This is a genomic window from Microvirga vignae (assembly GCF_001017175.1).
In the GTDB taxonomy this organism is placed as follows: Bacteria; Pseudomonadota; Alphaproteobacteria; order Rhizobiales; family Beijerinckiaceae; genus Microvirga; species Microvirga vignae.
The window spans coordinates 57,672-114,023 of the sequence record NZ_LCYG01000015.1 but is presented as its reverse complement, the minus strand read 5'-3'; the positions used below and the strand labels follow the sequence as shown (position 1 = coordinate 114,023).

The following is a 56,352-nucleotide window of genomic DNA, read 5'->3' as shown; positions in this document are numbered from 1 at the left end:
CTTGCCGACATTCTCCGCATTCTTCATCACGTGCTCACGCAGGGCGCGAAGGGCGGCGCGAAGTTCTCTCTCCTGGTCGGAGAGGACCGCAACGGGCTGCGCCTCCGGTTGTGCGGCGGGCGCCTTGTCCGTGCGCGCAACGGAGGGCGCCATGATCTGCTTGTCCACTCTTGACGAGTTGCAGAATGGGCAGGTGACGAGCCCGCGCTGGCGCTGCGTTTCGAACGCCTCACTCGAAGGAAACCAGCTCTCGAATTCGTGGGCCTGCTCGCAGGCCAGGGCGTATTTGATCATGTCCTTGTTAGGGTTTCACAAACGCAACAAAGCCGGTCAGGCAGTAGCCGCCCGACCGAGGGTTTCAGAAGCTGGCGCGACCTCCACCTGGAAGGGGCGCGCATTCTTGAGCGTCGGAATGCGCCCGCGCACTTCTGTCACGAGGGCAGGATCGATCTCGGCCAGGATCACGCCGGGCGCCGTGCCGCCTTCCGCCAGGACGCGGCCCCAGGGATCGACGATGATCGAATGGCCGAAGGTCTCGCGGCCGTCCTCATGCAGCCCGCCCTGCGCGGCGGAGATCATGAAGGAGCCGGTCTCGATAGCGCGGGCGCGATGCAGGATGTTCCAATGAGCCTCGCCCGTCTGCCTGGTGAAGGCGGCGGGAGCCGAGAGGTACGACGCGCCGTTTTCGGCCAGCGCCTTGTAGAGCGCGGCAAAGCGCACGTCGTAGCAGATGGTCATGCCGAGATAACCCCAAGGCGTCTCGGCCAGAACCGCCTTGCTGCCGCCGGTATAGGTCGCCGATTCACGCCAGCTCTCGCCGTTGGGCAGATCCACGTCGTAGAGGTGGATCTTGTCGTAAGCAGCGACGATCTCGCCGTCCGTATCGATGAGGAAGGCGCGGTTGGCGACCTTGTCGCCTTCCTTCACGGCAATGGAGCCGATCTGGACCATGATGCCCTTTTCCCGCGCCACCTCGCGCAAGGCGGCGAGAACCGGATCCTGCGCCTGCGGCCCGACCTTCTCGAACATTTCCGCCCGCTCGCGGCAGACAAGGGAGGTCATCTCCGGCGTCTGGGCGAAATGCGCGCCCTTCTCGGCAGCCTCGCGCACGAGGGCGACGGCGGCATCGCGGTTTTTCAGAACGTCGCGGCCAGAGCGCATCTGGATGCAGGCGGCGGTAAAGCGGGTCGGGTTCATGAAAGGTTGTCTCCGTCAGGCCTGCAGAAGGGGCTCAAGCTGGCCCCGGTCGTCAAGAGCATAGAGGTCGTCGCAGCCGCCCACATGCTTTTCGTTGATGAAGATCTGCGGCACGGTGGTGCGCCCGCCGGCCTTCTGGATCATCTCCGCCCGCGCTTCGGGCTTCTTCTCGATGTCGATCTCCGTAAAGGCGGCCCCCTTCTCGTCGAGAAGGTTTTTCGCAGCCGTGCAATAAGGGCACCAGCTCTTGGTGTAGATCGTGATGGACGGCATGAATGTCTCCGTGACTCGGGCCTAGATATAGGAACAATCGGGTCCGGATCACAACTCCTGCACAACTCTCGCGAAGGCCAGAATATCCACCGAGGCCGCGCCACCTCTCAAAAGGGCCCGCGAGGCGGCATTGGCCGTGGCACCGGTGGTCAGCACGTCGTCGATGAGGAGCACCCTTCTGCCCGTCAGCCGGGCCTTGGCCTCCGGCGGCACGCGGAAGGCGCCCTGCAGGTTTTCCTGCCGCTGCGCCTTGGTGAGCCCCACCTGACGGCGGGTGCGCTTGATGCGGGAGAGAACCGAGGGATCGCAGGGCACACCGCTTTCCCGAGACACGACCTTCGCCAAAGCCATGGCCTGGTTGAAGCGCCGCCGCCACAGACGCCAGCGGTGAAGCGGGACGGGCACGATCACATCCGCCTCGCCTAACAGCTCCGCGCCTGCCCGGGTCATCATGATCCCTAAGGCGCGGGCCAGCTCCAGGCGGTCGTTGTATTTGAGACGGTGCACGAGCAGGCTCGCCGTCCCGTCATACTCGGCGACCGCCCGGGCGCGCCCGAAAACCGGCGGATCGGCGATGGCGGCAGGCGAGAGGAGGGGCTGGCCGAGATCGACCTGGAAGGGCATCCCGAGGCGTTCGCAGAACGGGCGCTCGATGAAGCGGATGCCGGACCAGCAGGCGGCGCACAAACCGTGCGCCTCGCCGGTGGCAGCCTGGCAGGCGATGCAGGTGGGCGGATAGAGGAGGCTCAAGGTCGAGCGGCAGGCTTCCCGTGCCGCGTGACGCAGACGGGATGTGAACCGGCGTGGCTGTATCTCGATCAGATCACTCATCGGTCAAGCTTAGCGGATATGGGCAACGAGAGCGAGACAATGTTTCCCCTCCGCCTTGCAGGGGAGGGTGGGGGCGGGGTGGTCCGACTGGGTGAGAGGTGAAACCAGACCGCTCTCCATCATCCCCGGACTTAGTCCGGGGATCCATGTCTTGCGCGGTTTAAGACATGGATGGCCGCAACAAGTGCGGCCATGACGCTGGAGGGCTCTTGCTATCTCCGGATGCGGCGCAGCGCCCTGGCTTTATGACCCCTACCCTCAATCCCTCCCCGCAACGGGAGAGGGAAGAAAGACGTTGCTCCTTTGAAAATCGCTTGTGAAAATCGCTTGGCTCTCGCGCTGCGACACGCCATATCGAGCGCCTTATGAGCACACCTGAAGTCTTCGACCGTTCCCTCGCCCGCCAGCGCCTGTCGCGTGCGCTGAAGGCCGGCTATGCCGATTTCCTCCTGGTTCGGATCGTGGAGGATCTGCAGGAACGGCTCTCGACGGTGCTGCGGTCCTTCGCAGTCGCCCTCGATGTGGGAACGCCGACGCCGCTTGCGGCCAAGGCTCTGTCGCAGAGCGGTCTTGCGGAGAAGGTCGTGCGTCTCTCGCCGACGCCTGAGCCGGGGAGCGTGTGGGGCGATGAGGAGCGGTTGCCTTTTTCCGGCGAGCAGTTCGATCTCGCGGTGTCGCTCCTGGCGCTCCAGGGCGTCAACGACCTGCCGGGCGCGCTCATCCAGATCCGCCGGGCTCTGAAGGCCGACGGCCTTTTCATCGGGGCGCTGCTCGGCGGCTCCACCCTCACCGAACTGCGCCAGGCCCTGACCCAGGCCGAGGCCGAGATGGAAGGCGGGGTCAGTCCGCGCGTGGCGCCCTTCGCCGACCTGCGCGATATCGGCGGCCTGCTCCAGCGGGCGGGCTTTGCTCTCCCGGTCACGGATTCGGACATCATCCGTGTGCGCTATGCCAATGCCTTCGCGCTCATGCGCGACCTGCGCGCGATGGGTCTGACCAATGCGCTCAACGACCGCCGCCGGACGCCGCTCAAGCGCGGCACGCTGATGCGGGCGGCGGAAATTTATGCAGAGCGCTTCGCCGACCCGGATGGGCGCGTTCCCGCGACTTTCGAGATCGTCTGGCTTTCCGGCTGGACGCCGCATGAGAGCCAGCAGAAACCGCTGCGGCCAGGCTCCGCCAAGATGCGACTGGCCGATGCCTTAGGCGTGAAGGAAGGGAAGCCCGGGCCTCAGCCGAAAAAGGAATGATCTTTCGTATCGAGCCCTTCAGCTGCAACCGGGCTGCGCTATCTCAGTTGTCGAGACAGCCCCCTGGAGAGCCCTGCGCCATGAAAGAGCCCGGCCCGGATCATCCGATCACCATCACGCAAAACCCGCACCGCATCCGGGTCATGCTTGGCGGCTTCATCGTCGCCGAGACGACGCAGGCGCTCACCCTCCAGGAAGCCTCGCTTCCGCCGGTGCAGTACATCCCCCGCCAGGATGTCCGCATGGACCTGCTCGATGCCACCGATCACCAGACCCATTGCCCCTACAAGGGCGATGCCTCGTACTTCACCGTCTCGGGCGGCGGGCTCGTGCGCGAGAACGCCGCCTGGAGCTACGAGGAGCCGGCGCCTTCCGTCGCCGCCATCAGGGAACACATCGCCTTCTATCCGGAGAAGGTCGACGACATCGAGGAGTTCCGCGACTGAGAAGCCCTACGCCTGCCTCGGCTCATCGCCTGTGAGGCGGGCGAGGTCGCGCCGCTGGCGAATGGCCTTTTAGTGGGGCTTGCTGACCCCGCGCCTCCGGGCCACTCTGCGAAAAAACCGAGTGACCTCATGACGCCATTCACGTTCAACACCGCCCCCTCTTTCGTCTTCGGCTCCGGCAGCATCGCCCGCATCGGCGAGATTGCGGCGCAGCATCTCGGACCCCGCATCGCGCTCGTCACCGATGCCGGGCTGGTGAAGGCGGGCCTCCTCGGAAAGGCCCTGCACGCGCTGGAGGAAGCAGGCATTGCGGTCGATGTGTTCGACGGCGTTGTGGCCGACCCGCCCGAGGCGGTTGTGCTGGCGGCGGTCGAGAAGGCCTGTGCCTTCGATGCGCGGGCCGTGATCGGTTTCGGCGGCGGCTCGTCCATCGATGTGGCGAAGCTCGTCGCGCTGCTCGCTCGCAGCGGAGAGACCCTTGCTGAAATCTACGGTATCGGCGTCGCGAAGGGGCCGAGGCTTCCGCTTCTCGCGGTTCCGACGACAGCGGGGACCGGATCGGAGGTGACGCCGATCTCGATCGTCACCACTGGCGCGCACGAGAAGAAGGGCGTGGTCTCGCCCCTCATCATTCCCGATATCGCGCTGCTCGATCCCGACCTCACCTTGAACCTTCCGCCGCATGTGACGGCGGCGACCGGCATCGACGCGATGGTTCACGCCATCGAGGCCTATACCTCGACGAGCGCGAACAACAATCCGGTCTCAAAGGCGCTCGCGAAAGAAGCGCTCCATCTGCTCGGGCGCAATATCGAGCGCGCCGTGCATCACGGCCAGGATGGAGAGGCGCGGGCTGCGATGTTGCTCGGCTCGATGTTGGCGGGACAGGCTTTCGCCAATTCGCCCGTCGCCGCCGTGCATGCGTTGGCTTACCCCATCGGCGGTCACTTCGGCGTGCCGCATGGCCTGTCCAACGCGCTCGTTCTGCCGCATGTGCTGCGCTTCAATGCGAGCGCCTGCGAGGTCGCTTATGCGGAGCTTGCGCCGCATGCTTTCCCGGAACTCGAAGGTCGCGCGAGCGCCGACGCTTTCGTCGAGGCGCTTGCAACGCTCTGCACGCAGGTCGGCCTTCAGCCGCGCCTGCGCGATGTCGGCATTCCGCAGGATGCACTCCCGTTGCTGGCGGAGGATGCGATGAAGCAGACCCGTCTTCTTGTGAACAATCCGCGTCCGCTGTCTTTGAATGACGTGCGCGCGATCTACGAAGCGGCCTGGTGAGAAGCCTCATGTCCGAACGTTCCGCGCGGCTTTCCCGCTCCGCCTTCAAGCTCTTTCGTCCCGTTGCCACGCGCTGGATGGACAATGACGTTTATGGGCACGTGAACAACGTGCATTACTATTCCTACTTCGATACCGCGGTGAACGGCTGGCTTGTCGACGAGGGATTGCTCGACATCGCCCATAGTCCCGTGATCGGACTCGTGGTGGAAACCGGCTGCATCTATTTCGAGAGCGTAGCCTTCCCTGAAAAACTCCAGGCCGGCATCAGCGTGGCGCACCTCGGCCGCTCATCGGTGCGCTATGTGATCGGCATCTTCAAGGAAGGCGCGGAGCTTGCGGCAGCCCAGGGGCACTTCGTTCATGTGCATGTGGACCGGGCCACGCAACGCCCCGTCGACATTCCGGCCAGAACACGCGAGGCGCTCAACGCGCTCGTCGGAGCCTTCCCGTAAAGGAAACGAGCGCGACGCCCGAGAGCACCACCGCACCGCCGAGCAGTTCGCGCAAGCCTACGCTCTCGTTCAGAAACAGAACCGCCAGGAGAATGGTCCAGACCGGCGCGAGATAGCCGACCATCGAAGCGCGCGTCGGGCCCGTGCGGCGGATCATGTGCATGAAGAACAGGATCGGCAATGCCGTCGACATCGCGCCAAGAGCGAGCAGCGGTGCCACGTGTACCGGCACAGGCGCGAAGGCTGACGGTCCTGCGACCAGAAGCGCCAGCACAGTGGCAGCAGAACCGGAGCCGATCTGCTGGCCCAGCGCCATGCGTCCAGGGTCCATGGTCTTGACGGTGCGCACATACACATTCGCCGCCGCGTAGCTGCAGGCCACCAGCACCATGGCGATCATGCCGAGGGGGTTGATGCCGCTATCGGGCAGGGCAGCCGGGCCGATGAGAATGCCCATGCCGATGAAGCCGACGAGAACGCCGAACAGCCGCTGAAGGCTCAGACGCTCGTCCGCAAACATCAGATGTGACATCACCGCGACGACGAGCGGGGAGGAGGCCTGGATCATCGCGGCCGGCGCAGTCGCGATCTGCGTGAGCGCATAAGCCACGAGCACGTTCGGCAGCCAGCCGTTGAAGGTGCCGAGAAAGGCCCAGACCTTCACCTCATGGGGCTGCGGCAGGATGCTCTTGCCCTGGAGCATGAACCACATCGCCAAAGTCGTGCCCCCGATCACGCCGCGCATGGCAGCCAGGACGAAGGGATTGAGATCTCCGCTCAGCTTCACGAACAGGAACGCGCTGCCCCACAGAAAGGAGCAGATGAGGAGATTGAACAGGATGAAGGCCGGAGTCGGGGCGGGAGTCGACGGGGCGGCCCCGGCATTCTGCGAGGACATGGACGAGCCTTACGATCCGAGAAGGTCGAGCAGGAAGGGAATCAGCGGCTCGTCGGCCGGCGGCATGGGATAGCTGCGCAGCTCCTGCGGCTTCACCCACTTCAAAGCCTGCCCTTCCATGGATTGCACGAAGCCTTCCCAGCGGCGGCAGATGTAGAGCGGCATGAGGAGGTGGAAGCTCTCATAGGCATGGCTCGCGAAGGTGAGCGGCGCGAGGCAGGGCTCCTTGACCGTAATGCCAAGCTCCTCCCGCAGTTCGCGGATCAGCGTCTCTTCCGGCCGCTCGCCGGGCTCCACCTTGCCGCCGGGAAACTCCCACAACCCCGCCAGCTGCTTTCCTTCCGGGCGCTGCGCCAGAAGAATCCGGTTGTCCGCGTCGACGAGAGCGACGGCGACGACGAGGGTGAGCTTGAGAGGGGGAGCGTTCGTGGTCATGACAGGCTCTCCCTCAGCAGATTCGGCAGCAAAAAACAATTCCGGCCCATTGAAGATCGGGCCAATGGAAGAATTGTTCTTAACAATATTAAGAACAGATCCCTAAAGAGGAGATCCGCATGAAGCTGACACGCAACAGGTCAGGATCACCCAAGCTCCCAAGAGCGGCTGGCCTGGCGTGGCGAACCTGCGCCCCATCTACGTCGCGAAGCCTGATTATTAGGACCCGATGAGTTTACCTGTACCTGCACGGACCAGTTGGCGGACCAATGCGTGTATCCATCAAGCGGAAAGTGACCGTCACTCCTTGATCGGGCTCGCGGAGGTCAACGTACGGTGACCGAACCACCCGTGCCTGTCCCGCCCGTTGCGGAACCGCCTGTCGCCTGCGACGTGCCTTGGACCGTCACCTTCGACTTTACGCCATGAAGCCCGATGCCGGTCGCGATTCCTGCGCCAGCTCCTTCAAGAAATGCGGTAACCGGAGCCTGCGCAAAGCCCGCTGCGACTGGTACATAACGGCCTGGACGCTCCTCAAAGAGCACCAGATTTGTCGGCGGCGTCACACCGTCGCCGGGCGCGGAGACCATGGCAACGCGCTGGTTGGTCGACAAGACACTTTCGCGCACGGTCATCGAATTGCAGCCGGTTGCAAGGAAGCACAGGGCGCACGCAGCTGCAATCCGCGGTTTCAGTTTTGCTTTGTCCCGCACCGATATGCTCCTGTGCCAACTAAAGAGACAGGATAGCTGAGCGGTAAAAGAACAACCAACGACTACGCCTGGGTAGCGAATAGCCCTTTTTGATTACTACCCCCAGAGTATTAAGTTGCGCAAATATTGTAATCGAGATTACAAAACAATCTTGGCAGAAGATAATGTTCAATAATTAATCTCCTTTCTGTTGCGAACAAAGAAGACCGCGGATAGTTTTCGGTTCGTCGAGTCGATATTAACTTGACCGATACCACCAGCAAACGTGGGCTAATCTTCCAAGGACGGGGGCGATATTCGCATCCAGATGCTATAGGCGGTGGGAATTCCTATTGCCTGAGCTATCAGGGAGAGAAGTTATGACTTTGTCCAAGATCGCACGTTACAGTTTAGTGGCCGCTTTTCTGGCCGGTGGTTCGACAATTGTGCTGGCTCAAGCAACCAGCGGCAGTTCCGCTCGCGGTGGAGACGCGACAAGCGGCAACGCTACGGGCGGCAACGCTTCCGTGGGCGGCGGCACGACAAGTGGCGGCACCACGAGTGGCGGTTCGGCGGTTGGTGGTAGCGCAAGGAGCGGTAATGCCACCGGCGGCAATGCATCCGTGAGCGGGAGCGGCACGGCTACCGGCGGTGCCGCCGTGAGTGGGAGCGCCCGTGGTGGCGATGCTACAGTGACGAGTGGCGGCACGACGAGTGGCGGGACCACGAGTGGCGGCACGACGAGTGGCGGCACGACGAGTGGCGGCACGAGCGGCGGGACCACGAGCGGTGGCGCCACTCTCCTTGTTGACCCTTCTAACAGCCGCAATTGATCTCTAAACAGAAGAAAGCATTCGCGGAGCCCAGAGTAATTCGGCGGCTATACAGGTCGCGCGACCGATAGCATAAGCCGGAGTTTACGAACGGCTCCGCGAATGTTTGGCATTCGACCAGTGTCCAAATGACAATGGTGCCGTGCTCGATCAGGATTGCCGTACCGGGTTGAGCCAATATTGAGGCAACACCCGACACAGATCGCTTGGTGGCTAACCTGATCCGCTTCGCCGCAACATGCTCTGATCGAACACTAGGTCGCACATCACGATCAGGCGTCAGATCCTTCTCGTTCCGATCCGATGGCTTCCCTTCCACAGTCTGAGCCGCAGGGCTAACAAGAATGTCGCGCTCAGACCTTGTCCTGGAAGCTCTTTCAGAAGCTCTTTCACTTGGCACGTGGTGTTGAAAAGTGGTCCCGGCTTCCTGCGCCCAAAATCGCGCTAGATGGGAAGATTACGGCCCTGCATGACTTTGTAGCTTCGGATGAACAGCGCCTTCAGCATTGCCAGCAATCCGTAGGTAGCTATCCACTGTGTGTAACGCTGATAAACCGGGTCCGCCGAGAGGTGACGTTCTTCTGTTTTAGCGCGCCAGTAGTAGATCGCATTGACGCCAAGCAGCAGGAGACTGAACCGAACAGCATCGGCAGGGCCGCCCGCCGACAGGAAAGGCATCGAGATCAGCCACCAGCTCAAATTCTTAGCAATATAGGCAGGGTGCTTCGACCATCGGTAGGGACCGTTCGTCAGAATGCCCCGGTGGGTAAGATTGGAGAACCGTGCTCCGAACGAGATTGTGGCCCAGCAATAGATGACGGTGAGAGCCAGGATTGCAGCTCCCCAAAGAGCCCGTAGGACAGGCTGATCCGACAGCCAGTAAGCCCAGTAGAAACCATCCTCGTAGTTGAGATAGTTTCCATAGATCAAAGCCCAGAATGGGGCATAGCAGATCAAGCAGATCAGCCATCCGTCCAAGGTGTTTTCTGTCGAGCGGACGTGTGTTTGGAAAAGCCGCAGAGTCATGAGATAGCCGGTACTGCCCCAGATCACATCGACGCCGTAGAGCGTGCGGAACGTAAGCTCGTACCAACCATATTGGCTTTCCAGGAGTTGGCTTTTCAGATCAGTCGCGAGGAACCACTGAACATCGTGAAATGCTGCCTCCAGCATGAACGGAAGGAAAAATCCCTTGACGAGCCATCCCGCAGCGTAGTTCCGAACGAGCTTCCAGCTGACGTCGCCCCACCGGCCTATCAATGCGAGCCCTGTCATGAAACAACCATCGACAGGCTCCTTCATGGAGCGATCCGTCAACCAGACATAGACCGGAGCCGTGAGAAGAATGATTGGGATAGCGGGCGTGATAAAGATAAAGAAGTGCCGGAAATCCCGTTGATAAATCGGCAGTACCCAATAAGCGAGCCCGAGAAGTGCATAGATGCCCGCCAAGCCGATGAGTTTTATAGCGACGCGATTTCTCCGATGCTGGTCCGGTATGGCGCCATGCAGCGGCCATACGGGCATCTTGGCGACCTCGAAGCTCAAACATGGAATTGCGACTGCAGCGATGAGCACCCAAAGTGCAAAGACTGTCCGTTCGGAAGGCAGTTCAACCAGCTTCAGACTGGCTGCCGCCGAGATGAGAGACACAAGGGCAACTAATCCAGTGGATTGCTCCACAGCCGAGGGCGGCGGGGCCGACGTGACAGGCTGTAAAGTAGGTGCAATAGGTTCCGGCTTACCAAGCATGGCGCACTAACACCTGACATTCGCAATGGAATATACCAAGCTATACGCGCTTGTTACTTAAAGCTGATCCGGCGCAGTGCTGCTGCAATATGCCTGCCCGGAAACAGGGAACTCTTCTCCCAAAGCAGCAGAACATGCTGCAAACCAATCACTTGCTCCAAGCTAATTCCTCACAGGATGGGTGCCATCAAGCAGCGAGGAGATTCATGGAGCCGAATGTTCCTAAGCTTACACTAAGCCGTTCTCAGATCGCACCGCAAGCAAGGGGCGGGACCGAGGCTGGAACTTGCACCTGCACCAGCCTGCGGCCAATGATCTCATCCAAGTGGACCAGAGGGATCGACGGCTATTTACATCGGTATCCACTCTGAAGATCGCTAAGACATGTAGATCTTACGAAGTAGTCCTGAGTCTGGGCTAATATTCGCTCTAACGGAGATTCATCCTCGCTGTTGATGTTGTCCTCGGCTGACCGGGAAAACTGTCTCAGATGGCCAATACCATGCAGAGCTCCTCCTCCTTCATCGTGCAATCCGCATAAGAAATTTGCCGAGAGATCCTCCATCGGGAGACCCTCCATGAAGAGATCCGCCATAATCAAGTATTCCTCGATCGTTTTGACGTTGGTAATTGCATGCTCCTCAACCTTCAGCATTGGAGCGCTTGCCCAGGCCCAGTCGGATGCGGGAATGCCAACAGGCGGCTCGTCTCGGGGCGGCAACGCCCGTGGTGGCAACGCCACGGGTGGAGATGCGGTCGGTGGAAATGCGGTCGGTGGAAATGCCATGGCCGGGCGCAGCGAAGGCAGCCAATCAAACTGCGACTCGACACGCATCAGAGGTGTTGAAGCCAAAGGCCAGAATGCGGTGGGTGCTAATGCTCGGGGCGGCGACGCCAAGGGAGGAGATGCCACAGGGTGCAACGCCAGGGGCGGGGACGCGGTCGGCGGAAGCGCCACAGGCACTCCGCACTAGGTCCAGCTCTGGATCGCATCGGAGCCGTCGCCCACCAACAATCAGCCCATCAGGAAAACACTGGCATTGCGCCCTGATCAGGAGCTGATCAGCTCCGATAGTCCCCATTGATCTCGACATAGGCCTTGGTGAGGTCACAGGTCCAAACCGTGGCCTCGCCGCGTCCCAGGCCCAGATCGACGCGGATCGTGATCTCGTCGCCTTTCATGTAGGCGGAGGTTTTCGCCTCGCTGTATTCCGGGTCGCGCGCGCCCTTCACCGCCACGCGGATATTGCCGAACCAGATGGCGAGCTTGTCGCGCTCGGCAGGCTCGCCCGCTTTGCCGACGGCCATCACCACGCGGCCCCAGTTCGCATCCTCGCCTGCGACCGCCGTCTTGACGAGGGGCGAGTTGGCGATCGCCATGGCGATGCGCTTGGCCGACGTCGCACCCGTCGCGCCCGTCACCTTCACGGTCAGGAACTTGCGTGCGCCCTCACCGTCGCGGGCCACCTGCTGCGCGAGATCGCAGAGCAGGCCCTCGAGGGCCGCGCGGAATTCCTTGAGGCGTCGGTCGCTCGGCAGGGAGATGGCCGGAGCGCCGCGGTTGGCGGCTGCACCCGTCGCGAAGAAGAGCAGGGTGTCGGAGGTGGAGGTGTCGCTGTCCACCGTCACGCAGTTGAAGCTCTTGTCGGCGCTCTTCTTGAGCAGGGCCTGCAGCACGGGGGCTGCGATCGGCGCATCGGTGAAGATGAAGGAGAGCATGGTCGCCATGTCGGGCGCGATCATGCCCGCGCCCTTCGCGATGCCGTTGATCGTCACCTCGACGCCGCCGATGGTCGCCGTGCGGGTCGCCACCTTCGGGAAGGTGTCGGTGGTCATGATGGCTTTTGCGGCATCGAGCCACGCGCTGGGCTTCGCCTTCTTCTCGCACGCTTCCAGCACGCCCTGGAACTTGGTGGCGTCGAGCGGCTCGCCGATCACGCCGGTGGAGGCGATGAAGACCTGAGAAGCGCGGCAGCCTGCGGCTTCCGCAGCGATCTCGGCGGTGAGCTTCACCGCTTCCGCGCCCTTCTTGCCGGTAAAGGCGTTGGCGTTGCCGGAATTGACCACCAATGCGCGCGCCGTGCCCTTGGCAAGGCTCTTGCGGCACCAATCGACCGGAGCCGAGGGGCATTTGGAGCGTGTGAACACACCCGCCACCGTGGTCTCCTTGGGGAGCGTCACATAGAGCACGTCCGTTCGGTTCTTGTACCGAATGCCGGCCTCCGCGGTCGCGAGCTTCACGCCTTCAATGGGAGGAAGGGCCGGGACTGTCTTGGGCGCGAGCGGAGACACGGTTTTGGACATGTTAGGGGTCTCGGAGGTGAGCGGATGGAATACCGTTTAGGAAAGGCGACCTGTGGTTTTTTAAGGCTTTTTGTCAAGTCAAAGCTGCAGCAAACGGAGCCGCGCAGACCAAGGAACGTGCATGCTGTGTCTTCGTTGACCCGGTCTGAACCATGGAGGCCTCGCATGACAGGCAAGCACCCCAAGACGAAACCTCAGGAACGGCCGCGCAGCGATCTCGAGGTCGATCCGGGGATCGGACGGTCCAAAGGCTCGTATATGACCGGCGAGGATCCGCGCGATCTCGACGGCGGCTCGACCTTTCAGGGCGACGTGGAGAACCAGACGAACCGCGAAGGCGGTGTCGATCCGAACCGCGTAGGCCGGACGAACAAGTAGTCGGCAGCGACAATCGCAAAAAAGGGCGGCCCTGAAGGCCGCCCTTTAGCATTGCGAAACGCGCTTATTGCTGCTTCTGCTCGACGAGGTTGCCCTTGTCGTCCAGCTTCTCGATCTTGGCATCCTTGCGCAGGCTCATGATGAGATCCTGCTGCGCCTTGCGGCCGAGATAGGCTTCCACCTGATCCTTGGTCTCCTCGTAGGATGGCGCGGGCTTCGTGCGCTTTTCCTCGACCTTGATCACGTGCCAGCCGAACTGGCTCTTCACCGGATCGGAGATCTGGCCGGGCTCGAGCTTGAATGCGGCTTCGGCGAAGGGCTCGACCATGCGGTCCTTGGTGAAGAAGCCGAGATCGCCACCGTCCGTCTTGGAGCCGGGATCCTTGGACACCTCGCCCGCGACCTTCGCGAAGTCCTCGCCGCCCTTCACACGGCCAGCGACCTTCTTGGCCTCGTCCTCGTTCTCCACGAGGATATGGCGGGCGCGAACTTCCTGCTCGGACGGGATGCTCTTGACGGTCTCGTCATAAAGCTTGCGGGCGGCTTCCGGGGTCACGGCCTTCTTGGCGGTCTGGTCGAGATATTCGTCCAGCAGGGTCTTGTCCCGGTTATAGGCGAGCTTGCGGGCGAAATCCGCGCTGCTGCCGATCTTCGCGGTCTCGGCGGCCTTGGAGCCGAGCTTCAGGTCGATCAGGTAGCCGGTCAGCATCTCGCGCTTCTGCTCGTCGGGCACGTTCGGCATCTGGAGGGCCGGGTCCTCGGCGGCGATGGAGAGATCCCCTTCCGTAATTTCGACGCCGTTCACCCGGGCAACCACCTTGGCGGGGTCGACGGCAGGGACCGTGGCCGGCGAAGTGGCCGGGGCCGAGGCAGGAGGCGTCTGGGCAAGGGCGGCTCCGGCCATCAGGGGCAGGGCGACGCCAAGGGCGAGAAGGCTTTTACGAACCGTAAGGTGAGACATGGACGTTCCTCTGGTGGGCACTGAACGGCCCACGGACTGCAACGATGAGATGGCCTAACCTGTTTACGTTTGCAAGCGATGGCATATTTATGCGACAGCATCCCCACAGCTTGGCCTTATCCTCAGGGCCTGCCTGTGGAAGCCAAGGCTGCGCCATTCAGGCACAGCCTTTAAGATGCGCTTCCGCATAATTAGGTCTATAAGGCGGCCCAAACGCCCCTTATCTCCTGAATTCTGGAATTTTCGAAGGCTCTCGATGTTCGGTTCTCTCGCGAAGAAAATCTTTGGCTCGGTCAACGATCGCCGGCTGAAGTCCTACCGGCCCAAGGTTGCGGCCATCAACGCGTTGGAGGCCGAGCTGGAGGCCCTGTCCGACGAGCAGCTGCGGGCCCGTACGGAAGAGTTCAGGGCCCAGCTCGCCGCCGGCAAGACCCTGGACGACATCCTGGTCCCCGCCTTCGCCACGGTCCGCGAGGCCGCCAAGCGCACCCTCGGCCAGCGCCACTTCGACGTGCAGCTCATCGGTGGCATGGTGCTCCACGAGGGCTCGATCGCCGAGATGCGCACCGGTGAAGGCAAGACCCTGGTCGCAACCCTGCCCGTCTACCTGAATGCGCTCGCCGGCAAGGGCGTCCACGTGGTGACGGTGAACGACTACCTCGCCAAGCGCGACGCCGAGTGGATGGGCCAGATCTATCGCTTCCTCGGACTCTCGGTCGGCGTGATCGTCCACGGCCTCGACGACGAGGAGCGGGCCCAGGCCTATGCCGCCGACATCACTTACGGCACCAACAACGAGTACGGCTTCGACTACTTACGCGACAACATGAAGTATGAGATGGCGCAGATGGTCCAGCGCGGGCACAACTTCGCCATCGTCGACGAGGTGGACTCGATCCTCATCGACGAGGCCCGCACGCCGCTCATCATCTCCGGTCCGCTCGACGATCGCTCCGATCTCTACAACGCCATCGACAAGGTCATCCCGCGTCTCAACAAGAGCGATTACGAGCTCGACGAGAAGCAGCGCTCCGTGGCGCTCACCGAAGAGGGCACCGAGAAGATCGAGGAGCTGCTGCGCGCAGAGGGCCTTCTGACGGAAGGCGACCTTTACGATGCGCAGAACGCCACCCTCGTTCACCACATGAACCAGGCGCTTCGCGCCCACACCCTGTTCCAGCGCGACAAGGACTACATCGTTCGCAACGGCGAAGTGGTCATCATCGACGAATTCACCGGCCGCATGATGCCGGGCCGCCGTTATTCGGAAGGCCTGCACCAGGCACTCGAAGCGAAGGAGCACGTGCAGGTTCAGCCCGAAAACCAGACGCTCGCCTCCATCACTTTCCAGAACTACTTCCGCCTCTACGACAAGCTCGGCGGCATGACCGGTACGGCAGCCACCGAAGCCGACGAGTTCCTCGAAATCTACAACCTCGAAGTGGTCGAGATCCCGACCAACCGTCCCGTCGCCCGTGTCGACGATGACGACGAGGTCTATCGCACGGCTGAAGAGCGCTACAGGGCGGTGATCCGCGACATCGAGGCGTCTTCGGCCAAGGGGCAGCCGATCCTGGTGGGCACCACCTCCATCGAGAAGTCGGAATATCTCGCGGAGCTCCTGATCAAGGAAGGCTACAAGCTCATCGACTTCGAGAACCCGCAGGCGCTCGAACCTCTCTACAAGGATGCGCGTGCCGGTCGCGGCACGAAGCACTTCGCGGTGCTCAACGCCCGCTTCCACGAGCAGGAGGCCTTCATCGTGGCGCAGGCCGGTGTGCCGGGCGCAATCACGATCGCCACCAACATGGCAGGTCGCGGCACCGACATTCAGCTCGGCGGTAACGCCAAGATGCGCATCGAGCGCGAGCTCGCTGGCGTGGAAGGCGAGGAGCGTGCACGCCGCGAGAAGGACATCCTCGACGAGGTCTCGGCGTTCAAGGAGCGCGCGCTCGCAGCCGGCGGTCTCTACGTGCTCGGCACCGAGCGTCACGAGTCCCGCCGCATCGACAACCAGTTGCGCGGCCGCTCGGGCCGTCAGGGCGATCCGGGCCGTTCCAAGTTCTATCTGTCGCTTCAGGACGACCTGATGCGCATCTTCGGCTCCGACCGCATGGACGGCATGCTGCAGAAGCTGGGTCTGAAGGAAGGCGAGGCCATCATCCATCCGTGGATCAACAAGGCCATCGAGCGCGCGCAGGCGAAGGTCGAGGCGCGCAACTTCGACATCCGCAAGAACATCCTGAAGTACGACAACGTTATGAACGACCAGCGCAAGGTCGTGTTCGAACAGCGCAAGGAGTTCATGGCGGAAGAGAGCGTGCGCGACACCATCGACGACATGCGTCACGGCGTGATCGAGGACATCGTCGCCCGCGCCATCCCCGAGAACGCCTATGCGGAACAGTGGGACATTCAGGGCCTTAAAGCAAACGTCGCCAACTTCCTCAACCTCGATCTGCCGGTCGAGGAATGGGCGAAGGAAGAAGGCATCGCCGATGACGAGATCCGCGAGCGCATCACCAAGGCCGCGGACGAGGCTTATGCGCAACGCGTGGAGGCGAATTCCTCAGAGGTGATGAACTACGTCGAGAAGCAGGTTCTGCTGCAGAGCCTCGACCATCTCTGGCGCGAGCACCTCGTGACCCTCGACCATCTGCGTCAGGTCATCGGCTGGCGCGGTCTCGCCCAGCGCGATCCGCTCAACGAGTACAAGTCCGAAGCCTTCGAGCTCTTCAACACGCTTGTGGGCCATCTGCGCGAGCAGGTGACGGGTCAGCTCATGCGCATTCAGGTGGTGTTCCAGCAGCCCGAGGCCCAGACGCTGCCGCCCATGTTCCCGCAGCATCTCGACCCCGCCACGGGCGAGAACGAGTTCGACATGCCGCAGGGCGCTGCCTTCGGTGAGGGCGGGCCTCAAGGCTTCGCCGCGACAGCCATCAACCCGTCCACGGGCACTCAGCGCGATCCGAACAACCCCTCCACCTGGGGCCGGGTCAGCCGCAACGAACCCTGCCCCTGCGGCTCCGGCAAGAAGTTCAAGCACTGCCACGGCCAGTTCGTGGCTTAAAGCGCAAAACTCAGACGAAACGAGAAAGCCCGGCCATAGCGCCGGGCTTTTGCTTTGGGCGGATAACCGCTTCTCAGCCTTGATAGAGAAAGGTGTCGGAAAGTCCGAGGCGGCGGCATGATTGAACGGCAGGCAATGACGGGAGAACGAGCCGTTCGCCCGCCTTGGCGATGCCAAGCACGAGAATCCGCTCGACCGGATCGAGAGACCATGCCGCCTCAAGCCCAAGCCGCTCGCGCATCCAAGGCGGCAGGATCTCAACTGCTGCTTTGAGCAGGATCCGCTGCAAGGGGCGCGCTGGACCCGGCAGGATCGGAGCCTGCGCCATGATGTCCAGAAACTCGAAGACGATAGGCGAGGGGACGAGCCTCGGCTGCATGCTCTCAAACAAGGCGTCGAGTTCCTGCTGCGATTCAGGGGCCCCGACAGCCCCGTAAAGCCGCGCAATCGGTGAGGCCTCCGTGAACAATGAGCCGCGCTCCCCTGCGGTCAGCTCCCTCACATATGCGTGGTAGGCCTCCGTAAAGCCGAAGCCTGCCGTTGCCTGAACCCAGTCGAGGAGCACCGGATCATTCGCATGGTATGGCTCGCCCTCGCTGGTTTGCCCGGCAACGCGTTCATGTCTTCTGACGACGCCGGCAATCATGGCTTTCGCCTTGCTGCGCGGGCCGTAGATGGTGACCATCGCGGCAAGCCCGGTTCGCTGCAACCGGGTCAGCGGATCCGACCGGAAGGTGCTGTGCTGCCAGACGCCGTCGCGGACGCGAGGTTCGGCGAATTCGAGCAGGACCGCCGTCACTCCGCCAATGAAGACTGAGACGGGGTTCTTGAAAAGGCGCCAGGAGACGGAGTCGGCTGAGACCAGCGCAGGCTCCAGCGCCGGAACAGAAAAATCAAATGTCTGAACAGGCTGAAGAAGCGAAAGAGCCAGGCTGTCGATCTGACGGTAAAGGGGTCCGGGCAGGGTGATGATGTCGGGAGCGAAGAGCACGGCACAACCTCCGACGTTTAACCTGATCGAAGATCGAAAGGTTGCCTTTCTGTCTCGGCACATCCGCCGCCGCGATAAAAAGCCCGCCGAGGTGCGGGCTTTTATCTCGATTGATGGCTGTGTTGCTCAGTTCCTGATCTGGGCCACCTTCACGCCCGTGGTCGCCTCGGCGCGCTTTTGCGGCTTCGCCTGGGCCTTGGTGGTCGGGGCGGCTGCGGGAGCCATCGCCGGAGCGGCCTGGGCCGTCTCGGCTGCGGGCTGCGGAGACGAGGTGCTGAAGAGGTCGGCGACGCCGCCGAACATCTTCTTGTAGAAGGGCGTCTCTTCCGAGGTGGTGGCCGGGGCCGCGGCGGGAGCGGCGGCTACCGGCTGGGCCGCTGCAACGGCCTTCGGCTGCGGAGCCTCGACAGGCACTTCCTTCATGGAAGCGAAGGCGAGCGCCGTCGGCGGGGTCTCGATCTTCTCGCGGCCGCTGTCGTCGAGCGCGATCTGCTGCGGGCCGGAAGAGATGCCTTCGATGCGGCTCACGTAGCCGAGCTTGCTGTCGGACACGCCGGAGGCATTGGCGAGCGCCGTGCGGAAGGATTCGTGGGTGTCGCCGTCATGGTAGACGAGCTTGATCGGCTTCGTGCCCTTGGCGATGAGCTCGGCCACGTCCTGCTCGTCCGCGCGCTGCTTCTGCATCACAGCCTCAGCCACGGAGGCGTCCCTGCCGAATTGGTAGCGGTGGTTGGCGACTGCCACCTGCACCTCTTCCTTCGTCACCTCGAAGGTGTCGGCACCTTCCTTCAGGTTCTTCCAGAAGGCGATGTTCGGATCCAGGCGGTGCTTGGCCAAGTTCTCGGCCGTCATCCTGAACGGATAGGCCTGGAACTGGAAGCCGCGCTGGCCGCTGGCGAAAGCCTCGCGGGCGATGGCATAGATCTCGGCGATGTTCTGGTCCGTCATGGCGAAGCAGCCGCGCGAGGAGCACGAGCCGTGGACCATGATGTCGCCGCCGTTACGGCCCAGCGAGCGGTCGTAGGCGTTCGGATAGCCGGTATCGAACGACAGGTAATAGGCGGAGTTCGGGTTCATCTGCGCCGGGGTGACCGTGTAGAAGCCCTCCGGCACCTGACGGTCGCCTTCACGGGTCTTCGGCCCGAGCTGGCCTGACCAGCGGCAGACGGGATAGGTCTTGAGCAGGGCGTACTTGCCATTGGAGCCGCGCTTCCAGACCTCCAGCTCCGATTCCTTCTTGTAGGCCCGGATCAGGATGGGATCGTCCTTGGACATGCCCTTGGCGGACATGAGCGCCATGGCGGCCGGCGGAATCGGTGCAAGGTGGCGCGTGGAGCCTCGGGCGAGATTCTCGTCCTGGCAGGCGGCAAGCGCGAGCGCCAGGCTCGCAGCCAGTGCGAAACGCTTCAACATGGGGGACCCCGCAATCTTCTGATCTGCCGGCGTTATGCCTGACAGTTCCCCTTAACCCTTAAATCGTTAGCCTTAACTGCCCCTTACTGCAAGCGCGGCCGTGATGGAGTCATTGTTAATGAGAGGTAAATTCGCCTCTTCGGAGGGAATGTATTGCTGGGTTTTGGTCCCGACGAGACACCACGCCGGAGGTATTCAGGTGCCCGAGAAGCAACGGACCGCTTGTTGTCCCCTCTTCCTCGCCGGGAGGGGTGGGGTGGTGCGACCGGGTGCGAGAGTTGAGCATGATAGCTTCCCGTCATGGCCGGACCAAGTCCGGCCATGACGCTGCATTACCTTTGCATCTTCCGAATGAGGCCCGGCGCTCTGACGTTCCGCCACCACTCAATCCCTCCCTGCAAGGGGAAGGGGTGCGGAGGGGGTCATCGGCTGCTCTTAGAGCTTGCGGCCGATATTGAGGAACTTCTCGGCCCGGTGATCCCGAATTTCCGCGGGGCCCATATTGCCGAGATCGTGGAGGGCTTCCTCGATGGCATTGCCGGCGGCATTGATGGCCGCCTCCGGATCCCGGTGGGCGCCGCCCACGGGCTCGGTCACGATGCTGTCGATGATGCCGAGCCGCAGGAGGTCCTGGGCGGTGATCTTCATGTTGGTGGCGGCGTCCTGGGCGCGCGCCGCGTCGCGCCAGAGGATCGAGGCCGCGCCTTCCGGCGAGATCACGCTGTAGATGGCATGCTCCATCATCAGCACCTTGTTGGCGGTGGCGATCGCGATCGCGCCGCCCGAGCCGCCCTCGCCGATGATGATGGAGACGTTCGGCACACCGAGCGCGAGCTGCATCTCGGTCGAGCGCGCGATGGCCTCGGCCTGGCCGCGCTCCTCCGCCTCGATGCCCGGATAGGCGCCGGCAGTGTCCACGAAGGAGATCACCGGCAGGCTGAACCGGTCCGCCATCTCCATCAGGCGCACGGCCTTGCGGTAGCCTTCGGGACGGGCCATGCCGAAATTGTGCCGGATGCGGGTTTCCGTGTTGTGGCCCTTCTCCTGGCCCAGCACGCAGACGGGCTGCCCCCGGAAGCGGCCGAAGCCGGCGAGAATAGCCTCGTCCTCGGCGAACTTGCGGTCGCCGGAGAGCGGCGTGAACTCGGTGATCAGGCCCGCGCAGTAATCCACGAAATGCGGCCGCTGCGGATGGCGCGCGACCAGGGTCTTCTGCCAGGGGGTGAGCTTGGAATAGAGATCCTTCAGGGCCTCGGCCGCCTTGGCCTCCAGGCGCGAGACGTCATCCGTGATGGAAACGGCATCCCGGTTCTCACCAAGGGCCCGGAGCTCTTCGACCTTCGCCTCAAGCTCGGCGACGGGCTTTTCGAAATCGAGATAACTGCGCATCAGACTCTACAGCATCGGACCCAAAAGTGGATTTGCACTTTTGGGGCCAATCCGATGCTTTCTCCTTAAATGAGAACATCGTTCATGCGGAAAACCGGATCCACTTTTCCGCACGATGCTCTAATGGAAAATGAAAGCCGGCGTGACTGAATAGCCTCGCCGGGACGGGCGGACACTGGCGATTTAGGGCACTTAAGTCAAGTTGAGCCCTGCCTTACTCCCCTAAAACCGGGCGAAATCAAGGCGAAATCAAGGAAGGCCGCCCATCCGGGTCGCCGGTGCGGGTACCAAAACCGGAGCCACGCGGCGGGAGCGGCGCACCGCCATGACGGTGCCGGGCCGGTAGAGCTGCTTGGTGGCTTCCACGATATGAAGGCCTGCAAACGGCAGGGAGAAGCTGGAGCCGATCCGCTCCCAGGCCTGGGCGGTGCTGAGCACCAGCCGGTTGGTGAGGGGAGGTACATAAAGGGTTTCGGCCCATCCTTCAGGCGAGAACCAAGTCTGCCGCATCAGGCTTTTGAGCTGCGAGCGGCTGTAGGGCTGTCCGTAGCCGAAGGGGGTGGTATCCATCCGTGCCCAGAGGCCCCGCCGGTTGGGGGCGACCATGATGATGCGCCCGCCGGGGGTCAGGATGCGCCAGATCTCGTGCAGAAGCTCGCTCGGGCTCTCCACGGTTTCGAGCGCATGGACCACAAGCACCCGGTCGATGGAGGCGTCGGGCAGGGGCATCATGAGCGGGTCGACGAGCGCGGACGCGGAGGCTCCGGTGCTCGGCCAGTTCACCACACCCTGGCTTGCGGGCATGAACGCAAGAGCCCGCTCGCAATCGCCTTTGACGCCCGAGAGGTACGGCGGGGCGTAGCCGAGGCCGAGCACGCGCAGGCCCGGCAGCGGCCCCCAGAATTTATCGATCGCCCGGCCGACGTGACGGCGCGTCACGGCCCCGAGGGGGCTCGCGTAGAAGCTGCGCAGGTCGGTGATGTCGATGCTCATGGCCTCGTCAGGGTGCCTCTCGATCCGGTCCGCCAACGTTTCATGTTGGAGCGGGATCTGGTTTCAGGGTTCGAGTGTTCCATGATAGCTCAGACCACATCAAGACAAGGTTCCTCGATGTCAGCCCAGATTCACGCCTTTCTCTGCCTGCAGGATAATATCGGTGTTCTGATCCACGATCCCAAGACGGGCGCCTGCGCCGCCATCGACGCGCCGGAGGAGGGACCGATCCTCTCGGCTCTCGCTGAGAAGGGATGGATGCTCACCGACATTCTCGTCACTCATCGTCACAGAGATCACGTGCAGGCCGTGGATGCCTTGAAGAGCCGCACCGGCTGCCGTGTGGTGGCGCCTGCCAAGGCCCGCGAGGCGGTGCCGGGCGCCGATCTTTGGGTGCGCGAAGGCGATGGGGTGCTGGTGGGCACCCTCCAGGCCCGGGTTCTCGAAACGCCAGGCCATTGCGCCGATCACGTCTCCTATTGGTTCGATGAGGATAGCGCCCTGTTCGCAGGCGACACGCTCTTCACCCTCGGCTGCGGGCGCATGTTCGAGGGCACCTATGCCGGTTTCTGGCACACGCTGCAGCGGCTTGCCGCTTTGCCCGATGACACGCGCGTTTACTGCGGCCACGACTACACGCTCTCCAATGCGCGCTTCGCGCTGGCGGCCGATCCTGACAATGGCGCACTGAAAGCGCGCGCTCGGGAAGCCGAGCAGGCGAAGGCGGAGGGGCGCTTCCTCGTGCCGACGACCATCGGACAGGAGAAGGCCACCAATCCTTTCTTGCGAGCCGGGGAGCCTGCGCTCGCGAAAACCGTTCATAAGGAAGGGGCTTCGCCCGAGGAGGTCTTCCAATCCTTGCGGGAATGGAAGAACAGGTTCTGACGGGGAGCATTTTTCGGCGAACTGGATCCACTTTGCCGCTCAAAAATGCGACCGAGCAAAGAAGGGGGCTGATTCCACGCATGTGGAAGCGGCTCTCGAGCATCGGACCCAAAAGTGGACTTGCACTTTTGGGATTGATTCGATGCTCATTCTTGAGAGGAGCGCATCGTTCATGACGGAAAACCGGGACCACTTTTCCGCACGATGTGCTCGAGGACAGCATGGCAGGAGCGGCACGTCCCATGAATGACCACAGCCTCATCATCGGACTCGAAAGCCGGCTTCTGAACGCCTGGCCGTCGTTCGACTATCAAGCCTATGACGGCTGGATCCTGCGTCTTGCCAACGGCTATTCCAAGCGTGCCAATTCCGCGACGCCCTTCCTGCCGAACGCATCTCTCGATGAAGAGCTCATCGACTACATGGTCGCCCGCTTCGTCGAGGCGAATGTGCGCCCGACTTTCCGCCTGAACGGGCTGCAGACTGCGGATGTGGACGAGCGCCTGAAGATGCGCGGCTTCAGGGATATCGAACCGACGCATGTGCTCGTTGTGCCGATCAAGACCGGCGACTGCGAAGTCGATCCTGAGATCACCCTGGAGCCGCATGCCTCCAAGCGTTGGGTGCGCGAGGCTGCGGAAGCCTATGGTGGCGACAAGGCCGACGACGCAACCCTGATGCAGATCGTCTCCCGTATCCGCCCGAAAGCGGCTTTCGCCACGCTCAACCTCGACGAGAAGCCGGTGGCCTGGGGCTTGGGCGTCGTCGAGCGAGGCTATGTCGGGCTCTATGACATCGTGGTGTTGCCCGATCTGCGCGGCATCGGCCTTGGCCGTCGCGTCGTCGCAAGCCTCATGGCCTGGGGCTGTCAGGAGGGCGCGCATAGCGCCTATCTCCAGGTGCGTGAAGAGAACGAGGTCGCGCTCTCGCTTTATAAGACGGTCGGTTTCGAGACGGCTTATCGCTACACCCACCGGGTCATGCCCGGACGGTCCGCTTAGGGGTGAGCGTCGCCACCAGGGCGCCCGCGACGATGAGGCCGCAGGAGAGCGCGAGCGTCAGCGTCGGTTCCGCATAGCCGGCGAGCACGAGCAGAAGCGTCGAGAGCACGGGTGCCGCATAAGATGCGACGCCGAGAAGGCGGATGTCGCCGCGCTTCATGCCGATGTCCCAGACATAGAAAGCCGCACCCACGGGGCCCAGGCCCAGCGCGAGAACGGCCAGCCATTGCGTCGTCGTCTCCGGCCACACCGTGGTCTCGAAGGCGAAGTGGCAGACCCCGCTCAACAGCGACGTCATGAGGCAGAAACCGGCCACCGCATCGGTCGGCACCTGGCCGAAGCGCCGCGAGAGTACGGAGTAGGCCCCCCAGACGAAGGCGGCGACGAAGGCACACAGATAGCCGGGCAGGTACTCTGCCCGTGCATCGAATCCGCCGCGCCCGGCGATCAGCACAACGACGCCCGCAAATCCCAGAAGCGCGCCGACCAGATGCGCGCGGCGCAAATGCTCACCTGGAAGCAGTGACGAGAACAGCACGATCAGAAGCGGCCAGAGATAATTGATGAGCCCCGATTCAGCCGGTGGCGCCCAGCGCAGGGCCGCGAAATAAAGCGCGTGATAGCCGAAGAGGCCGCCGATCCCCAGCGCCCAGACGACAGGCTTCTGGCGCAGCGCCCCGATGCCTTCGGGGCGTGCGATCCAGCTCACCATGCCCACAAGCCCGCCGACGAGGAAGGTCATGGCGTTGAGCTGGAATGGGGGGATCCTGCCCGTGGCCGCCGTGAACAGGGCCAGCAGGGACCAGAACAGGATGGCGGTGAGGCCGATGGTGGTGGCGGTGCGAGGCGTCATGATGCCCGCCACCTAGCACGAGACACCCGCGAAAGCGAAGCGCGGGTGAGGGCCTGCGTTTGATCCGGATCACCGCTGTGCCGCCTCCGGAGTGACGCATCACCCTCGACGCTCTCTCCGTCATCCCTGGCCTTGTGCCGGTGATCCACGTCTTTCTGGCGCGGCGCTTCCAAGACGTGGATGGCCGGGTCTGATCCCCGGATCAAGTCCGGGGGACGGCCATGACGAGGAAGTAGTGGCTGCGAGGCCGCAAAGCAGCATGGCGCTGACAGCCCTCCTCCCCACAGGGGGAAGACACGCCCACAGGGGGAAGACACGTGCTCTCTGGAGAAACCGGCGCTCAGGATAAGGGGAGCGCTTTGTCAGACAATCCTAATAGGTCGTGCGCCCGCCGCTGAGATCGAAGGTTGCTGCCGTCGTGAAGGAGTTCTCCTCGGAGAGCAGCCAAGCCACCATGGCGGCGATCTCGTGCAGTTCGACGAAGCGGTCCCTCGGAATGCGCACACGCATATATTCGATGAAATCCGGTGTCAGCGTGTCGAGAATCTTGGTCTTGGCAGTGGTAGGCGTGATGCAGTTGACGGCGATTCCCGTCTTCGCGAGCTCCTTGCCGAGCGACTTGGTGAGACCGATCACGCCCGCCTTTGCGGCGCTGTAGGCGGCAAGATTGGGATTGCCCTCCTTGCCGGCGACCGACGCGATGTTGACGATACGGCCGTAATTGTTCTCCTGCATGATCGGCACGATGGAGCGACAGCAGTTGAAGGTGCCCGTCAGGTTGACCTCGACCACGCTGCGCCATTCCTCGGCCGAGTATTCTGCCAGGGGTTTCACCGGGCCCGTGATCCCGGCTCCGTTCACCAGCCCGTCGATGCGGTCGAAGGCGGCGCGGGTTTGCTGCGTGGCATGCTCGACGGACAAGGTGTCCGCCACGTCGACGCTCAGCCCGATGCAATCCTTGGAAAGCGTGGCGGCACTCGCCTCGGCCTCCTCAAGATGCAGATCCCAGATGGCGACCCTCGCGCCCGACTGAACGAGCCGCTCGCCGATGGCGTAGCCGATACCGCGGGCCCCGCCCGTGATGACCACGGTCCGGCCTGTCATGTCGATCCGATTCATCGATGGGTTCCTTGATGGAGCGAGGTGGGGGTGCATGCACGGCCCCGGACAGGTGCGAGAGTTCTGTCCGGGGCGCAAGCTCCATCAGGCCATGTACTGGCCGCCGTTGACGGACAGGGTCGATCCGGTCACGAAGCCTGCGTCGTCGCTGGCGAGGAACAGCACGCTGCGGGCGATCTCCTCCGCCTCGCCGAGGCGGCCTACCGGAATGAGCGGCAGGATCTTGGATTTCAGCACCTCTTCCGGCACGGCTTTCACCATCTCGGTGGCGATGTAGCCGGGTGCGATCACGTTGACGGTGACGCCCTTGTTCGCGTTCTCCTGCGCGAGCGCCTTGGCGAAGCCGATCACGCCTGCCTTCGCGGCCGAATAGTTCGCCTGTCCCATCTGGCCCTTCTGGCCGTTGATGGAGGAAATGATGATGATGCGCCCGAAGCCGCGTTCGCGCATGCCCTCGATCACGGGACGCGTGCAGGTGAACATCGAATCGAGGTTGGTGCGGATGACGGCCGACCATTGATCGAAGGTCATCCTGTGGAACATGCCGTCACGGGTGATGCCCGCGTTGTTGACGAGGATGTCGACCGGGCCGAGTTCGGCTTCCACCGCCTTGATGCCGCTCTCGCAGGATGCCGCATCGGAAACGTCGAACTTGAAGACCGGAATGCCGGTCTCCGCCTTGAACTGGTTGGCGGCTTCGTCATTGCCGCCGTAATTCGCGGCAACTTTGTAGCCTGCTTCTTTCAAGCCTTTTGAGATCGCGGCGCCGATGCCGCGAGTGCCTCCGGTGACCAATGCAACGCGCGCCATGCTGTTTCCTTCCTCAAGCGTTTCCTTGGCGGATCTCGGGTGAATCCGTTCGTGAGGTGGAGTGCCGTTGGCCGGCAACTTCCAGTCACAGCTTATTACATGTGGCGCGGTGGGGAAGGGTGTAGGCCCGTTATTTCACTTAGGCCTTTTGGCCTAACAAAAACGGCTTGCACCTTTTGAGGTGCAAGCCGTTCCGATGATCAGCTCAGTGCAGAAAGGACGCTGCAGAAGCTTCCAGAGCATCGAACGTGAAAAGTGGAATCCACTTTTGGGTCCGATGCTCCCTTTTTAAACAACACATCGTTGGGCGCGGAAAACCGGATCCCCTTTTCCCTGACGTGGCCCTTCGGGTCGCTGACGCGGACCTCCGGTTCCGCACGGATGCGTCAGCGCTCCAGGCACATGGCGACGCCCATGCCGCCGCCGATGCAGAGCGTGGCGAGGCCCTTCTTGGCGTTGCGGCGGCCCATCTCATGCAGCAGGGTCACGAGCACGCGCGCGCCAGAGGCGCCGATCGGGTGACCGATGGCGATCGCGCCACCGTTCACGTTCACGATGGACGGATCCCAGCCCATGTCCTTGTTGACTGCGAGCGCCTGAGCCGCGAAGGCCTCGTTCGCTTCCACGAGCTCGAGGTCCTGCACCTTCCAGCCGGCCTTCTCCAGCGCCTTGCGCGAGGACGGGATCGGGCCTGTGCCCATGATGGCCGGGTCGACGCCGGCCGTCGCCCAGGAGGCGATGCGGGCAAGAGGAGTCAGACCGCGCTTCTGCGCTTCGGCTTCCGTCATCAGCACGATGGCGGCGGCACCGTCATTGATGCCCGAGGCGTTGCCGGCGGTCACCGTGCCGTCCTTCGAGAAGGCGGGCTTCAGCTTGGCGAGCGCCTCGAGGGTCGTTCCGGCGCGGATGTATTCGTCCTGATCCACCACGATGTCGCCCTTGCGGGTCGAGATGGTCACGGGCGTGATCTCGTCCTTGAAGCGGCCTTCCTTCTGTGCAGCCTCGGCCTTGTTCTGGGAGGAGGTCGCGAACTGGTCCTGCTCCTCGCGGGTCAGCTGCCAGCGCTGCGCCACGTTCTCGGCGGTGTTGCCCATGTGGTAGCCGTTGAAGGCATCCATCAGGCCGTCCTTGAGCATGGTGTCCACGAGCTTGAAGTCGCCCATCTTGGTACCGGCGCGCATATAGGCGGCATGCGGGGCGAGCGACATGGATTCCTGGCCGCCGGCCACGATGACGCTGGCATCGCCGTTGGCGATCTGCTGCATGCCGATGGCCACCGTGCGAAGGCCCGAGCCACAGAGCTGGTTGAGACCCCAGGCGGTCTTTTCCTGCGGAACGCCCGCGGCCAGGGCCGCTTGACGGGCCGGGTTCTGGCCCTGACCTGCGGTGAGGATCTGGCCGAGGATCACCTCGTCCACCTCTTCGCCGCTCACCTTGGCGCGCTCCAGCGCCGCCTTGATGGCGATGGCGCCCAGATCATGGGCCGGGGTGTTGGCGAAAGCGCCGTTGAAGGAGCCGACCGGCGTGCGCGCGGCGCCGACAATGACGATGCTGTCTTGGGCCATTTCTCTCTCCTATGAGTCGCTGTTCAAAAGATAGTGCTGGTTCGATCAAAGCCCCAGACGGTGCGATGTCAAGGACAGGATAGGACAAGCGGGCTGTGAGTCCCTTAGACTTTTGGCGCTTTGATCGTGGAGCATAAGGCTTATAATCGTTTAAGGCCGCTGAGATCCCGTTGGGAGCATCGGCCACCGGTTTTCAGGAGCGTATCGGGTCCACATGGCGACGGAAAAACAGCCGACTGTCATCAAGAAATATGCCAACCGCCGCCTCTATCATACCGGCACCTCGACCTATGTGACGCTGGAAGATCTGGCCGGCATGGTCCGCCAGGGTGAGGATTTCGTGGTCTACGACGCGAAGTCGGGCGAGGACATCACCCGCAGCGTTCTGACTCAGATCATCTTCGAGCAGGAGAACAAGGAGGGGCAGAACCTTCTGCCCGTGACGGTGCTTCGCCAGCTCATCCGGTTCTACGGCGACAGCATGCAGGCCCTGGTGCCGAGCTATCTCGAATTTTCCATGAACAACCTGTCCCAGGAGCAGCAGAAGCTCCGGGAGCAGATGGCCCAGGCCTTCGGCCCTTCGGCGTTCCAGGCCATGGAGGAGCAGGTGCGCAAGAACATGAGCTTCTTCACCGAAGCCATGCGCATGTTCGCGCCGTTCCCTCAGGGAGGGACCGGCGCTCCCGCGCCGAAGGCTCCACCTCAGGCCGAGGAGCCCAGCGACCTTGACACCCTCAAGCGTCAGATGGCCGACATGCAGGCCAAGCTCGACAAGCTGGCGAACAAGTAAAGAGCCTCTGTGCCAGAGCATCGGACCCAAAAGCGGATTCCGCTTTTGGGTCCGATGCTTCTCTTTAACTGGCGCATCGTCGATCGCGGAAAACCGCGTCCCCTTTTCGCTGACGTGGCCCTTCGGGTCGATGACGCGGACCTCTGGTTTCGCACGATGCGCTAGGTCGTCATGGCCTTCCACCGTCATGGACGCACTTGGTTTACGGCCATCCACGTCTTCAACCCGGTGCGGGTCCCAAGACGTCGATCGCCGGCGCAAGGCCGGGATGACGTTCGAGAGGCTGCAGCAAGGTTCTCTGCGCTCTTACGCGCTGGCCTTCTTCAGCATCTGCTGCAGGTTCTGCGGCTGCACGACAGCTTCCGGCTCGCCGAACAGAGCGCCTTCCAGGTAATCCACGCCCCAGGCGGTCAGCAGCCGCGCGCTTGCATCGTCGTCCACCCATTCGGCAGCGATGGCGATACCCATGGTCTGGGCCCGGTCCACGAGAGCGCGCACGAACAGGCGATCATCCGTCGAGCGCTTGAGAGGTTGGATGAAGACGCCGTCGATCTTGAGCATGTCGAAGGGCATGTGGCGCAGAGATGCCGGCGAGACATGCCCGAGGCCGAAGCCGGACAGCGACAGGCCGATGCCGATGGCCTTCATGGCATGGAGGCGTCCGACAACCGGCGGGTCCTTGGCCAGCACAACCTCCGGCACCTCGATCACGAGGCGCGACTCGATACCGGGCCGCGCGCCGAGATGGGCGGCGAGCATCGGCAGCCATTCCGCATCCTTCAAGGTTGCGGGGGAGACCGGCAGGGCGAGGCGCTCCTGGCGGTGGCGGGCGAGGTAATCCGCCGCCAGTTCCAGCATGCGTCCGTCCACGAGGAGGCTCAGGTTCGCATCGTCCAGAGCCGGAAGGGGGCCCAGAGGGATCATCCGTCCATCCTGGCCGGTCAGGGCAGCCACGGCCTGCATCAGAACGGGCCCGCGATTGTAGGCATCGACCACGGGTCGGCAGGCCAGGGTCAGGCTGCGGTCGTTGAGCGCGGCCACCACGTCGAAGGGGGCCTTCTCGGCCGCTGCGGAACGGGGCGTGGGCCGGGAATCGTAGAGCTTGAAGGACTCATGGCCCGCAAGCGCAGCCTCGAGGGCCTGCTCGGCAAAGCGCAAAAGCTTGGCGGCCTTGAACGTATGGTCCGGCGCGCAGGCGGCGGCGAGAGTCAGCCGGCCTGGGCAATCCTTCAGGAAGCCCGTCACCCGCTTCATGGCGCTCGCGGCCTCCGAGGCTGGGCAGCCGGTCAGGGTCAGGGTGAATCGGCTCGGGCTCAAGGCCCCGAAATGGTCGTGCCGCCGCATCATCGGGCGGAGTTTGCGGGCGATGACATCGAGCGCATCCGCATCGTCCCCGTCGAGAGAGCCGGCGATCAGGGTGCAGGTCTGGGAGAGGCGAAGGGCCTCGTTGATGCCGTTCTGGATCTGCCGCAGCAGACCGGACCGGGCCTGGATCCGGGCGGGCAACGCTTGGGGGGGCAGGCCCCGATCGGCGCGTAGCAGGCCGCGGAGGAAAGCGGGGCGGCCGTGGATATCAGGCTGCCAGCGGCCCGCATCCTCCACCATGAGAATCTGATCGGGCCCGAGGCGCAGGGCATAGCGGGTCTCGAAGCCGCCGTCGCCTTCAGCGGCGATCGCCTCGAGGCGGGAGGCGCCGCTTCCCGGCTCGACGAGCTGGGCGAAGGCTTTGCCTGTTCGCGGCAGATCGCGGGCCGAAAGGCCCAGCAGAGCCGCAGCATGGGGGCTCCAGGTCAGGGCATCGGATAAAATGTCCCAGGAATAGGCGGCGCCGGAATGGGAGGTCGGAGAGGCCTCAGGGCCTTGGCGCTTGCGCGGCGTCCGGGGTGTTCCTTCGAAAATCCCCGCCCGGCCCGGCCGCTTCGTCGCCATCACTCTCACCCTCGGATACGCAAAACACGGTGGGGGCGGGAGGCGCATGATGCGCCGGAAGGCTCCGGCCCCGTTCAAAATCGAGGCTCAAGGATCGGCCTTCAGGCTTAACGAACTGTAAAAGCGTAAGGAAAATCAGGGGTTTTGGGGATTGCGGGCATAAAAAAACCGGCGCATCGCGCGCCGGTTTTTTATTTCGCATGCCGCGTAAAACTTACGCTTCAGCCTTCACCTTCAGAACCTGACGGCCACGGTACATGCCGGACTTCAGGTCGATGTGGTGAGGACGGCGAAGCTCGCCGGAATCCTTGTCCTCGATGTAGGTCGGGGCCTTCAAGGCATCGGCGGAGCGACGCATGCCACGCCGCGAGGGCGACGTTTTTCTCTTAGGAACGGCCATTTCTCGTCTCCGGTCAAAAAGCGGAGCGCCCGCTCAACCGGGGAACGCTCACATCTCAAACTTGATGAGGTTGCGCCTCATACAAGGTCTTCGAGGAAATATCTAGCCCTTTCCTGCACCAAAAGGGTTTTTCGTGGCCGCAGGTCAGGGCTTCAGGCATTCGCTGTAAGGGGCAGCCCCTGCCATCCGCGCCTGAAGCTGGCCAGCCAGACCACTCAGACGGGCGGTCGGCCGGGCCGGATTGCGCCTGAGCGGGTTGGGGAGCGCCCGGGCAAGCAGAGCCGCCTCCCGGCGGGTCAGGTTCCTGGCCGATTTCCGGAAGTATTTCTGTGCCGCAGCCTCGGCCCCGAAGACTCCTTCGCCCCATTCGGCAATGTTCAGGTAGACCTCCATCATCTGCCGCTTGGACCAGATCAGGTCGAGATAGAGGGCGACGGGGATCTCCAGCCCTTTGCGGATGTAGGAGCGGCTCGGGGTGAGAAACAGGTTCTTGGCCACCTGCATGGGAATGGTCGAGGCCCCGCGCGTCGGCCCGTCCTCGTCGGCCTCCTCCACCACCTCGCGCAGGGCGGTCCAGTCGACGCCGCTGTGCTCGCAGAACCGGCTGTCCTCCGAGGTCATGACCGCGAGCGGCAGGTGAGGGGAGATCTCGTCAAGGGGCACGTAGTCCCGTTCCACGCCCTGGAGGGAAAGCCAGCGACCGAGCATGAGGGTCGAGACCGGGGGCACGACCCAGTACAAAAGCCCTAGCCAAATGACGGCGCCAACCCATAAGAGAATGGCGCCAAGGCCGATCTGGGCGAGACGGCGGAAGAAGCGGGCAGCCGTCATCGGCTCGCGCGCACGCTCCCACCGCAGCGTCCATCGCCGGCCCGTTCGTCCACCAACATTCTCCTCGGAGGGAGCGGCTGCCCCTTCCGAATTCGGGCTCATCATGACGCCATCCACCAGCACTTTCAGCGCGCGACTCGACGAGGCCGCAAGGCTTGTCGAAGCCAGTCTCGAAGCCTTGCTAGCAGACAATCTCCGCCACGGCGAGATTGCCCGGCCCGCCCGGCTCATGGAAGCCATGCGGCATGCTGCACTCGGAGGCGGCAAGCGATTGAGGCCTTTCCTCACCATCGAGGCGGCCCGCCTCTTCGGCGTCGAGGGGCAGGGCCCGTTGCGGGCAGGTTCGGCCGTCGAGCTCCTGCATTGCTATTCCCTGGTGCATGACGATCTGCCCTCCATGGATGACGACGATCTGCGCCGGGGCCGTCCTACGGTGCACAGGGCCTATGACGAGGCGACTGCGATCCTCGTGGGCGATGCCCTGCAGACGCTGGCCTTCGAGGTGCTCGCAGATCCTGAAACCGATCCGGATCCTGCCGTACGCTCCGATCTCGTGCTGGGGCTTGCCCGCGCTTCCGGCCTCGGCGGCATGGTGGGCGGGCAGCTGCTCGATCTCTCGGCGGAGGGCCGCTATGGCGCTGTGACCATGAGTGAAGCGGCGGTGCGCCAGCTTCAGATGATGAAGACGGGCGCGATCCTCACCTTCGCGGTGGAAGCCGGCGCGATCCTTGGAAAAGCCGATGCGGGCGCGCGCCGAAGTCTCATGGAGTACGGGCGCGCTCTCGGTGCTGCTTTCCAGGTGGCCGATGACATCCTCGACCGCGAGGCAACGCCTGAGGCGCTCGGCAAGCGCACGGGCAAGGATCAGGAAAAAGGCAAGGCGACGCTGGTCGATCTGCTCGGACTCGATGGCGCCAAGCGCGAATCCCGTCAGCTCGTCGAGAAGGCGGATGCAGCGCTCGAGGGTTTCGGCGACAGGGCGCAGACCTTGCGCGAGGCGGTTCGCTTCGTCGTCGAGCGGGAGGTTTGAGGCTCCCGTTTCTTCTCTGACCCTTGTGGCGAGGGCCAGGGTGGAAGACGTGGATGGCCGGACCAAGTCCGGGCATGACGGTACGGAGTATGATTCTCACTCGTCCGGACGGCGGAACACGCCTCGGATCACATGCACACGCCCGATCAGCTCCGGCGGAGGATTGGCCCAGTCGAGCTCCTGCGGCTTTCGGCCGTGCCGATAGATCATCCAGCGGCCCTGTTCATCCTGGTACACGCCGTCAATCAGGCGCCCGCGCCAGTGGCGGCGGGAGATGAGCGCGAGGCTCTCGGTCAGGCCGCGCAGCGCCAGCCAGGTGAGACCGAGCAGGGTCAGCGGCACCATGACAAGCCGCAGCGCCTGGATCAGCTCGGGTGCGGTGTGAAACTTGCTGAGCAGATCGGCCCAAAGGGAATACGGCTGGTCCATCGCAACAACGCCCCCTCAAGGTGAAGCGACCACCAGCAGCGCTGGTGGTCGGGGAGTTGACAAGCCGCCGAAGGACAACCGCGATGACCTTTAGGCTTTCGCCCTGGACATGCGCCATCGCCTCCCCGACCGTAAGGTTGGGAAGGCATCGTTGACGGCCGATACTGGCCGCCTCGTGTCGGGGTTATGAAGCCCCAGAGCCGGATGCGTCCGGCTCCAGGGGCGAGATAACATGCAACAGGGGTGCAGGGTTAATGGGGCTATGGCCCCCCGCGCGTCATGCCCCTCCATCGTCATGGCCGTCCCCGGACTCGATCCGGGGATCAGACCCGGCCATCCACGTCTTGGGAACCACCGCACGAAAAGACGTCATCCCCGGCCTTGTGCCGGGGATGACGTCGAGTGAGTCATTTTTCAGGCACTTGCCTGCCGTGTCTTCAGCCAGCGCGGCAGCTTCATCTCGCTGACGATCACGCCGGCAACGATCAGCGCTGCGCCGATCAGGGCGGCGGCAGGCAACCGCTCGCCATAGAGGCGGCCGACGATCCCGGCCCACACGGGCTCGCCCGCGTAGATCACGGTGGCGCGCGTGGGTGACACCGTCTTCTGCGCCCAGTTCATCGCAAGCTGAATGCCGGCGCTGGCAAGTCCGAGACCGACGGCGCTGAGGATGAGAAGCCATGACGGTTCCGGCAGCGGCTCGCCGAGCGGCGCCATGAGGCCGAAGGCGAGGAGCGACGTCGTCGCGAGCTGCACCACGGTGACGCGACGCGCATCGACCTTTCCTGCGAAACCACCGATGAGAATGATCTCGGCAGAAATCGCGATGGCGCAGAGAAGTGTGAGCAGTTCACCGAGCCCAAGACCGATGGAGGTTCCATCAGGACCCGCCAGCAGCGCAAGTCCGACAAAGGCAAAGGCGATGCCCGTCCAGGCCATGATGCTCGGCGGCTTCTTCAGCACCAGCCATTGCAGCAGCGGCACGATGGGCACATAGAGCGCCGTGATGAAGGCCGATTTGCTGCTGGGGATGTGTTGCAGTCCGTATGTTTGCAGCGCGTAGCCGAAGAAGATCGCAATGCCGATCATCACGCCCGCCTTGATCTCCTTCCACGTCAGCCCGCGCAACACCGGCGCGGCGACGAGCGCCATCATCAGGGCGGCGGTGCCGAAGCGAAGACCCACGAAGAACAGCGGACCGCTGACGCTCAGCGCGGTCTGGACGGTGAGGAAGGTCGCGCCCCAGATCATCGTCACGAACACCAGCACAGCCTCGCTGCGGCTGAGAGTGAAGGGGGAGACGGACGAAGAAGGGGCGGTGCTCAAGAGAGATGTCCTCGACGGAATGCGCGTCGGTTAGGGGCAATCGCATTCCCGGTCAAGCAAGCTGCGAGGCATGCCGGGATCAGCGCGCCTGCGTGGACACCCAGAAGGAGAGCTTCCGGTGGCCCGGTCGCGTGAGGTGCGGGAAGGTGCCATCCGGAATGCCGCCATTGGCGAGGATCACCTTGCGAGAGCCTTCGTTATCATCGTCGCAGGTGATCTGAACCCGCGCGAAACCCTCGTCATAAGCAACAAAGAGAATCTGTCGCAGAGCCTCGGTCGCATAGCCGCGACGACGTTTCCAGGGCACGACGGAATAGCCGATATGGCCGTAGGACGTCGGCTTGAGCTCCTTCACGCCTCGTTCGAAGCGGAAGCTGATCCGCCCGCAGAGTTCGCCGTCGCTGATCCAGAAATCATGCGCAGGCAATCGCGGCACTTCGCGCCCGTCGGGCCGACGGACGGTTGGGCTATCGTAGAGTTTTTCAAGAAAGCGCTCAGGGTCGGCTCTGAGTGCCATCAATTGCTCCGGCCCATTGTTGCTGTCCGCATTGGGAGACCAACCTCGCACGAGCGCCTGTTCATAGGCCGGCAACCATTCGAGGCACGGACGGAGGAGCGTGATCGTCATGCCGGGAAGCTGCCACTCCGGAGATGGAATGGCAACTTGCAAGCGTTACACGGTGACCTGCGTGCCCACTTCCACCACGCGCCCCGTGGGGATCTGGAAGAAGTCCGTGGCGTCGCTCGCCGACTTGGCGAGGCTGATGAACACCTTGTCCTGCCAGAGCGGCATGCCGGATTGGCTGGCCGGGCGGATCGAGCGCCGCGAGAGGAAGAACGACGTGGCCATGATGTCGAACTTGAAGCCCTGCTTGCGCAGGATTGCGAGACCGCGCGGGATGTTGGGCGTTTCCATGTAGCCGTAGCTCAGGCGGATGCGCCAGAACGAGTCGCCCACATGCTCGATGGCGACACGGTCGTCGTCCTCCACGCGCGGAATGTCCTCGCTGCGCACGGTCAGGATCACGTTCTTCTCGTGCAGCACCTTGTTGTGCTTGAGGTTGTGCAGAAGGGCTGCGGGTGCGGTGTCGGGATCGCTCGTGAGGAAGACGGCGGTGCCCTTGACCCGGTGCGGCGGGCTCTTTTCGAGCATCTGCACCAGCTCGAGCAGCGGCACGTCGATCTTGCGGGTCTTCTCGAAGAGGATGTTCGTGCCCTTCACCCAGGTCCACATGGTGACGATGAGAACCGAAGCGAGGATCACCGGCACATAGCCGCCCGTGAACAGCTTCAGCAGGTTGGCGCCGAAGAAGGCGAGATCGATGAAGAGGAAGGGCAGCATCATCGCGAGCGTCAGGCCGAGCGACCAGCGCCAGCCCTTCCAGATCACGATGATGGCGAGGATCGCATCCACCGACATCGAACCGAACACGGACACGCCGTAAGCGTGCGACAGGTTGCTCGACGAGCCGAAGATCAGGACGAGAACGATGACGCCGAACAACAGCATCCAGTTGACGCGCGGAAGATAGATCTGGCCCTGATGCGTTTCCGACGTGAAGCGGATCTCGAAGCGCGGCAGAAGGCCGAGCTGGATCGCCTGACGGGTGAGTGAGAACGCGCCGGTGATCACGGCCTGGCTCGCGATGATGGTGGCGAGCGTCGCCAGGATGATCATGGGCACCAGCGCCCATTCCGGCACGAGGTGGAAGAGCGGCGACTCGGCCGTTTCGGGATGGGCGAGCACCATCGCGCCCTGGCCGAAGTAATTGATCACGAGCGCGGGGAAGACGAGATAGAGCCATGCGCTGCGGATCGGCTTGGCACCGAAGTGACCGAGATCCGCATAGAGCGCCTCGGCGCCAGTCACCGACAGACAGACGGCGCCCAGAACGGCGAGCGATACGGCCGGATGATTGATGAAGAAGCTGATGCAGTGAAGCGGGTTGATGGCCGTCAGAACCGTGGGATCGTCGGCGATGTGCATCCCGCCTGCGATGGCAAGCGCCGCGAACCACACGAGCATGATGGGGCCGAAGAAGGAGGCGACCTTGCCCGTTCCGCGACTCTGGACGACGAAGAGGGCCGCGAGAATTCCGAGAGTGATCGGCACCACGTAGGATTCGAGATCGGGTGCGACGAGCTTCAGGCCTTCCACTGCGGAGAGAACCGAGATGGCAGGGGTGAGAACCGCGTCGCCATAGAAGAGGCCGGCACCCATGATGCCGAGCGCAAGCACGAGGCCGCCCCTGTGCCGGACGGCGCGCTGCGCCAGGGCGACAAGAGTCAAGGTTCCGCCTTCGCCCTTGTTGTCGGCACGCAGCAGGATCACGACGTATTTGATGGTCACCACCAGAACGAGCGACCACAGGATCAGTGACAGAACACCAAGAATGATGTCTCGCGTGACAGGGGCACCGGCCGCAGCGGCAGCGACGGATTCCTTGAAGGCGTAGAGCGGGCTCGTGCCAATATCACCGAACACGACGCCGATGGCGCCGAGCATGAGCGTCCAAAAGCCCCCGGGGGTATGGGCATGAGCTTCGGGGAGGGTAGCCTCCGGAGCCGCGGAATCGGCGTGCCGGGGAGCGACAGCTTGTTGTTCTGCCATGGGTGCTTTTCTGCTGCGGATAGCCCGCGGACGCCCTTGTTCCAAGTCACTCTGCAATAACGACGAAGGGCGGCCCCTTCTTGAAGGGCGGCCCCTTCTTGAAGGGCGGCCCCTTCTTTAAGTCTCGGACCCAAAAGTGGACACCACTTTTGGGATCCATCCGATGCTCTCTTCCTCAGGGAGCGCATCGTTCGGGGCGGAAAACCGGATCCACTTTTCCGCCCGATGCGCCAATGAGTGCAGCGGCCGTCAGCGCCGGCGCGGCGGCTCATCTAGCATATCGCGCTTGAGCTTAAAACGGAATTTCGATCCGGGTTCCATGCACCTTATTCGGCAGCATCGCGTCCCGGTTGACCATAGGTCTTCTCGATGTAGTCGAGCACGATCTTCTGGAAATCCTGGGCGAGCGTCGGACCGCGTAACGTCATAGCTTTCCTTCCGTCGATGAAGACGGGCGCGGCTGGCTGCTCGCCCGTACCGGGCAGTGAAATGCCGATATTGGCGTGCTTCGACTCGCCGGGACCGTTCACGATGCAGCCCATCACGGCCACGTTCAGGTTCTCGACGCCGGGATAGATGCGCCGCCACTCGGGCATGGAGGTGGAAATCCAGTTCTGGATATCCCGCGCGAGCTCCTGGAACACGGACGACGTCGTGCGCCCGCAGCCCGGACAGGCCGCGACCAGCGGCACGAAGGTGCGAAAACCCATGGTCTGGAGCAATTCCTGCGCCGTCTTCACCTCGAGCGTGCGGTCGCCGCCCGGCTCGGGCGTGAGGGAATAACGGATCGTGTCGCCGATGCCCTGCTGCAGCAGGATGCCGATGGCAGCGGAAGAGGCCACGATACCCTTCGTCCCCATGCCGGCTTCGGTGAGGCCCAGATGAATCGCGTAATCGGAACGGCGGGCCAGTTCCTGATAGACGGCGATCAGGTCCTGCACCGCCGAGACCTTGGCGGACAGAATGATGCGGTCCTTGCCCAGACCGATCTCCTCCGCGCGGGCCGCGGAGAGTAGGGCGGACTGGATCATCGCCTCGCGCGTCACCCAGCGCATGTCGCGCGGGTTCGCGGAAGCCGCGTTCTCGTTCATCAGGTGGGTGAGAAGCTCCTGGTCGAGAGAACCCCAGTTCGCACCGATGCGCACGGCCTTGCCGTGCCTGATTGCCATTTCGACGATTGTCCCGAACTGACGGTCCTTCTTCTCCTTGAAGCCCACATTGCCGGGATTGATGCGGTACTTGTCGAGGGCTTCCGCACAGGCCGGATGATCGGCCAGCAGCTGGTGGCCGATATAGTGGAAATCGCCCACGAGCGGCACGGTCACGCCCAGGCGGTCGAGGCGCTCGCGGATCTTCGGCACCGCCGCCGCCGCCTCGTCCCGATCCACCGTGATGCGCACGAGTTCCGAACCGGCCCTGCTGAGCGCCGCCACCTGGGCGACGGTGGAATCCACATCCGCCGTATCCGTGTTGGTCATCGACTGGACGACGATCGGTGCGCCGCCGCCGACCGTCACGGAGCCGACCCGCACGCCCATTGTGCGGTGGCGCGGGGCGGGGCCTGCGAGGGGAGCGGCTTCAGGGGAAGGGGACATCAAGGACATGCTGCAATCCACGGCGGCCGTTCGGGATCAGGCCGTCGCCGTTTAGCTGATGCCAAAAGCCCTTCGCGTCAAGCGCGGCATGATCAGCAGGCCTGCAGAGGCGGGGAAGGGGATCCGCTCACAACCACAATGCTATGGATTTCCTCCCCTCCGCTGACGCTCCGGCCGGGAGCGACATCCGCCCCGTCATCCCCGGCCTTGGGCCGGGGATCCACGTCTTCCGCCGCGACGGTTGCCAAAGACGTGGATGGCCGGGACTGATCCCGAATCGAGTCCGGGGACGGCCATGACGGGAAGGAGCAGCGCTCCGGCCGAGGATGGTTACCCGTCCCGGAATCGCCAGACGCTGGTTTTCTTGATCTCGGCATCCTCGAGGGTCCGCGTGACCGGAACCTCGTAGACCTCGAGCCTTTCGAGCCGCTCCTTGGGAAGGTAGCTGCGGCCCGGATCGCCGATGAGAACGGTGGCGCCCTTCCGGCTCAAGGCGAACAGCCAATCCGTGACCCGTTCCGCGAGATCGCGCTCGTAGCAGATGTCGCCCGCCAGAACGGTGTCCCATCCCTGATCCTGCCCGATCAGATCCGTCTGAACGGGCGTGACGGTGACGCTGTTCGCCTCGGCGTTGAGCTGGATTGCGGCGATGGCGAAGCTGTCGATATCGCAGGCGATGACCTCGGCGGCGCCCGCCCTCATGGCCGCGATCGCCACGAGGCCCGAGCCTGATGCGAAGTCGAGAATGCGTCGTCCGCGCACGGTTTCGGGATGGTCGAGGATGTAGCGGGCCAGTGCCTGTCCGCCGGCCCAGGCGAAGGCCCAGAAGGGCGGAGGCAGGCCGATCTCGCCCAATTCCTCCTCCGTACGGTGCCACAGCTCCGTCGCCTCGTCGGCCACGTAGAGCGAGAGTTCCGGCGTGTGAGGTACGGGCAGAAGCCGTGTTTCGGCGCGGATGAAGGCGAAAGAATCCGTGATCATGAGCTCAGCATCGAGGCGTAAAGCCGTTTGACGCTTTCCATCACATCCCGTTCCGTGAAGCCATCGAGAACGCGGGTGCGCGCCGCCTCGCCCATGCGTGCGGCGAGTGCCGGATCGTTGGCGAGGGACAGAAAGGCTTCGCTCAGCGCCGTCGCATCATTGGGCGCGACGACGAAACCCTCCACGCCGTTGCGCACCAGGGTGCGGCAGCCGGGGACATCGGTGGTGACGATGGCCCGGCCGCAAGCGGCCGCTTCGAGGAGCATGCGAGGCAGGCCCTCGCCGCCTCGGGAGGGCAGGCAGGCGACGTGGTGATCGCGCCAGACGGCGGAAATGTCCCGCGTCGCGCCATGCCAGGAGACGCCCGGTTCCGCGCTCCAGGCCCTCAGGGTTCCTTCCGGAATGGCCTTCGGATTGGACGGATCGGGCGCGCCATAGAGGGACAGCTCGATGGCCGCTCCCTTCGCTCGGGCCGCGCGCAAAGCCTCGACGGCGAGATCGACGCCTTTCGACCAGAGCATGCGGGCGACGAGGGCAATCTTCAGCGGCGGCTGCGGGGGCAGGGGCGAGGGTTTGAGAGCTTCAGGGTCGATACCCGCGCCTCCGACAACGGTGACGTTGGGGCCGGTCGGATCGAGGCCGAGGAGCCTGGGGTCGTCCGTGTTCTCGAAGAGATAACGGGTCTTCTTCGTTTCGAGGCCGCGGACCAGCAGCCGGACGGCTCGTTGCGACAGGCGTCCGATGTGGTCCGTTCTGGCTCCGAGGAAGCCGAGGCCCGTGAGCGCATAAACCCGGCGGCCGATTCCGGCGAGCGTTGCGGCAAAGCCTCCGACCAGGATGCTCTTCAATGCGATGCAATGGACGATGTCGGCCCTCTCGTCCTTCAGGATCGCGGCGAGCTGGCCTGCGGCATATCCGGCCTTCATGGGATTGATGCTGCGCCGTTCGGCCTCGAGCGGAACCACCCGTGCGCCCGTGGCCTCGATCACCTCCTGATGCGCACGCACGCGGGTGACGACCGCAACCTCGAGCCCCAGCTCGCGCGCGGCCCGCGCCATCGGCAGAAAATGGGAGGCGAAGAACCAGTCCTCGGTGACGATGAAGACGAGCTTGCGGCCTGAGAGGTTGGAAGGATCGGGCAAGGGAAACCTAAAATGAATAAGCCGTGCCGTTCTAACGGTCCGGGCCCTCCGAGGGAACCACCCATTTCGTGAGCCCGTTGCACTCGGCCTGGAAAGGAGGCGCGAATGAGTGAGTGGTTGCCGACGATCCTGGCCACCGTTGCGGGAATTCTCTCGACGGCGAGTTTCGTTCCGCAGGTGCTCAAGGCCTGGCGGGAGCGCGATACGGCGGCGATCTCCAAGCGGATGTACATGGTGACCGTCACCGCCTTCGTTCTATGGTCGACTTACGGCTTTCTTATCGGCGCCATGCCGCTCATCGTCTTCAACCTGCTGAGTCTGGCTTTAAGCGGCGCCATTCTTGCCCTGAAGATCCGTAACGACCGGCAGGACGCCCGCGCGGGAAGAGATGCGTCCGCATCACGCAGGGAACCGGGCATGGCGCAGTCCGGTTGACCTCTGCTTCTCAAGCAAGGCAAACCATGCTGCTGGACCCGAACTCCTCCAACGACACGATCGTCGATCCGCGCGACGCCGCCGAAACGGCGGGGTTGATTTATGTCTCCGACGAGGAGCCCGGCATCCGGCGCAGGAAGTCCGGCAAGGGATTCACCTATCTGCATCCCGACGGGAAGAAGGTCGAGGACAAGGAGACGCTCGATCGCATCAGGTCGCTCGCCATTCCGCCCGCCTATACGGATGTGTGGATCTGCCCCAAGGCGAACGGTCACATCCAGGCGACGGGGCGTGACGTGAAGGGGCGCAAGCAATACCGCTATCACCCTGCTTTCCGCGAAGTGCGGGAGGGCACGAAATACGAGCGCATGCTCGAATTCGCCAAAGGCCTGCCTGAGATCCGCAACACCATCGACGAGCATATGAGCCGGCGTGGCCTGCCGCGCGAGAAGGTGCTGGCGACGGTGGTGCATCTTCTCGAAAACACGCTGATCCGCGTCGGCAACGAAGACTACGCCAAACAGAACAAGAGCTATGGCCTCACCACCTTGCGCGATCCGCATGTGACGGTGGATGGCAGCGAGCTGCGCTTCCAGTTCAAGGGCAAGAGCGGCAAGACCTGGAAACTGCGAGTGAAGGATCGTCGTGTCGCGAAGATCGTGAAGGCCTGCCAGGACCTGCCGGGGCAGGATCTGTTCCAGTATCTGGACGAGAACGGCGAGCAGCAATCGATCACGTCCTCGGACGTGAACGCTTACCTCAAGGAGATCACGGGGCGCGACATCACGGCCAAGGATTTCCGCACCTGGGCGGGCACCGTGCTCGCGGCCCTGGCGCTCGCCGAGTTCGAGCAGTTCGACAGCGAGGCCAAGGCCAAGAAGAACATTCGTGCGGCCATCGAGCAGGTCTCCGCGCGCCTCGGCAACACGCCCACGATCTGTCGCAAGTGCTATGTGCATCCGGAGGTGTTCTCCTGCTATCTCGAAGGCAGCCTGCTTCTCGAGATCAAGGAGGAGATCGAGACCGAGCTGCGCGAGGATCTGCCGTCCCTGAGGCCGGAGGAAGCGGCGGTGCTGACCCTGCTGCAGGAGCGGTTGTCCCGTGAGGTCGAGCAGCAGGCGAAGAAGCCCGCGAAGAGCCGCCGCACGACGGCGGCCAAGAAGCAGGGCACAAGCCAGTCCGAGATGCGCGCGTGACACCTTGACCCTCATCCTTCTCCATGCTCCATCGCATCGGCGAAGGTGAGGATGAGATGGGCCGCTCGATCACAGCACTTGTTGTTCTCATAGGGATGCTGGCCGGCTTGAATGTCGGCGCTTCCGCGCAGGAGCCGAGCTGGCCCGAGGTCAAATGCGCCCGCTATAAGAAAGCCTGGTCCGACGCTCTTGCGCGGACGGGCAGGAAGGGGCTGGGACAGGAATTCCTCGACCGGCACGAAGCCTTCCTGTCCTCCGGCTGCACGACTAAGGCCGATGTGTGTCCCCGGTCCTCTGAGGAACTGGCGCTCGCGAACATGATGGTGGTCGCCGCCATGAATGCCGGAACCGCGAGCACCTTCCCGCCTTTCGCCTGCCGCAAGGAGCGCTAGGCGGAGGGATTCGAACATTCTCCTCAACTCCGGCGTTAGGGTTTCGCTCTGTCCTGTCAGCGAGGCCCGCCATGCGCATTCACCATCTCAATTGCGGTTGCATGTGCCCCCTGGGCGGCAAGCTCTGGGATGGCGTGAGCCGAGGTCTGACCGGGCAGCTCGTGTGTCATTGCCAGCTGATCGAGACGGACCGCCACGGGCTTGTCCTCGTCGATACGGGGATCGGCTCCCGCGACGTGGAGGATCCTTACGAGCGGATCAGCCCGCTTTTCGTCCGTGTCAATCGCATCCAGCTGGATCATCGCTACACCGCCCTGGAGCAGGTCAGGAGCTTGGGATTCTCGCCCCGGGATGTGCGTCACATCGTGCTCACGCATCTCGACTTCGACCATGCGGGCGGCCTGGAGGATTTTCCCGAGGCGACGGTGCATGTGCTGCGCGCCGAAGTGGAAGAGGCCGAGGTGCGCCAAGGCTTCATTCATCGCCGTCGCTACCGTCCCGAACAATGGGATGGCGTACGCGACTGGCACTTCTACGATCCGTCGGGAGAGCAATGGTTCGGCTTCGGCTCCGTGCGCGATCTCAACGGCTTGCCGCCCGAGATCCTGATGATTCCGTTGCCCGGCCACACGATGGGCCACGCCGGCATTGCCATCGACACGCCGGAAGGCTGGCTGCTCAATGCGGGCGATGCCTATTTCCATCGTCATGAGATGGACGAGGAGCCGTCCTGCACCCCGGGGCTTCTTGCCTATCAGCGCATGATGGAGGAGGACCGGCCCCTGCGTCTCCACAACCAGGAGCGCCTCAGAGCCTTGGCCAACGACCCTTACAGCGACGTGAGAATCTTCTGCAGCCACGATCCGGTGGAACTCGAAGCCTTGCAGCGCCTCAGCACAGGGTGGCGGCCGCTGAGAGCTGAATCCATCCCTTATATGCAATAATCCTAATGCGCAGAGCCTCTGGTCCCAGCGCCCCTGACGCCCTAAAAGCAGGGCAGGACGTTAATGGGGAAGCGGTATGGAACTCGATGCCCTGATGCTCTCACGCATCCAGTTTGCGTTCACGATTGCGTTCCACATCATCTTTCCCGCCTTCACCATCGGTTTGGCGAGCTGGCTCGCGGCGCTGGAATTCAACTGGCTGCGCACGGGCAATCCGCTTTATCGTAACCTCTTCCGTTTCTGGGTGAAGGTCTTCGCGGTCTCCTTCGGCCTCGGCGTCGTGTCGGGCATCGTCATGAGCTATCAGTTCGGCACCAACTGGTCGCGCTTTTCCGAGATTGCCGGAAACGTCGTAGGGCCGTTGATGGCGTACGAGGTCCTCACGGCCTTCTTTCTCGAGGCGGCCTTCCTCGGCATCATGCTCTTCGGCTGGGAGAGGGTGGGTGACAGGCTGCACTTCTTCGCCACCTGCATGGTGGCCTTGGGCACGCTGATTTCCGCTTTCTGGATTCTCTCCACGAATTCCTGGATGCAGACGCCGACGGGGTTTGCCATCGAGAACGGCAAGATGGTGCCGGTCGATTGGTTCAAGATCGTCTTCAATCCATCCTTCCCCCTGCGTTACGCGCATATGGTGATGGGCTGCTACATCACCACGGCCTTCGCGGTGGCCGGCATGTCGGCGTGGATGCTGCTGCGTCATCCGCATGATGCACCGGAGGCAAAGCTTGCAGGTTCGCGCCGCTCTCTCTCGATGGCTCTGTGGTTCGCCGCCATCTTCGTGCCGGTCCAGATCGTGATCGGCGACCTGCATGGCCTCGGCGTCCTGAAATACCAGCCGATGAAGCTCGCGGCCATCGAAGGCAACTGGGATCGCATGTCGAACATGCCGCTTCGCCTCTTCGCCATTCCCGACGAAGTGGCGGAGACGAACCATTACGAGATCGGCATTCCGAAGATCGGCAGCTGGATTCTCACCCATGCTTATGATGGCGTCGTTCCGGGTCTCAAGGACGTACCGAAGGAGGATCGTCCGCCGGTCTGGCCCGTCTTCTTCTCCTTCCGCATCATGGTGGGCTTGGGCTTCGCGATGCTCGGCATCGGTCTCTGGAGTCTTTATCTGCGTCTCAAGGGCACGCTGTTCACGAACAGGCCGTTTCTCACCGCCACGATGCTCATGACTCCTTCGGGATTCGGCGCAGTGCTCTTCGGCTGGTTCACCGCCGAGATCGGTCGCCAGCCCTTCGTGGTCTATGGACACTTGCGCACGGCGGATGCGGTGTCGCCCGTGGCCGCGGGCGCAGTCGCGACATCGCTTGTCACTTTCTTCGTCGTCTATGCCTTCATCTTCGGCTTCGGCTCCTACTATCTCGCCAAGCTCCTGCGGCGCGGGCCCGATCCGGTCGAAGACATACGCGGCGACGATATCGCCAAGAAGCCGAAGCGTCCGCTCTCCGTGCCGGACGAAGGCATCGAAGGCAGGCCCGGCCATCGGGCGCAGCCGGCGAAATAGGAGGGAGAGCATGTTCGGGTTTGGCAACGAATACGAAGGTCTCGCCTTCTGGCTGCCGCTGATCTGGGCGGGGCTGATCGCGGTGGCGGTGGCCATGTATGTGATCGTCGACGGCTTCGATCTCGGCGTCGGCATCCTCTTCAAGGCCGCGCGCAGCGAGAACTGGCGCGACCGGATGATGTTTTCCGTGGCACCTATCTGGGACGGCAACGAAACCTGGCTCATCCTCGGCGGCGGCGGCCTTTTCGCCGTGTTCCACGTGGCTTATGCAGTGCTCATGCCGGCGCTCTACGTGCCGATCATCCTCATGCTCATCGCGCTGATCTTTCGCGGTGTGGCCTTCGAATTCCGCTTTAAATCGGAGCGTTCGAAGTTCTTGTGGGACAATGCGTTCTTCTTCGGCTCGCTGCTCGCCACTTTCTTTCAGGGCATGGTGCTCGGCGCCTTCGTGCAGGGTTTTGCCAATGACGGGCGCCAGTTCACCGGCGGTACGTTCGATTTTCTCACACCTTTCAGCGTCGTCACCGGCATCAGTCTCATCTGCGGCTACGGGCTTCTCGGTTCCACCTGGTGCGTGATGAAGACGACGGGCGAGCTGGAGATCTGGGCGCGGCGCATAGCGGTCCGCTTTCTGATCGCGACCATCATCGCCATGGGCGTCGTGTCCCTGTGGGTTCCGTTCCTCGGACGACAGATCGAAACGCGTTGGTTCTCCTGGCCCAATATCGCCTTTCTCGCGCCGATTCCGCTGATCACGGCCTACGCGGCCTATCGGCTGTTTCGCGATCTCGAGGAGGGGCGTCACTATCGACCGTTCTTTCTGGCGATTACGCTCTTCCTCCTTGGCTATCTCGGCCTCGGCGTCAGCCTCTTCCCCTATAACGTGCCGCCGAACCTGACGATCTGGGACACGGCGAACACCGTGCATTCCCAGCTCTTCGCGCTCGTGGGCTTTGCCATCGTGCTGCCGATCACCTTCGCCTACACGGCCTATGCCTATTACGTGTTCCGCGGAAAGGTGGCCGAGGAAATCCAGGGCGGCGGCTACGGATATCACTGATGCAAGCCGATACCCATCGTCCGCCGGAGAGGCGCTCCGGCGCAACGTGCGAAAAAGTGGATCCGGTTTTTCGCAGCAAACGATGCGCTATTCTAGAAAATGAGCATCGGATTGGTCACAAAAGTGGATTCCACTTTTGGGTCCGATGCACGCGCCTGCTCTGGTTCGTGCTCATCTATCTCGCAAGCCTCGCGGCTTTCGCCGTTCTCGTCTATGGGCTGCGGTTCATCATCCCGCACTGATCAGCGGTAGGTGCTGATAAGACCCTTGTCGGTCACCACGACCCAGCGGCCACCCCGTCGCTCGATGGCTTCCACACGGCCTGCGCCTGGAATGGTATTGCCGGGCATCACCTCGTAGATGCCGCGGTTGCGGCTCTCCACGAGAGCCGAACCGTTATAGACCTCGCGCAGCACCCAGCCCTCGACCGGTTCGGTCTTCGCCTGCTTCGCAGCAGGGGCGCTCTCGCGATCGGGCTCGCCGGCAGGGGCCGCCGCCGTCGCGGCAGGCTTGCTCGCGCTCAAGCCGTTCAGGCTCGCCATGATCTGGCTTTCCATGCGGTTGAGCCGTTCCTCGAGAGCAGACATCTTCTTGCCAGGCTCCTGGACCGCAACGGCGAGGCGGTCGACCTTTTCTGCAAGCTTAGCCTGATCGGAAACCTTGGAGGTGGACGCGGTATACGCGACGTCCCGCGTCGCCGCCATGGTGCTCTTCAGCGCCGCCAGATCGTCCGTGAGCTTGGACAGGATCTCCTGGCTGCGCGCGGTCTCGGCCTCCACGCGGTGAATGGCATCCCGGTTGGCCAAGGTTCCCATGTAGGAAGCAAACCATCCGGTTCCGATCAGCAGGAGAGCCGTCGCGGCCTGTGCCAGGAACGACCTCTTCAAAGATGATTTTCCGGTAACCATCTCGCGTTCTGCGCTTTTCAGCTGAGTGGGGGACGGTGTTGCCCTCAGTTCCTGGCGGGCGCTCCTGACCGCTTCGGCTAAGGCTGCACTGGCAGTCGAATTGATCTGGCTGGAGCTTGGTGCCGCTTCGCCGCTGCGGCCGTGGTCTGCGGGGAGCGGGCGAGAAATGTTGGGCGTGTCCATATTGCGACCTCATTTGGAGGCCACAGGGTTAACCATAAAATTTTACTAAAGAGTTACGTTTGGATGAGGGGCCGCGTTACGCTCCCTCTCCAGATAGAGGGTGGGAAAATCTTGCCCAACAATTGCCAAGAGTTTTAGTTGACATAGATACATGAAATAGGGTTACATCAAAGGTGGCGTAACGGAAGGCGCTAACTTTGGGGGCATCTCATATCCATAAGAGCCATGAAAAAGCCGGGCGCTCCCGCCTGGTCCTGATAAGATGCTCTTACGGTCCCAAGCCCGACATCGAAGCCATCGCAAGGTGGCAAACGCCATGCTAGGATATAACCCTGCATGGCGGCACTGCAACTGGACGGTGTGCCGGGCAACCGGACCATCGATGGAAAGAAGATAATGAAGCAGGCATCGAAACATCGGGAAGAGAGCACAGAGGTCCAAGACGCTCTGAAATCGTGCTTACCTTCTTTTACCAGCGTGGCTGGCTTTTCGGCTGTCGTGAACATTCTGGCGCTGACTGGTTCGATCTACATGCTGCAGGTCTATGACCGCGTGCTGTCGAGCCGGAGCATCCCGACCCTGATCGGTCTCTCCCTCATTGTCCTGGCGGCCTATGCCCTCTCGGGCGGCCTCGACATGCTGCGCGGCAGGATGCTGGCCCGCATCGGCGCCCGCTTCGACGAGATCCTCGCGCCGCGCGTGTTCGATCTCGTTGCGACCATGCCGCTGAAGGGTGCCAAGCAGGCCGAGAGCATGCAGCCGATCCGGGACGTGGACACGATCCGCGGCTTCCTTTCGAGCCTTGGCCCCACGGCTCTCTTCGATATGCCCTTCATGCCGATCTTCCTCATCGGCTGCTTCATGATCCATCCTTGGATCGGCGTCTTTTCCGTGATCGGCGGCGTGTGCATCATCTTCCTGACGATCTACACGGACGCCAAGAGCAAGGAGCCGTCCTTCCAAGTGACGAAGAGCGGCGCCGAGCGCCACGCTCTGGCCGAGACCAGCCGCCGCAATGCGGAAGCAATCCGCGCGCTCGGCATGCTCGGCCACCTCGGCAAGCGCTATGACGAGGTGCATGTCCGCCACGTCAACGATGGTCTCGCGGCCAGTGAATCTTCTGCCGGCATCAGCGCCTTCGCCAAGGTGTTCCGCATGGTTCTCCAGTCGGGCATCCTGGGTCTCGGCGCTCTCCTGGTGATCGAGGGGCAGATGTCGGGCGGTCTCATGATCGCCGGCTCGATCCTGATGTCCCGCGCTCTCGCGCCGATTGAAATCGCCGTGGCGCACTGGAAGGGCTTTACCGCGTCCCGTCAGGCCTATCGCCGTCTTCAGCACATCATGACCCTCGTCCCGGCCCAGGGAAAGCGCATGCCGCTTCCCGCTCCGAAAGCAGCGGTGTCCGTGGAGGAGGTCTTTGTGGCCGCTCCGGGAGCTCAGCTCCCGATCGTCCAGGCCGCGTCGCTGCGGCTCCAGGCCGGCCAGGGTCTGGGCCTGATCGGCCCCAGCGCCTCGGGCAAGTCGACCCTCGCCCGCGCCCTCGTCGGCGTGTGGCCGGCCATGCGCGGCGAAGTCCGCCTCGATGGTGCGGCACTCGACCAGTGGGAGCCGGATGCTCTCGGCCGTCACATCGGCTATCTGCCGCAGGATGTGGAGCTGTTCGAAGGCACCGTTGCCGAGAACATCGCCCGCTTCCAGCCGAAGGCCAAGCCGGAGGACATCATCGCCGCGGCGAAGGCGGCTGGCGCTCACGAGCTGATCCTCAACCTGCCGGACGGCTACGATACGGTTCTCGGTGAGGCCGGCGCCTCCCTCTCAGGTGGTCAGCGCCAGCGTGTCGCTCTGGCCCGCGCCCTCTACGGCAATCCGTTCCTGGTCGTGCTCGACGAGCCGAATGCCAGCCTCGACGGCGCCGGCGACGAGGCGCTCAATCAGGCGATCCTGTCGGTTCGGCAGCGTGGCGGCATCGTCGTCGTCATTACCCATCGTCCTGCCGCTCTCGGACAGGTCGATCAGGTCGCCATCATGGAAGAGGGCCGCATCAAGGCCTTCGGCCCGCGGGACGAAGTCCTGCAGAGTGTGATGAAACGCAATACGGTCCCGGCGCAGACCCCGACGATACGGGTGCAGCCGGCGCCGGCGCAGGCCTCGAACCTGCGGGAGGTTGGTTAAATGATCGTCCTACAGAAGCAGCCCCAAAAGCCTTCGCTGCACGAGAAGGTTCTGCGCCAGTCGCGCGTTGCCGGCATCGCCATGATCGCTCTATTCGCCGGCACGATCGGCCTGTGGGCCGCCACCTCGACCCTGTCGGGTGCCGTCGTCGCCGGCGGTCAGTTCGTCGTCGACAGCAGCGTCAAGAAGATCCAGCACGCTACTGGCGGTATCGTCGGTGAGCTGAAGGTGAAGGATGGCGACCGCGTCAAGGCGGGCGATCTCCTGGTCCGTCTGGACGAGACGGTGACCCGCGCCAACCTTCAGGTGATTACAAAACAGCTCGACGAGTATCTCGGCCGACTGGCGCGCCTCGAGGCCGAGCGCGACGGTGCCTCCGAGATCAAGATGCCGCCGGAATTTGCCAATCGCCTCAACGATCCGGCCGTTCAGAAGATCGTTTCTTCCGAGCGTACCCTCTTCGATGCCCGCCGCGCCACGCGTGATGCGCAGAAGGATCAGCTCAAGAAGCGGATTGCCCAGTCTCAGGATGAGATCACGGGTCTGAGGGCTCAGCAGGAAGCGAAGGCCCGCGAGGCGGCGCTGATTACCGAGGAACTCAAAGGCGTCCGCGATCTCTACCAGAAGAACCTGGTGCAGCTTCCGCGCCTGAACGCTCTCGAGCGTGATGCCGCCAGCATCGAGGGCCAGCGTGGCCAGCTGATCGCATCCGTGGCGCAGGCTGAAAGCCGCATTGCCGAAACCTCGTTCCAGATCATCCAGATCGACGAGCAGATGCGCGCGGAAGCCATGCAGGAGCTGCGCGAAATGCAGAGCAAGATCGCCGAGTACACGGAGCGTCGCGTGGCGGCTGAGGATCAGCTGAAGCGTATCGACATCCGCGCCCCGAGCGACGGCTATGTGCACCAGCTGAATGTCCATACCATCGGCGGCGTCATTTCGCCGGCCGAGCCTGTCATGCTCATCGTTCCCACGAACGATAAGCTCGAGCTCGAGGCCAAGGTTCTCCCCAACGAGATCGATCAAGTGAAGATTGGGCAGAAAGCGACCGTGAAGGTGCATGCTTCGAATGCGCGCAACATGCCCGACCTCCATGGCACCGTCAGCCGCATCTCGGCCGACGTGTCCCGCGACCAGCAATCGGGTATGACCTTCTACACGATCCGTGTGGAGCTGCCGCAGGACGAGATCAAGCGGCTCGGAAACCTGCATCTGATCGCCGGCATGCAGGCAGAGGTCTTCGTCGAGGTGAACGAGCGCACACCTCTCGAATATTTCTTCAAGCCCATGAAGGACCAGATCGCCCGCGCCTTCCGCGAGCACTAGATCATCCAGAGGTTAGCGTTCGGACCGCAGCCGACCTTGTGCCGGCTGCGGTTTTTTATTGCCTGGCGAGATCTCGGCAGGAGCCCCAAACCGAGCGCATCGTGCGGAAAAGTGAATCCGGTTTTCACTGACGTGGCCCATCGGGTCGCTGACGCGGACCTTCGGGTCCGCACGAGGCGCTGCTCTATGAAGGGAGCATCGGATCAATCCCAGAAGTGCAAGTCCACTTTTGGGTCCGACGCTCTAGAAAGTTCAGAATGGAACCCCATAACCGGGACGAGCGTCCCTCGAGTGCGGCGCTCGGGTAAGAGGCCAAGCATCGAGGTTTTCCCGAGTTTTAGGCTTCAGCCTTCGACATGTCTGAAATGTTCTGGGAAGCAGAGGTTTGAGGATTATCTTTCGCTTCGGCGGTATTGCGTTGCTTGTCGCGGCCATTGTCATTCTGGCCGTTCTTCCGTTTGCCACATCCTTCGTAGAGCAGTGGACCCGGCGCGATGTGGAGCTGCGGTCCCAGCTCGTGTTCAATTCGGCCCGCGATCAGGTCGTCAGCCTTTTGGCCCGTGACGACGTCGGGCGGCTCGCCGGCCTATTCGAGCGTATCGCGTCCGACGAGCGGGTTCTCGCGATCGGCTATTGCGACGGGGAGGACCTGCGCTCTCCGACCCGCAACATGCCGGCATCTTTCACCTGCGCGCAGGCGGCAAGATCCGATACGCAGAGCTTCTCCACCATTGCCGCGGAGGGTCGCAACATCCTGGTCAGCTCGTTTCCGCTGACAGTGGCCGGGCGGGAGGGCCACCTCGTCGTTCTGCATGACCTCAGCTATGCCGACAGGCGGGGAGGGCAGGCGCGGAATTATCTCTTCCTGGCCCTTGCGGGTGTCGCCTTCGGCGCGGCAGCGCTCGCGGCCATGATTGCGGCACTGATCATGAGGCGCTGGCTCGCCTCCATTCGCCAGGCTCTGGAGAACGCCCGCGCGGGAGCTGCGGGCCAGCCAGAGCGGGAGAACATGATTCCTCTCGGCCAGGAGATCCGCGACGTGCTCCAGGAATTGGAGGCATCCCGCCGGACGATCGATGCGGCACATACCGATTGGAGCCCCGATACGCTTCGGGCCGCTCTGGCCAACGAATTGTCCGGATCGGAGGTGATCGTGGTCTCGAACCGCGAGCCCTACATCCACAACCGGGCGCAGAATGGGGGAATTGTCCTGCAGATCCCGGCAAGCGGCCTCGTCTCGGCTCTCGAGCCGGTCGTGCGCGCCTGCGGCGGAACCTGGGTGGCCCATGGCAGCGGCACGGCGGATCGCGAGACGGTGGATGCCAGTGATCGGGTGCCGGTGCCGCCGGCTCATCCCTCCTACACGCTGCGCCGGGTCTGGCTGACGGATGAGGAGCAGGACGGGTATTATTACGGCGCGGCCAACGAGGGGCTCTGGCCTCTCTGTCACATCGCCTTCGTGCGGCCGATCTTCCGCGAGCAGGATTGGCAGCTTTACCGCGCCGTCAACGAAAAGTTCGCTGATGCGGTGGTGGCCGAAGCCAAGCGCGAGGATCCCATCATCCTGGTGCAGGATTATCACTTCGCGCTTCTGCCGCGCATGATTCGCAACAGATTGCCTCAGGCCACCATCGTCACTTTCTGGCACATCCCCTGGCCGAATGCCGAGACCTTCGGGATCTGCCCCTGGCGCGAGGAAATCATCGACGGCCTGCTCGGCTCCTCGATCCTCGGCTTCCATACGCAGGCTCATTGCAACAATTTCATGGATGCCGTGGATGCCTACGTCGAGAGCCGTATCGACCGGGAGCAGGACTCGGTCACCTTTGGTGGCGAAGAAACCCTGATCCGTCCTTACCCTATTTCCATCGAGTGGCCCCCGACGGCGCTGGAAGGCCAGAAGCCTGTCGAGGAGTGCCGCCGCGTCGTCCGCGAGCGCCTCGGTCTTCCTTTGGACATGCGCATCGGTGTCGGCATCGAGCGGTTCGATTACACCAAGGGTATTCTCGACCGCATGCAGGCCATCGATGCGCTGCTCAACGAGCATCCTGAATGGAAGGGCAATTTCGCCTTCGTCCAGGTCGCCGCTCCCACGCGCAGCAAGCTCGCAAATTACCGGCAGCTTCAGGAAGAGGCCGAAGCCCTGGCGCGCGAGATCAACGAACGGCATGGCAGCGCCGGATATGAGCCGATCAAGCTCCTGATCCGCCATCACGAGCCCGACGAGGTGTTCGAGCTGTTCAGATCCGCCGATCTCTGCATCGTTTCGAGCCTGCATGACGGCATGAATCTCGTAGCCAAGGAGTTCGTGGCCGCGCGCGACGACGAGGAGGGCGTTCTCATCCTCTCGGCTTTTGCAGGGGCCTCGCGTGAGCTGTCGGAAGCCTTGATCGTGAATCCCTACAATGCTCACGCCATGGGACAGGCCATCAACCGTGCGCTGACCATGTCACAGAACGAACAGCGTGAACGCATGCGGTTGATGCGCGACCAGGTCAAGGAACGCAACGTCTATCGCTGGGCCGGGCAGATGCTTCTTTCCGCCTCGCGCCTGCGCAAGCGGCAGAGGATTCGCCGCCTGATCGCCTCCGGCAGAAAGCGGGCTCCCGCCAATGCATGATGTGCCCGTTCAGGAATCCGCCATCGATGGAGCATACGCGCTCTTTCTCGATTTCGATGGAACGCTCGTGGATATCGTCGAGCGGCCCGATGCTGTCGTGGTGGACCCGTTCTTGCCTGACATTCTCAACTTTCTTCAGACGCACCTGGACGGTGCGCTCGCCATCGTCAGCGGAAGACCGATCGCCTTTCTCGATCGACATTTCCTGCCCTATCAATTCGACATGGCAGGACTCCATGGTCTCGAGGAGCGCATCGCCGGTGAGCTTCAACTCTGCGATCCGGAGGAGCATCCCCAGCTGCGCCGGATGATCGGGCGCTTGAACGAGGCGGTCTCCGGCAAGCCCGGTGTGCTGATCGAGGACAAGGGCTGCTCCGTCGCCATTCATTGGCGACTGGCTCCACAGGAGAAGGAGTTTGCTCTGACGACAGCCCATGCCGCCGTGGAGGCTTTGGGGAGCGAGTATCGCCTTCAGCACGGCAAGGCCGTGGCGGAAATTCTTCCTTCCGCGGCGGGCAAGGGAAAGGTGATCGAGAGATTCCTTCACGCGTCGCCGTATAAAGGGCGGAGGCCGATTTTCGTCGGCGACGACTTGACCGACGAGAACGGATTCAAGACGGTGAATGCCCGTGGCGGCTTGTCCGTCCGCATCGGCGCCGGTGAAACCATTGCCAAGTTTCGTCTGGGAACGCCTGCGGATCTGCGACATTGCCTGTCAGAATGGGCGTCGAAGGGCGCCCTTCCTTTCAACGTGGATGATTGATGAGATGAGCTCACTGGACCTTGCCGTCATCGGCAATTGCATGATTGCGGCCCTGGTGGATCGCCGGGCACAAATCGTCTGGAGCTGCTTCCCCCGGTTCGACGGTGATCCGGTTTTCTCGGCGCTGCTCGACTCTCCCGAAGGGCGGACGGATGCGGAGCAGAAGGGCGTATTCGCCATCGACATGGTGGGCATGGTCAGCTGCGAGCAGAGTTATCTCCAGAATACCGCCGTCCTCGTTTCGCGCATGACGGACTCCTTCGGCAACATCCTCGAGATCACGGACTTCGCACCACGCTTCAAGCATTACGACCGCACGTTCCGCCCGCCGATGCTGATCCGCCGCGTCACGCCCATCAAGGGGCGTCCGCGCATCCGTGTGCGGCTGCGGCCGCATTACGAATGGGGCGGCATTACGCCGAATACAACCCGTGGCAGCAATCACCTGCGCTTCGTGGGACCGCGCTATTCCTTGAGGCTCACCACCGATGCATCCGTATCCTATGTCCATGAGGAGCGGCCCTTCGTGGTGGAACGGCCGATGTCCTTCTTCTTCGGAGAGGACGAGCCGATGCGCTCCGAAACGGACACCACCGCGCGCGAGTTTCTCGACAGCACGGTTGATTTCTGGCGCGACTGGGTTCGTTCGCTCTCCATTCCCTTCGATTGGCAGGAGGCGGTGATCCGCGCCGCGATCACCCTCAAGCTCTGCAACTTCGAGGAAACGGGCGCCATCGTTGCGGCGCTCACCACATCCGTGCCCGAAGCGCCCCACACGCAGCGCAACTGGGATTATCGCTATTGCTGGCTGCGTGACGCCTATTTCGTCATCCAGGCGCTGAACCGGCTCGGCACGACGAAGACGATGGAGGAATACCTCACCTACATCACCAACATCGTCGACGACATGGAAGCCATTCCGGGCCAGAAGGACATGCCGCCGCTGTTCAGCATCACGCGCTCGCCCGATCTCGAGGAGCGCGAGGCGACGGCCTTGGCAGGCTATCGCGGCATGGGGCCGGTTCGCGTGGGCAATGCGGCCTATACGCAGATCCAGAACGATGCCTATGGCAGTGTCGTGCTGGCGTCGGTCCACGCCTTCCTCGACAAGCGCCTGATCCGCGCGACCGGCAACCGGGCCCTGTTCTCGCATCTGGAGAAGCTGGGACACCGGGCCATCGAGGTTTTCGACCAGCCCGATGCGGGCCCCTGGGAGCTGCGCACGAAGGCGGCCGTGCACACCTTTCCGAGCGTCATGTGCTGGGCCGCCTGCGATCGACTGACGAAGATCGCCGTCGCCATGGGCCGCGAGGACCGCACTGCCTTCTGGCGCGAGAATGCGGACCGGATGCACCGCATCATCGACGAGCGGGCCTTCAACCCTGAAAAGGGCACCTTCGTGTCGTCCTTCGGCGGAGAGCACCTGGACGCGACTCTGCTCCTCCTGTCTGAACTCAACTTCGTAAAGCCCGACGACCCGCGCTTCATCGCCACCGTGGATGCGGTGGGCAAGGCCCTGCGGCGCGGGGATCTTCTCCTGCGTTATGATGTGGAAGACGATTTCGGGCGCATGCACACGGCTTTCATGATCTGCGGCTTCTGGTACGTGGATGCCTTGAACGCCATCGGGCGCAAGGACGAAGCCCGGGAACTGTTCGAGCATATCTTGAGCTTGCGCAATTCCTTCGGCCTCTTTTCCGAGGA

52 protein-coding genes (2 of these 52 running past the window's edge) are annotated in these 56,352 nt (G+C 63.1%); 23 read left to right on the top strand and 29 right to left on the bottom strand.

Going from position 1 to position 56,352, the window contains the following annotated elements; all coding sequences use genetic code 11:
* The 4 genes in view from AA309_RS04730 to AA309_RS04715 are tightly spaced (at most 48 nt apart) and all read right to left on the bottom strand, a layout consistent with a single transcriptional unit that may run on beyond the window.
* Positions 1-294 carry the 5' portion of a DUF1178 family protein gene (locus tag AA309_RS04730; protein ID WP_047187831.1) on the bottom strand. 150 nt of this gene lie to the left of the window's left edge, so 294 of the gene's 444 nt are visible here — the first part of the coding sequence; it begins with the start codon at positions 292-294; its stop codon lies beyond the left edge, outside the window.
* A 36-nt stretch (positions 295-330) separates the two neighbouring features.
* A complete protein-coding gene (locus AA309_RS04725; protein WP_047187830.1) occupies positions 331-1,197 on the bottom strand; it encodes a carbon-nitrogen hydrolase family protein in 867 nt (288 codons plus the stop codon).
* Positions 1,198-1,212: 15 nt separating this feature from the next.
* On the bottom strand, positions 1,213-1,470 hold the full coding sequence (gene grxC / locus AA309_RS04720) for a glutaredoxin 3 (protein ID WP_047187829.1): 258 nt from the start codon (positions 1,468-1,470) through the stop codon (positions 1,213-1,215).
* A 48-nt stretch (positions 1,471-1,518) separates the two neighbouring features.
* Complete coding sequence (locus AA309_RS04715; protein WP_084730871.1) at positions 1,519-2,301, bottom strand: ComF family protein; 783 nt, start codon at positions 2,299-2,301, stop codon at positions 1,519-1,521.
* Positions 2,302-2,666: 365 nt separating this feature from the next.
* On the opposite strand from AA309_RS04715, the gene AA309_RS04710 reads away from it, so the two are divergent.
* From AA309_RS04710 to AA309_RS04695, 4 genes are all read left to right on the top strand, one after another.
* Positions 2,667-3,551, top strand: a complete 885-nt coding sequence (locus tag AA309_RS04710; RefSeq protein ID WP_047187828.1) for a methyltransferase domain-containing protein — start codon at positions 2,667-2,669, stop codon at positions 3,549-3,551.
* Positions 3,552-3,631: 80 nt separating this feature from the next.
* Positions 3,632-3,997 carry a DUF427 domain-containing protein gene (locus AA309_RS04705; RefSeq protein WP_047187827.1) on the top strand — a complete coding sequence of 122 codons (366 nt, stop codon included), beginning with the start codon at positions 3,632-3,634 and terminating at the stop codon, positions 3,995-3,997.
* A 129-nt stretch (positions 3,998-4,126) separates the two neighbouring features.
* A complete protein-coding gene (locus AA309_RS04700) occupies positions 4,127-5,275 on the top strand; it encodes an iron-containing alcohol dehydrogenase (RefSeq protein ID WP_047187826.1) in 1,149 nt (382 codons plus the stop codon).
* Positions 5,276-5,283: 8 nt separating this feature from the next.
* Complete coding sequence (locus AA309_RS04695) at positions 5,284-5,730, top strand: acyl-CoA thioesterase (RefSeq protein WP_047187825.1); 447 nt, start codon at positions 5,284-5,286, stop codon at positions 5,728-5,730.
* Here AA309_RS04695 and AA309_RS04690 read toward each other — a convergent pair.
* The 3 genes from AA309_RS04690 to AA309_RS04680 form a co-directional block, all read right to left on the bottom strand.
* Positions 5,702-6,628: a DMT family transporter gene (locus AA309_RS04690; protein WP_047187824.1), complete on the bottom strand. Its 927-nt coding sequence runs from the start codon at positions 6,626-6,628 to the stop codon at positions 5,702-5,704. The genes AA309_RS04695 and AA309_RS04690 overlap by 29 nt on opposite strands.
* A 9-nt stretch (positions 6,629-6,637) precedes the next feature.
* Entirely contained in the window at positions 6,638-7,063 is a 426-nt protein-coding gene (gene mutT / locus AA309_RS04685; RefSeq protein WP_047187823.1) for an 8-oxo-dGTP diphosphatase MutT, read from the bottom strand.
* 326 nt (positions 7,064-7,389) lie between these two features.
* On the bottom strand, positions 7,390-7,776 hold the full coding sequence (locus AA309_RS04680; protein ID WP_047187822.1) for a hypothetical protein: 387 nt from the start codon (positions 7,774-7,776) through the stop codon (positions 7,390-7,392).
* A gap of 359 nt (positions 7,777-8,135) precedes the next feature.
* Here AA309_RS04680 and AA309_RS34050 point away from each other — a divergent pair, with 359 nt between their 5' ends.
* Positions 8,136-8,588: a hypothetical protein gene (locus tag AA309_RS34050; RefSeq protein ID WP_150117390.1), complete on the top strand. Its 453-nt coding sequence runs from the start codon at positions 8,136-8,138 to the stop codon at positions 8,586-8,588.
* Between the two features lie 444 nt (positions 8,589-9,032).
* Here the strand turns inward: AA309_RS34050 and AA309_RS04675 are convergent, their stop codons facing one another.
* Positions 9,033-10,115, bottom strand: a complete 1,083-nt coding sequence (locus tag AA309_RS04675; RefSeq protein ID WP_160310401.1) for an isoprenylcysteine carboxylmethyltransferase family protein — start codon at positions 10,113-10,115, stop codon at positions 9,033-9,035.
* An 803-nt stretch (positions 10,116-10,918) separates the two neighbouring features.
* Between AA309_RS04675 and AA309_RS34045 the strand changes: the two genes are divergently transcribed.
* Entirely contained in the window at positions 10,919-11,314 is a 396-nt protein-coding gene (locus AA309_RS34045; RefSeq protein WP_150117389.1) for a hypothetical protein, read from the top strand.
* An 88-nt stretch (positions 11,315-11,402) separates the two neighbouring features.
* Here the strand turns inward: AA309_RS34045 and argJ are convergent, their stop codons facing one another.
* On the bottom strand, positions 11,403-12,644 hold the full coding sequence (gene argJ, locus AA309_RS04665) for a bifunctional glutamate N-acetyltransferase/amino-acid acetyltransferase ArgJ (protein ID WP_047187819.1): 1,242 nt from the start codon (positions 12,642-12,644) through the stop codon (positions 11,403-11,405).
* A 165-nt stretch (positions 12,645-12,809) separates the two neighbouring features.
* On the opposite strand from argJ, the gene AA309_RS04660 reads away from it, so the two are divergent.
* Complete coding sequence (locus AA309_RS04660; protein ID WP_047187818.1) at positions 12,810-13,022, top strand: hypothetical protein; 213 nt, start codon at positions 12,810-12,812, stop codon at positions 13,020-13,022.
* Positions 13,023-13,086: 64 nt separating this feature from the next.
* Here the strand turns inward: AA309_RS04660 and AA309_RS04655 are convergent, their stop codons facing one another.
* Positions 13,087-13,983: a peptidylprolyl isomerase gene (locus tag AA309_RS04655; protein ID WP_047187817.1), complete on the bottom strand. Its 897-nt coding sequence runs from the start codon at positions 13,981-13,983 to the stop codon at positions 13,087-13,089.
* A gap of 256 nt (positions 13,984-14,239) precedes the next feature.
* Here AA309_RS04655 and secA point away from each other — a divergent pair, with 256 nt between their 5' ends.
* Complete coding sequence (gene secA / locus AA309_RS04650; RefSeq protein WP_047187816.1) at positions 14,240-17,053, top strand: preprotein translocase subunit SecA; 2,814 nt, start codon at positions 14,240-14,242, stop codon at positions 17,051-17,053.
* Between the two features lie 73 nt (positions 17,054-17,126).
* Here the strand turns inward: secA and AA309_RS04645 are convergent, their stop codons facing one another.
* The 4 genes from AA309_RS04645 to AA309_RS04630 all read right to left on the bottom strand — a co-directional run bounded on the left by AA309_RS04645 (position 17,127) and on the right by AA309_RS04630 (position 21,839).
* A complete protein-coding gene (locus tag AA309_RS04645; RefSeq protein ID WP_244470259.1) occupies positions 17,127-18,044 on the bottom strand; it encodes an oxygenase MpaB family protein in 918 nt (305 codons plus the stop codon).
* A 126-nt stretch (positions 18,045-18,170) separates the two neighbouring features.
* Entirely contained in the window at positions 18,171-19,457 is a 1,287-nt protein-coding gene (locus AA309_RS04640; RefSeq protein ID WP_047187815.1) for a L,D-transpeptidase family protein, read from the bottom strand.
* 435 nt (positions 19,458-19,892) lie between these two features.
* On the bottom strand, positions 19,893-20,846 hold the full coding sequence (locus AA309_RS04635; protein ID WP_047187814.1) for an acetyl-CoA carboxylase carboxyltransferase subunit alpha: 954 nt from the start codon (positions 20,844-20,846) through the stop codon (positions 19,893-19,895).
* A gap of 249 nt (positions 20,847-21,095) precedes the next feature.
* Positions 21,096-21,839, bottom strand: a complete 744-nt coding sequence (locus tag AA309_RS04630) for a class I SAM-dependent methyltransferase (RefSeq protein WP_047187868.1) — start codon at positions 21,837-21,839, stop codon at positions 21,096-21,098.
* Between the two features lie 117 nt (positions 21,840-21,956).
* Between AA309_RS04630 and gloB the strand changes: the two genes are divergently transcribed.
* Both gloB and AA309_RS04620 read left to right on the top strand, forming a co-directional pair.
* Positions 21,957-22,724 (top strand): hydroxyacylglutathione hydrolase, encoded by a 768-nt coding sequence (gene gloB / locus AA309_RS04625; protein WP_047187813.1) that lies wholly within the window; start codon positions 21,957-21,959, stop codon positions 22,722-22,724.
* Between the two features lie 242 nt (positions 22,725-22,966).
* A complete protein-coding gene (locus tag AA309_RS04620) occupies positions 22,967-23,725 on the top strand; it encodes a GNAT family N-acetyltransferase (protein ID WP_160310400.1) in 759 nt (252 codons plus the stop codon).
* On the opposite strand, the gene yddG is transcribed toward AA309_RS04620, so the two are convergent.
* The 4 genes from yddG to AA309_RS04600 form a co-directional block, all read right to left on the bottom strand.
* Positions 23,703-24,578: an aromatic amino acid exporter YddG gene (yddG, locus tag AA309_RS04615; RefSeq protein WP_047187811.1), complete on the bottom strand. Its 876-nt coding sequence runs from the start codon at positions 24,576-24,578 to the stop codon at positions 23,703-23,705. The two genes, AA309_RS04620 and yddG, sit on opposite strands and share 23 nt — an antisense overlap.
* Positions 24,579-24,950: 372 nt before the next feature.
* Positions 24,951-25,697, bottom strand: coding sequence for an SDR family NAD(P)-dependent oxidoreductase (locus AA309_RS04610; protein ID WP_047187810.1), 747 nt, complete (start codon positions 25,695-25,697; stop codon positions 24,951-24,953).
* Positions 25,698-25,781: 84 nt separating this feature from the next.
* Complete coding sequence (gene phbB / locus AA309_RS04605; RefSeq protein ID WP_047187809.1) at positions 25,782-26,507, bottom strand: acetoacetyl-CoA reductase; 726 nt, start codon at positions 26,505-26,507, stop codon at positions 25,782-25,784.
* Between the two features lie 386 nt (positions 26,508-26,893).
* Positions 26,894-28,072 (bottom strand): acetyl-CoA C-acetyltransferase, encoded by a 1,179-nt coding sequence (locus tag AA309_RS04600; RefSeq protein WP_047187808.1) that lies wholly within the window; start codon positions 28,070-28,072, stop codon positions 26,894-26,896.
* A 214-nt stretch (positions 28,073-28,286) separates the two neighbouring features.
* Between AA309_RS04600 and phaR the strand changes: the two genes are divergently transcribed.
* Positions 28,287-28,862, top strand: a complete 576-nt coding sequence (gene phaR, locus AA309_RS04595; RefSeq protein WP_047187807.1) for a polyhydroxyalkanoate synthesis repressor PhaR — start codon at positions 28,287-28,289, stop codon at positions 28,860-28,862.
* Positions 28,863-29,168: 306 nt separating this feature from the next.
* On the opposite strand, the gene AA309_RS04590 is transcribed toward phaR, so the two are convergent.
* From AA309_RS04590 to mtgA, 3 genes are all read right to left on the bottom strand, one after another.
* Positions 29,169-30,791 carry an EAL domain-containing protein gene (locus tag AA309_RS04590; protein ID WP_047187806.1) on the bottom strand — a complete coding sequence of 541 codons (1,623 nt, stop codon included), beginning with the start codon at positions 30,789-30,791 and terminating at the stop codon, positions 29,169-29,171.
* Between the two features lie 214 nt (positions 30,792-31,005).
* Positions 31,006-31,191, bottom strand: coding sequence for a 50S ribosomal protein L32 (rpmF, locus tag AA309_RS04585; protein ID WP_047187805.1), 186 nt, complete (start codon positions 31,189-31,191; stop codon positions 31,006-31,008).
* A gap of 144 nt (positions 31,192-31,335) precedes the next feature.
* A complete protein-coding gene (gene mtgA, locus AA309_RS04580) occupies positions 31,336-32,127 on the bottom strand; it encodes a monofunctional biosynthetic peptidoglycan transglycosylase (RefSeq protein ID WP_425286851.1) in 792 nt (263 codons plus the stop codon).
* Here mtgA and AA309_RS04575 point away from each other — a divergent pair.
* Positions 32,126-33,052, top strand: coding sequence for a polyprenyl synthetase family protein (locus AA309_RS04575; protein ID WP_047187804.1), 927 nt, complete (start codon positions 32,126-32,128; stop codon positions 33,050-33,052). The genes mtgA and AA309_RS04575 overlap by 2 nt on opposite strands.
* Positions 33,053-33,148: 96 nt before the next feature.
* Here AA309_RS04575 and AA309_RS04570 read toward each other — a convergent pair whose 3' ends face one another.
* The 7 genes from AA309_RS04570 to AA309_RS04540 all read right to left on the bottom strand — a co-directional run bounded on the left by AA309_RS04570 (position 33,149) and on the right by AA309_RS04540 (position 41,136).
* Positions 33,149-33,481, bottom strand: a complete 333-nt coding sequence (locus AA309_RS04570; protein WP_047187803.1) for a hypothetical protein — start codon at positions 33,479-33,481, stop codon at positions 33,149-33,151.
* 414 nt (positions 33,482-33,895) lie between these two features.
* Positions 33,896-34,807 carry a DMT family transporter gene (locus AA309_RS04565; RefSeq protein ID WP_052954478.1) on the bottom strand — a complete coding sequence of 304 codons (912 nt, stop codon included), beginning with the start codon at positions 34,805-34,807 and terminating at the stop codon, positions 33,896-33,898.
* A gap of 79 nt (positions 34,808-34,886) precedes the next feature.
* The gene (locus tag AA309_RS04560) at positions 34,887-35,435 is read right to left on the bottom strand and encodes a GNAT family N-acetyltransferase (protein ID WP_047187865.1); all 549 of its coding nucleotides are present in this window, start codon (positions 35,433-35,435) and stop codon (positions 34,887-34,889) included.
* 45 nt (positions 35,436-35,480) lie between these two features.
* Complete coding sequence (locus tag AA309_RS04555; protein ID WP_047187802.1) at positions 35,481-37,418, bottom strand: potassium transporter Kup; 1,938 nt, start codon at positions 37,416-37,418, stop codon at positions 35,481-35,483.
* A gap of 326 nt (positions 37,419-37,744) precedes the next feature.
* Complete coding sequence (gene ispG, locus AA309_RS04550) at positions 37,745-39,013, bottom strand: flavodoxin-dependent (E)-4-hydroxy-3-methylbut-2-enyl-diphosphate synthase (RefSeq protein WP_425286850.1); 1,269 nt, start codon at positions 39,011-39,013, stop codon at positions 37,745-37,747.
* Between the two features lie 330 nt (positions 39,014-39,343).
* Entirely contained in the window at positions 39,344-39,994 is a 651-nt protein-coding gene (locus AA309_RS04545) for a class I SAM-dependent methyltransferase (RefSeq protein WP_047187800.1), read from the bottom strand.
* Complete coding sequence (locus AA309_RS04540) at positions 39,991-41,136, bottom strand: glycosyltransferase family 4 protein (protein ID WP_047187799.1); 1,146 nt, start codon at positions 41,134-41,136, stop codon at positions 39,991-39,993. Before AA309_RS04540 ends, AA309_RS04545 begins: the two co-directional genes overlap by 4 nt.
* Before the next feature lie 105 nt (positions 41,137-41,241).
* Here AA309_RS04540 and AA309_RS04535 point away from each other — a divergent pair, with 105 nt between their 5' ends.
* The 6 genes from AA309_RS04535 (at position 41,242) to cydB (ending at position 46,676) form a co-directional block, all read left to right on the top strand.
* Positions 41,242-41,571 (top strand): SemiSWEET family sugar transporter, encoded by a 330-nt coding sequence (locus tag AA309_RS04535; RefSeq protein ID WP_047187798.1) that lies wholly within the window; start codon positions 41,242-41,244, stop codon positions 41,569-41,571.
* 26 nt (positions 41,572-41,597) lie between these two features.
* The gene (locus tag AA309_RS04530) at positions 41,598-42,767 is read left to right on the top strand and encodes a DNA topoisomerase IB (RefSeq protein WP_047187797.1); all 1,170 of its coding nucleotides are present in this window, start codon (positions 41,598-41,600) and stop codon (positions 42,765-42,767) included.
* A 23-nt stretch (positions 42,768-42,790) separates the two neighbouring features.
* Positions 42,791-43,159, top strand: a complete 369-nt coding sequence (locus tag AA309_RS04525) for a hypothetical protein (protein ID WP_047187796.1) — start codon at positions 42,791-42,793, stop codon at positions 43,157-43,159.
* Positions 43,160-43,230: 71 nt separating this feature from the next.
* Positions 43,231-44,103, top strand: coding sequence for an MBL fold metallo-hydrolase (locus tag AA309_RS04520; protein WP_047187795.1), 873 nt, complete (start codon positions 43,231-43,233; stop codon positions 44,101-44,103).
* Between the two features lie 76 nt (positions 44,104-44,179).
* Positions 44,180-45,616: a cytochrome ubiquinol oxidase subunit I gene (locus AA309_RS04515; RefSeq protein ID WP_047187794.1), complete on the top strand. Its 1,437-nt coding sequence runs from the start codon at positions 44,180-44,182 to the stop codon at positions 45,614-45,616.
* Positions 45,617-45,626: 10 nt separating this feature from the next.
* Positions 45,627-46,676, top strand: a complete 1,050-nt coding sequence (cydB, locus tag AA309_RS04510; protein WP_047187793.1) for a cytochrome d ubiquinol oxidase subunit II — start codon at positions 45,627-45,629, stop codon at positions 46,674-46,676.
* A gap of 242 nt (positions 46,677-46,918) precedes the next feature.
* Here the strand turns inward: cydB and AA309_RS36270 are convergent, their stop codons facing one another.
* Positions 46,919-47,563 carry a hypothetical protein gene (locus AA309_RS36270; protein WP_244470258.1) on the bottom strand — a complete coding sequence of 215 codons (645 nt, stop codon included), beginning with the start codon at positions 47,561-47,563 and terminating at the stop codon, positions 46,919-46,921.
* Positions 47,564-48,163: 600 nt separating this feature from the next.
* On the opposite strand from AA309_RS36270, the gene AA309_RS04495 reads away from it, so the two are divergent.
* From AA309_RS04495 to AA309_RS04475, 5 genes are all read left to right on the top strand, one after another.
* Entirely contained in the window at positions 48,164-49,939 is a 1,776-nt protein-coding gene (locus AA309_RS04495; protein WP_047187863.1) for a type I secretion system permease/ATPase, read from the top strand.
* Entirely contained in the window at positions 49,940-51,265 is a 1,326-nt protein-coding gene (locus tag AA309_RS04490) for an HlyD family type I secretion periplasmic adaptor subunit (RefSeq protein ID WP_047187791.1), read from the top strand.
* Between the two features lie 385 nt (positions 51,266-51,650).
* Positions 51,651-53,885, top strand: coding sequence for an alpha,alpha-trehalose-phosphate synthase (UDP-forming) (locus AA309_RS04485; RefSeq protein WP_047187790.1), 2,235 nt, complete (start codon positions 51,651-51,653; stop codon positions 53,883-53,885).
* Positions 53,878-54,648, top strand: coding sequence for a trehalose-phosphatase (gene otsB, locus AA309_RS04480; RefSeq protein ID WP_047187789.1), 771 nt, complete (start codon positions 53,878-53,880; stop codon positions 54,646-54,648). The genes AA309_RS04485 and otsB overlap by 8 nt, the downstream gene beginning before the upstream one ends.
* 4 nt (positions 54,649-54,652) lie before the next feature.
* Positions 54,653-56,352, top strand: partial view of a glycoside hydrolase family 15 protein gene (locus tag AA309_RS04475; RefSeq protein ID WP_047187862.1) — the 5' portion only. The gene runs 112 nt beyond the window's last position; the window shows 1,700 of its 1,812 coding nt (coding positions 1-1,700); the start codon lies at positions 54,653-54,655; its stop codon lies off the right edge, out of view.

What these genes read in the sequence shown, in the direction of transcription:
- AA309_RS04620 (WP_160310400.1), top strand. Translation starts at nt 22,967, where the DNA reads ATGAATGACCACAGCCTCATCATCGGACTCGAAAGCCGGCTTCTGAAC.
- mutT (WP_047187823.1), bottom strand. Translation starts at nt 7,063, where the DNA reads ATGACCACGAACGCTCCCCCTCTCAAGCTCACCCTCGTCGTCGCCGTC.
- gloB (WP_047187813.1), top strand. Translation starts at nt 21,957, where the DNA reads ATGTCAGCCCAGATTCACGCCTTTCTCTGCCTGCAGGATAATATCGGT.
- AA309_RS04535 (WP_047187798.1), top strand. Translation starts at nt 41,242, where the DNA reads ATGAGTGAGTGGTTGCCGACGATCCTGGCCACCGTTGCGGGAATTCTC.
- AA309_RS04610 (WP_047187810.1), bottom strand. Translation starts at nt 25,697, where the DNA reads ATGAATCGGATCGACATGACAGGCCGGACCGTGGTCATCACGGGCGGG.
- AA309_RS04635 (WP_047187814.1), bottom strand. Translation starts at nt 20,846, where the DNA reads ATGCGCAGTTATCTCGATTTCGAAAAGCCCGTCGCCGAGCTTGAGGCG.
- mtgA (WP_425286851.1), bottom strand. Translation starts at nt 32,127, where the DNA reads ATGATGAGCCCGAATTCGGAAGGGGCAGCCGCTCCCTCCGAGGAGAAT.
- yddG (WP_047187811.1), bottom strand. Translation starts at nt 24,578, where the DNA reads ATGACGCCTCGCACCGCCACCACCATCGGCCTCACCGCCATCCTGTTC.
- AA309_RS04545 (WP_047187800.1), bottom strand. Translation starts at nt 39,994, where the DNA reads ATGATCACGGATTCTTTCGCCTTCATCCGCGCCGAAACACGGCTTCTG.
- AA309_RS04695 (WP_047187825.1), top strand. Translation starts at nt 5,284, where the DNA reads ATGTCCGAACGTTCCGCGCGGCTTTCCCGCTCCGCCTTCAAGCTCTTT.
- AA309_RS34045 (WP_150117389.1), top strand. Translation starts at nt 10,919, where the DNA reads ATGAAGAGATCCGCCATAATCAAGTATTCCTCGATCGTTTTGACGTTG.
- rpmF (WP_047187805.1), bottom strand. Translation starts at nt 31,191, where the DNA reads ATGGCCGTTCCTAAGAGAAAAACGTCGCCCTCGCGGCGTGGCATGCGT.
- otsB (WP_047187789.1), top strand. Translation starts at nt 53,878, where the DNA reads ATGCATGATGTGCCCGTTCAGGAATCCGCCATCGATGGAGCATACGCG.
- AA309_RS04725 (WP_047187830.1), bottom strand. Translation starts at nt 1,197, where the DNA reads ATGAACCCGACCCGCTTTACCGCCGCCTGCATCCAGATGCGCTCTGGC.
- AA309_RS04690 (WP_047187824.1), bottom strand. Translation starts at nt 6,628, where the DNA reads ATGTCCTCGCAGAATGCCGGGGCCGCCCCGTCGACTCCCGCCCCGACT.
- AA309_RS04530 (WP_047187797.1), top strand. Translation starts at nt 41,598, where the DNA reads ATGCTGCTGGACCCGAACTCCTCCAACGACACGATCGTCGATCCGCGC.
- AA309_RS34050 (WP_150117390.1), top strand. Translation starts at nt 8,136, where the DNA reads ATGACTTTGTCCAAGATCGCACGTTACAGTTTAGTGGCCGCTTTTCTG.
- grxC (WP_047187829.1), bottom strand. Translation starts at nt 1,470, where the DNA reads ATGCCGTCCATCACGATCTACACCAAGAGCTGGTGCCCTTATTGCACG.
- AA309_RS04515 (WP_047187794.1), top strand. Translation starts at nt 44,180, where the DNA reads ATGGAACTCGATGCCCTGATGCTCTCACGCATCCAGTTTGCGTTCACG.
- AA309_RS04570 (WP_047187803.1), bottom strand. Translation starts at nt 33,481, where the DNA reads ATGGACCAGCCGTATTCCCTTTGGGCCGATCTGCTCAGCAAGTTTCAC.
- AA309_RS04630 (WP_047187868.1), bottom strand. Translation starts at nt 21,839, where the DNA reads ATGAGCATCGACATCACCGACCTGCGCAGCTTCTACGCGAGCCCCCTC.
- AA309_RS04520 (WP_047187795.1), top strand. Translation starts at nt 43,231, where the DNA reads ATGCGCATTCACCATCTCAATTGCGGTTGCATGTGCCCCCTGGGCGGC.
- AA309_RS04560 (WP_047187865.1), bottom strand. Translation starts at nt 35,435, where the DNA reads ATGACGATCACGCTCCTCCGTCCGTGCCTCGAATGGTTGCCGGCCTAT.
- AA309_RS04600 (WP_047187808.1), bottom strand. Translation starts at nt 28,072, where the DNA reads ATGGCCCAAGACAGCATCGTCATTGTCGGCGCCGCGCGCACGCCGGTC.
- AA309_RS04700 (WP_047187826.1), top strand. Translation starts at nt 4,127, where the DNA reads ATGACGCCATTCACGTTCAACACCGCCCCCTCTTTCGTCTTCGGCTCC.
- AA309_RS04660 (WP_047187818.1), top strand. Translation starts at nt 12,810, where the DNA reads ATGACAGGCAAGCACCCCAAGACGAAACCTCAGGAACGGCCGCGCAGC.
- AA309_RS04525 (WP_047187796.1), top strand. Translation starts at nt 42,791, where the DNA reads ATGCTCCATCGCATCGGCGAAGGTGAGGATGAGATGGGCCGCTCGATC.
- AA309_RS04715 (WP_084730871.1), bottom strand. Translation starts at nt 2,301, where the DNA reads ATGAGTGATCTGATCGAGATACAGCCACGCCGGTTCACATCCCGTCTG.
- AA309_RS04495 (WP_047187863.1), top strand. Translation starts at nt 48,164, where the DNA reads ATGAAGCAGGCATCGAAACATCGGGAAGAGAGCACAGAGGTCCAAGAC.
- AA309_RS04555 (WP_047187802.1), bottom strand. Translation starts at nt 37,418, where the DNA reads ATGGCAGAACAACAAGCTGTCGCTCCCCGGCACGCCGATTCCGCGGCT.
- AA309_RS04675 (WP_160310401.1), bottom strand. Translation starts at nt 10,115, where the DNA reads ATGCCCGTATGGCCGCTGCATGGCGCCATACCGGACCAGCATCGGAGA.
- ispG (WP_425286850.1), bottom strand. Translation starts at nt 39,013, where the DNA reads ATGTCCCCTTCCCCTGAAGCCGCTCCCCTCGCAGGCCCCGCCCCGCGC.
- phaR (WP_047187807.1), top strand. Translation starts at nt 28,287, where the DNA reads ATGGCGACGGAAAAACAGCCGACTGTCATCAAGAAATATGCCAACCGC.
- AA309_RS04490 (WP_047187791.1), top strand. Translation starts at nt 49,940, where the DNA reads ATGATCGTCCTACAGAAGCAGCCCCAAAAGCCTTCGCTGCACGAGAAG.
- AA309_RS04575 (WP_047187804.1), top strand. Translation starts at nt 32,126, where the DNA reads ATGACGCCATCCACCAGCACTTTCAGCGCGCGACTCGACGAGGCCGCA.
- AA309_RS04655 (WP_047187817.1), bottom strand. Translation starts at nt 13,983, where the DNA reads ATGTCTCACCTTACGGTTCGTAAAAGCCTTCTCGCCCTTGGCGTCGCC.
- AA309_RS04710 (WP_047187828.1), top strand. Translation starts at nt 2,667, where the DNA reads ATGAGCACACCTGAAGTCTTCGACCGTTCCCTCGCCCGCCAGCGCCTG.
- secA (WP_047187816.1), top strand. Translation starts at nt 14,240, where the DNA reads ATGTTCGGTTCTCTCGCGAAGAAAATCTTTGGCTCGGTCAACGATCGC.
- AA309_RS04640 (WP_047187815.1), bottom strand. Translation starts at nt 19,457, where the DNA reads ATGTTGAAGCGTTTCGCACTGGCTGCGAGCCTGGCGCTCGCGCTTGCC.
- phbB (WP_047187809.1), bottom strand. Translation starts at nt 26,507, where the DNA reads ATGGCGCGCGTTGCATTGGTCACCGGAGGCACTCGCGGCATCGGCGCC.
- AA309_RS04590 (WP_047187806.1), bottom strand. Translation starts at nt 30,791, where the DNA reads ATGGCGACGAAGCGGCCGGGCCGGGCGGGGATTTTCGAAGGAACACCC.
- AA309_RS04705 (WP_047187827.1), top strand. Translation starts at nt 3,632, where the DNA reads ATGAAAGAGCCCGGCCCGGATCATCCGATCACCATCACGCAAAACCCG.
- cydB (WP_047187793.1), top strand. Translation starts at nt 45,627, where the DNA reads ATGTTCGGGTTTGGCAACGAATACGAAGGTCTCGCCTTCTGGCTGCCG.
- argJ (WP_047187819.1), bottom strand. Translation starts at nt 12,644, where the DNA reads ATGTCCAAAACCGTGTCTCCGCTCGCGCCCAAGACAGTCCCGGCCCTT.